Below are 57,103 nucleotides of genomic sequence, written 5' to 3'. Positions count from 1 at the left end.
GACTCGCTACGCCGGCTGATCGAGCAGGTGCTCGCCCAGGACCCGCGCCCGGCCTACCGGGGCGGCCGCGACGCGCGTCGCTACGGCGTGGCGCTGAGAGATGTGGACGTGCGCTTCCGCGCCCACGATGATGGCGCGGGCGGCATCGTAATGGAGGTGATGGAGATCGTGCCGCTGGCCGGCGCCCGGTCGTGACCGTACGCCGGCGTAGGCGTCAATCGAACTCGATACCGATGCGCCGGCCGACTTCCTCGTAGGCCTCGATCACCCCGCCGAGCCCCTGACGAAAACGGTCCTTGTCCATCTTCTCGCGGGTCTTGGCGTCCCACAGCCGGCAGCCGTCGGGCGAGAACTCGTCGCCGAGCACAATCTCGCCGTTGAACATCCCGAACTCGAGCTTGTAGTCGACCAGCAGCAGGCCGCCGTCGAGGAACAGCGGCTTGAGCACGTCGTTGACCTGAAAGGTCAGCGTCTTCATGCGCGCCAGCTGCTCGCGACTCGCCCAGCCGAAGGTCTCGGCCAGCGATTCGTTGATCATCGGGTCGTGCTGGGCGTCGTTCTTGAGGAACAGCTCGAAGGTCGGCGGGGTGAGTTCACGCCCCTCCTCGACCCCCAGGCGCTTCACCAGGCCGCCGCCGGCCAGGTTGCGCACCACGCACTCGACCGGGATCATCTCGAGCTTCTTGACCACGCATTCGGTCTCCGACACCAGGCCGTCGAAGTGGGTCGGAATGCCCGCGGCCTCGAGCTTGCCCATGATGAAGGCGTTGAACTTGTTGTTGACCATGCCCTTGCGGACCAGCGACTCCACGCGCTCGCCGTCGAAGGCACTGGTGTCGTCACGAAAATGCAGGATCAGGCGTTGGGGATCGTCGGTACGGTAGACGGATTTGGCCTTGCCGGCATACAGCACATCACGTTTTTCCATGAGGAATTTCTCTGAAAGCGTCATTGAAGGAGTCGTCGCCCGCCTGAGCATGATCCTGCGCCACGTTCATGCGATGACCTGCCAGTCGACACCGCGGTCCTGGGCGGACACCACCAGCCGCGATTCATCGCCGTCGAGCAGCGCCGCCAGGGCCTCGCGGGCAAGCTCCGGGCGGTTGTTGTGCTCCGAAAGATGCGAGCAGACGATGCGCTGCAGGCGATCCAGACCGATACGCGTGAGCAGCGTGCGCGCCTGAGCGTTGGCCAGATGCCCCCAGTTGCCGCCGACGCGCCGTTTGAGGCGTGGCGGATAGGGCCCGTCGACGAGCATTCGTGGGTCGTGATTGCACTCCAGCAGCAATGCGTCGCAGCGCTGGAAACCGGCGATCACGTGCTCGCTGGGGTGGCCCAGATCGGTGAGTACACCGAGTGTGCGCTGGCGCGCATGAAAGCGAAACTGCACCGGCTCGCGGGCGTCGTGCGGCACGGTTATCGGGTCGATCTCGAGTCCGGCGATGGCGAAGCGTACCTGGGGCACGATCAAGCGATGTTGCGCCACCTCGCCAAGACGCCGCGACAGCAATGTGCCGGCAGTCAGGTAGACCGGCAGGCCGTGGCGCCGCGCCAGCGCGCCGACGCCGCTGATGTGATCGCCGTGCTCATGGGTGACCAGCACCGCGGCCAGTTGACGCGGATGCAGGCCGTAACGCGCCAGACGCTTCTCGGTCTCGCGCAGGCCGAAGCCGCAATCGACCAGCACGTGGGTCTCACCATCGCTGACCAGCGTGGCGTTGCCCTTGCTGCCGCTGCCCAGCGAGGCGAAGCTCAGTGCCCGCTCGCCGGGCAGGCGGGCCGCTTGCGACTCCCGCTCGGCCATCAGCGCAGGGTCGAAGCCAGGGCGTCGAGCACTGCACGGGCCTCGCTGTCACTCAGTCTCTCGCCGTCGGCCGTGGCAACCGTCACCAGGCTCTCGCCGGCGCCCGCCGAGGCGACATGCAAGCGATAACGGCGCGGTTCGGCATCGCCGCCGAACCAGTCGAACCAGCCGCCGTCCTCCTCGCGCGGCGTGTAGTCGACAAGGAAATCGCCGGCGCTGCGATTCTGGTCGACCAGCTTGCGGCCCTCGCCGGTGAAATTGTTGGATAACTGGTATTGCAGCTCCGACCAGGCGCGGTCGATGCCCAGCGCCAATTGCAACTGCCAGCGGTCATCGCGCTTGAGCAGACGGATCCGCTGCTCCTGGGACAGGCTCTGGGCGGCCAGCGAGACGCCGCCGGCCTGCTCGCTGCGGCTGTCGAGATAGTCCTTCAGCGCCGTCAGGCATTGCCCGCCCGCAGCAGCTGGCGGGGTGCAGCGCACTTCGCTGGTCCCGCTACGCAGCCCCTGACGGACCTGGAAATCGGCCTCTTCGGTGGCGATCCGGCCTTGGGATGCATCCAGAGTGGACGCCGTCAGCCCGCGGCTTTCGACAAAACCCTGCAATTGCGGCCATACGCTGCCCGGCGAGGCATTGACCAGCAGCCAGCGGTCGTCGCCCGCCTCGCGCAGTTCGACATAGGGCAGATCCGCTTCGCGGGTGCCAGCCAGCGGCTGCGGGCGCGGCACTTCGAAATCGCCTTCGGCGCTGAAGTCGTTCCTGGCATCCGGCACCGGCATGGCGTTCTGATAGCGGCTGGAACGCCGCGCATCGGGCAGATCCAGCGGCTGGCTCATCTCGGCGGTCTGGTACTCGTCGCTGCGATCGTAATAGTAGCCGTCGCGGCTGCAACCGCTCAGAGCAACGGCGGCGGCCACGATCAGCGGCATCCATGTGAAGACGGGATTCATGCTTCTACCTTCTTGTGGGTGCGGGCCAGGAATGGCCTCAGTCGTCCAGCACACCGGCCAGTTGCAGGGCCTCGCCGACGGTGGAGTGGTATTTCTCGGACAGCCAGGTCAACGGCAGGCGTATCCCGGAATCGGCATAGCCCATGCGATTGAGGCCCCACTTCACCGGAATCGGATTGGCCTCGACGCCCAGCGCGGTATGCAGCGGCATCAACCGTGTATTGAGCTGGTGGGCCAGCTCGGTGTCGCCGGCCAGCGCGGCACGGCACAGCTCGTGCATGGCGTGCGGCGCGACGTTGGCGGTCACCGAGATGTCGCCGTGGCCGCCCATCAGCATAAACTCGCAGGCCGTGGGATCGTCGCCGGAATACAGCGCGAAACCGGTATCGCGCAGCCGCTCGACCAGTTCTTCGGCGCGCTCGAGATTGCCGGTGGCATCCTTGAGACCGACGATGTTGTCGACCTCGGCCAGCCGGAAGACCGTCTCGTTGTACAGATCCGAACAAGTGCGCCCCGGCACGTTGTAGAGGATCACCGGCAGGTCGCCGCCCTCGGCGACCGCCTTGAAGTGCTGGAACAGGCCTTCCTGGGTCGGCTTGTTGTAATAGGGGCACACCGACAGGCAATAATCGGCGCCGACGTCCTTGGCGTAGCGCGCCAGTTCGACGGCCTCGGAGGTCGCGTTGGCACCGGTGCCGGCAATCACCGGGATGCGCCCGCGCACTTCCTCGACCACGGTGCGGATGACGTCGAAGTGTTCGGCGAAGGACATGGTGGTCGGCTCGCCGGTGGTGCCGGCGGCGACGATGGCATCGGTGCCGTTGTCGAGATGGAAGCCCACCAGGCGGCGCAGCGCCTCCCAGTCGATCTCACCGGATGTTTTCATCGGGGTCGCCAGCGCGACGATGCTGCCTGTGATCATCCTGCGATGTTCTCCTGTGAAGCGGCCGAGTCGGTCAAGGACGACCCACCCGCCGATAAACCACGTAATCGGTGCTCGGTCCAGGCACCAAATGGTACTCAGGCGACGAAAGCCTGTACAGATGCTCGCGGCCCGATGATGGCGTTTAGACTTTACAGCGCTGCCGCGCTTGCGTGTAATCGCTGACGTCATTCATTCCAGGAGTCCAGCCATGAGCATCAGCCTCGGTCAGCCGGTCGCGGATTTCACCGCCCAGGCCACCGGCGATACCACCGTGACCCTCTCGCAACTGCGCGGCAGGCAGGTGGTGATCTATTTCTATCCCAAGGACAGCACGCCGGGCTGCACCACCGAAGGTGGCGATTTCCGCGACCGCAAGGCCGCTTTCGAGGCGGCCAACACGCTGATTCTGGGCGTCTCGCGGGACGGCCTGCGCGCCCACGAGAATTTCAAGGCCAAGCAGGACTTCAACTTCGAGTTGATTTCCGACAAGGACGAGGCACTGTGCCGGCAGTTCGACGTCATCAAGCTCAAGAAGCTCTATGGCAAGGAGCATCTGGGCATCGAGCGCAGCACTTTCCTGATCGATGCCGACGGCAACCTGGCCCGCGAATGGCGCAAGGTCAAGGTGCCGGGCCACGTCGCCGAGGTGCTCGATGCGGCCCGCGAGCTGCATGCCCAAGGTAGCGTTCAGTCCTGAAGATCGACCTGGTGCAACCGCTGGTCGCGCTGCGCGACGCTGCGCGGCCAGGCGCGCGCCAGCGCCTTGAGCAGGGTCGCCAGCGGAATCGCGAAGAACACCCCCCAGAAGCCCCAGATGCCGCCGAAGAACAGCACCGCAAGGATGATCGACACCGGATGCAGGTTGACCGCCTCGGAGAACAGCACTGGCACCAGCACGTTGCCATCGAGTGCCTGCAGCACGCCGTAGGCGATGATCACGTAGAAAAACTGATCGCTCAGCCCGAAGTGAAAACCGGACACCGCGGCCACCGGGAGCGTTGCCACCGCCGCGCCGATGTAGGGCACCAGCACCGACAACCCGACCATCAGCCCCAGCAGCGCCGCATAGGGCAGCCCGAAGAGCCAGAAGGTGATGTACGCCGCCCCACCGACAATGGCGATCTCGATCGCCTTGCCGCGGATGTAGTTGGCAATCTGATCGTCCATCTCGTACCAGATGCGCGTCATCAGGGTGCGCTTCTGTGGCAGCAATGAAAGCATGAAGCGGATCAGCGGCTCACGATCCTTGAGCAGGAAGAACACCAGGATCGGCACCAGCACCAGGTAGATGATCAATCCCAGCAGGTTGCCCAGCGAGGCCAGTGAAAAGGTCAGCGCACGCTGGCCGAGCTGGGTCGCCTCGCGGCCGGCGGTGGCGATCCAGTCGTCGATCTGCGCCGGAGTGATCACTGTCGGGTAGCGCGCCTGCATCTCATCGAGCCACCCCCGAACGCTGTCGAACATCCGCGGGCTTTCCTGGACCAGCTCGAGCAACTGATTCCACACCAGCGGCAGCACGATCAGCGCCAGCGCCAGCAGCGCACCGACGAACGCCAGGAACACCAGCAGCACCGACAGCAGTCGTGGCAGGCCGCGGCGTTCGAGCCAGCCGACCACCCCCTGCAACAGGAAAGCCAGTACCAGCGCGGTAAAGAACGGCGCCAGCATCTTGCCCAACCAGAACACCGCGGCGAAGCCCAGCACCAGCACCAGCAACAGCACGACCGCTTCCTCGTCGGAGAAGTAGCGTTCGAACCAGGTCTTGAAGACCGCCTTCATGGTCATGCTCGGGTACCGCCCTTGCGTAGCCAGTAGTGATATTCTGAATCGCGCGTGTCGCGCTCCAGCAGTTCGTGGTCGCTGTGCGCGACGAAGGTCTCGAAGTCACGCCATGACCCGGGATCGCTCGCCACCACATGCAGGATGTCGCCCACCGCCAGGTGCGCCAACGCCTGCTTGGCCTTGAGCAACGGCAGCGGACAGGCCAGGCCACGCGCATCGAGTCGATCAGTGGGTTGCAGGGCCATGCCACCTCCCGGAAGAATGAAAAACCGCCTCGATTTAAAGGCACTTTGCCGGGTGAATCAATGTCAGACATAAACGCTTGAAGACGACGAGGAAGACGAGGAAGACGATGCCGAGTGTCGTGAAGTCAGGGCTGCTGGCAGGACTGCTGGCCTTCACCCCGCTACCGATCGCTCAGGCCGGCGGCGGCGACCCGTTGCCCGCGCTGGGCAGCGGCGGGGGCAGCGTCTCGGGCGGCGAGGAATACCGGCTGGGGCGCGCCTGGCTGCGCCAGTTCCGCGCCCAGACCCAGACCTGGCAGGACCCGATCGCCGACACCTACGCCGAATCGCTGATTGCCCGGCTGCTGCCCTACAGCAATGTCGGCGACCTCGACTGGACGGTCACCCTGGTCGACAGCCGAATGCTCAACGCCTTCGCCGTGCCGGGCGGGGTGATCGGCGTCAACCAAGGCCTGTTCGCCTTCGCCAATACCGAGGACGCCTTTGCCTCGGTGCTCGCCCACGAACTCGGCCATCTGTCGCAGCGCCACTACGCGCGACGCATGGAGCGCGCCGAGGAGACCCAGCTACCGACCATGGCGGCGATGCTCGCCGCCATGGTGCTCGCCGCCGGTGGTGCCGGCAATGCCGGGGTGGCCGCAATGATGGGCTCGCAGGCCGCCTTCATTCAGGACCAGTTGGCTTACTCGCGGCGCTTCGAGCAGGAAGCCGACCGTGTCGGTCTCGAAGCGATGGCCGAGGCCGGCTTCGACCCCGAGGCGATGCCGGCGATGTTCCGTGCCATGCAGCGCCTGACCAGTCTGCAGGGCGGCAACCCGCCGGAATTTCTACTTACTCACCCGGTCACCGAATCGCGTATCAGCGATACCCAGGCGCGTGCCGATCAGTTCCAGGCCTCGCGAGCGGCGTCTCGTGACGCCGACGACCCATCCTACGCAATGATCCGCGCCCGTGCGCTGCTCGGCCTCAACGGCGACAATCCGGCCCAGGCGATGACCGAGCTACGCCAGGACGACCCGCCCCAGGCGGCGATCGACTATCTCGAGGCGCTGATCGCCGCGCAGGGCAACCGCGTCGATGCCGCCCTCGCCCAGCTCGACAGCCTGGCAGAAAAGTGGCCCGACCTGACCCTGATTCCCGCCAGCGCCGCGCAGATCGCCCTCGACGCCAGCCGCTACGACAGTGCCCTGACCCGCAGCGAGCGCATCCTGCGACTGACCCCCGACTATCTGCCGGCGCAGCTGGTGCGCGCCCGTGTGCTGCTGCAGCGTGCCCCTGACGAAGCCTTCGCCGCACTGCGCGAACTGAGCCGCCAGCAGCCGGAGAATCCGCGCGTCTACGACCTGCTCGCCGAGGCCGCCGGACGCAGCGGCCACAAGACCTGGGGGCTGCTGGCCCGCGCCGAGACGTTGCAACTGACCGGGCATGTCGAGCGCGCCATCAAGCAGCTCGATATCGCCGAGGACAACGCCAAGCGCGAGGATGATTTCGGCATGGCCAGCCGCCTGCAGGAACGCCGCAAGGAGTACCTCGGCTATCGCGATGCCCTGCAGCAGTTCTAGCTACGGGGCAGCCGCCTTCGGGGCTAGAGCCCCTCCCACAAAAGTATAGTGGACCCCGAAATCAGGACACTGGTTTAAAATAGGCCAAGGCCGATTTTGAAGGGACCAGAGACCGCTCGATAAAGCAGTGCGTGGGCCCGACCATTGTCATGGCAAGGTTGTTCAGGGCGTATCCAAAAAGCGCTGAGCTACTCTCCTGGGCTCGAACTCATCCAGCCAAGCCATGTCGATGGCAGGCTTGTCGCCGTGCATGGCCTTCAGGATGCCCTCGGCCAGGGCTTGTTCCTCACGGGGTACCAGCGAGGATTCGAGAGGCCCCTTGAGAATCTGGCGGACACCGCCTTGGCAGTCCACCGACAACACCGGCGTAGCGCATGCCAAGGCTTCGAACAGCACGATGCCCATCCCTTCAAAGCGTGAACTCAGCACGAACAGGCGCGCCTGCCTCAGCCAGGGGTAGGGGTTAAGCCGGTGGCCAGCGAGAATGACCCGATCTTCAAGGCCAAGCTCGGCAATCAGCTTTTCGATAGTCGGGCGTTCGGGCCCCTCGCCGATGATGACCAGCTGCTCGGCGATGCCCGCCCGGGCATAAGCCCGGATCAACAATGGATGATCCTTGGCCTTGGTCAGCCGCGCGACGTTGATGATATACGGGCTGTCGGGTATGTCGCCGTCGGGCTCATTCATCATGCGCTGAATGCTGGCGATCGGGCATGGGTTGACGATTGTCTGAAGCGAACGCGGTGAAAAACCCCAGATGCGCTCACCGACTTCCAGCGTCTTGCGTACGCCGTCGGAAACGGCAACAAGATGATTGTCCTGATAGAGGCAGCGCGCAAAAAGGCGTGATTTCAAGTTGCGCTGTTCGGGCCTCACGATGTTCTCGAGCACGAAGCGTAGACGCTCGTCGCGGAAGTTCCACACCATCTCGAAGGTGCCCCGGCCTCGAAAGATCAGGCGGTCGACACGCCCATGCCGCTTCTCGAAACGCCTGAGCCAGAAGCGGAACAAGGGGCCGCCGAGCCAGCCGGTCCAGACGAAGTGTGAGCGACGCAGGAGCGGGTTGAGAAATAGCCGGGATAGCCATTCGATGAGCAGACCAACCACCGTCAACCGGTTCCAGCTCACGATGGGCAGGTGATGAATCTGCACCGTGGCGTTTTCGGGCACCAGTGGAGCCCGATGGCGGCGGAGAGTCAGCAAGTGGCTTTCACAGCCCGCCTCGGCGAAGGCATCGGCAAGGTTGACCGCAACTCGTTCCATGCCTCCCATCTTGAGTGAACGAACGATCACTAGCGTTCTCAACGAGGTGACTCCCTGGCATTGGATAGCGCCCTACCGGGCGCGATTATAGGGGAAGGGAGTTCATTCCCGATGGACCTGGCTACATTAATCGCAAATAAATTCGTTCCCACGAAGACCAAGCCCTGGCAGATGAGAGAAGCTTGCTCTCGACTGCCTTGGCTGGCTGCGTGGCGCCTAGGAGCCCGTCGGACTTGACACTGACCTACTGCGAATCCCGGCCTTTCGGCCAATTTCATCGATCCATTTCGTTAAATAGCGCGCTATTCGCCTCAATCGATCGATAAATTTGACTCGAAACCCGTGCTTCTCGTGACGATCGGCCAAGCCCGACAGACGCCTAGTCCGCGCAAACATGTAGCAATGTTCCCTCAGAGCGCGTCGATACGGGCCAGCAGTTCGAGACGCCGGGCGTCGTCCATGTAGGCCACTTCGATGGCATTGCGCGCCAGTCCCTTGAATACCGCTTCGTCCCAGCCGAACGCCGCGTGGCAGGCCAGATAGTTGTCGAGCACGCCACCGCCGAAGTACGCCGGATCGTCGGAATTGACGGTCAGCTTGAGCCCGGCATCGAGCAATGCCGGCAGCGGATGATCGCTCATCGCCTCGACCACCTTGAGACGCACGTTGGACAGCGGACAGACAGTCAACGGGATCTGCGCCTCGCGCAATCGGGCAACCAGCGCTGGATCCTCGAGGCAGCGCACGCCATGATCGATGCGACCGATGTCAAGGCTGTCCAGCGCTTCACTAATGTAGCTCGCCGGGCCTTCCTCGCCGGCGTGGGCGACCCGCGCCAGGCCCAGATCCCGGGCGCGGGCGAAGACCTCGGCGAACTGGCCAGGCGGATTGCCGCGCTCGGCGCTGTCGAGCCCCACGGCGTCGATCAGCTCGAGGTGGGAATTGGCCTGCTCGAGCACCTGCATGGCCTCCGCCGCCGGCCTATCGCGCAGAAAGCTCATGATCAGCGCGGTGGACAGATCGAACTTGCGGGCAGCGCGGCGCATCGCCCGGCGCAGGCCCTCGATCTGGGTCGCCAGGCTCACTCCGCGCAGCAGATGCGGCTGGGGATCGAAGGACAGCTCGACGTGCACCACGCCCTCGGCATGGGCACGGCGGAGATAGGCCATCGCCAGGTCGTCGAAGTCATCGACCGTGCGCAATACCGCCATGCCCTGATAGTAAAGATCGAGAAACGCTTGAAGATCGTCGAAGGCGTAGGCGGCCCGGACCGCCTCGACCGAGTCGTAGGCCAGCGACACGCCATTGCGCGCGGCCAGCTCGAACATCAGCTCGGGCTCCAGCGAGCCCTCGATATGCAGGTGCAACTCGGCCTTGGGCAGGGATTTCAACCAATCGCGCATAGCGAACTCCCGAAAACGGTGTCCGCTTATCTTGCCCGAGTTGACCGTCTGCGCAAAGTCATTCGCTGGCTCGTCCGGCGACCAGTTCGATGGCCCGGGTGACGCCCGGCAGGCCGTCGGCGGCGTGGGCCAGAAACACCACGCTGCGGCCCGCGAGCCAGCGGTCCAGGCGCCCGGCGATGCGCGCTGCCGTCGCCGCGTCGAGGCCGCTGAAGGGTTCGTCGAGAACCACCAGCTCGGGGGCCTTGAGCAGTACCCGCGCCAGCGCGATGCGCCGTGCCTGACCACCCGAGACCTGGCGACCGGATTCGCCGACCCAGGTGTCCAGCCCCTCGGGCAAGTCCCGCGCCCAATCGGCCAGGTCGACGACGTCGAGCACGCGCCAAAGCGCCGCCTCGTTCGCGTCGGGATCGGCCAGGCGCAGGTTGTCCGCCAGGCTGGCCTGGAACAGCTCGCTGTGCTGGGTCAGGTAACCCACCCGGGCGCGCAGCGCGCTCAGCGGCATGTCGCGCAGGTCGATGCCGTTGTAGGTCACCGCCCCCGCCGTCGGGTCGAGCTGGCGAACCAGCAACTGACCGAGCGTCGACTTGCCGGCCCCCGACGCACCCAGCACCGCCAGCCGCTCGCCGGGCTCGAGGCGCAGCGTCAACGCATCCAGCGCCGAGACGAGTGCGCCGGGATAGCGCACGCTAACCGCGTCAAGCACGACGGTCGGCGTGCCGGCCGGCGCGTCGATCGGTGTTGCGGGTTCACGCAGCGTACCCTGCCGGCTCGCCAGCTCGTTGAGCCGACGTGCCGCGGCGCGGGTCGCACCCAGTTGGGTGAACGCCTGGGGCAGGCCGCCCACCGCCTCGTTGAGCGCCAATATGGCCAGCGGCATCATCACCATCACCGCGCCGCTGATGCGTCCGTCAGCCTGGCCATGCGCCGCCAGCCACAGCGCCAGCACCACGCACAGGCCGACCACCAGATTGGCCAGCGCGCTGCCCAGCGCCTGACGACCGGCAAGGCGACGCTGGTCGGCGTAAAGCGCCGCCTGCTCCTCGAGCAGCGCCTGGCGATGGCTGGCCAGCGTGCCGTAGCAGCGCAGCTCGGAAAGCCCCTGGAGCTGCTCGATCACCCGACCGCGCAGCCGGTCCTGGCTGGCCACCCGACGCCTCGCCGGGGCCATGCCGAGCCACGCCTGGCCGAACACCAGCCACAGCCACAGCGCCCCCAGCGGGGCGACCACCGCCAGCGCGATGCCCGGCACGAAAAGGCCCAGCAGCGTCCCGACCCCGCCGATCGCCAGCGCCGCCACCAGCGGCGGCGCCAGCAGACGCAGATAAAGCCCATCGAGGGTATCGATGTCGGCGGTCAGCCGGTTGAGCCATTCCGAGGCACGCAGTTGCGACAGCGTCCTTCCGTCGAGGCGGGTGAGCACCGAGAACATGCCGGCGCGCAGCTCGGCCAGCACCCGCAGTACGCTGTCGTGGTTGTAGAGCCGTTCGCAGTAGCGCGCCACCGTGCGGGTCACGGCGAACAGACGAATGCCCGCGCCCGGCACGTAGACGTCCAGCGTCGCCGCCGCGCCGGCGGCGAGCAACACCCCGGTGACCGCCGTGGCGGTGATGAACCAGCCCGACAGCGCCAGCAGGCCGATCCCCGCAGCGACGGTCAGCGCCATCAGCAGTGCCCCGGCACCCAATCGCCAGCGCCGCCGACCCAGGCGCCGCAACCAGGGGGCGAAATCGTCGCGCAGTGACGGCTCAGGCCGAGGCGTCATGGCCGATCTCCTGTCGCCGGGCCTGGTGGCTCAATTCGATGCGCCGACCGGCCATGCTCATCAACGCCTGCTGGTGGGTCGCGACGACGACCGTGGCGCCGCTCGCCATCAACTCGCGCAGGCCGTCGACGACCCCCCCCTGGGTCTCGCTGTCAAGGCTCGCCGTGGGCTCGTCGAGCAGTACCAGCGATGCCCGCGCGAGAAAGACCCGGGCCAGTGCCAGGCGCTGGGCCTGGCCGCCGGAAAAACCGTAGCCGCGCTCGCCGAGCGGCGTCGCCAGGCCCTCCGGCAACCCACCGACCAGCTCGCCCAGCCCGGCCCGCCGGAGGGCCGCCCACAGTTCGGCGTCGCTGGCCCGCGGCGCGGCGAGACGCAGATTGTCAGCCAGCGTGCCCTGAATGAGCCATGGGCGCTGGTCCATCCAGGCGATACGCCCGCTAGCGCCGATCGTCAGCGTGCCGCTGTCGGCCTCGATGAAGCCGGCCAGCAACTGCAGCAGGCTCGACTTGCCGCTGCCCGACGGCCCGATCAGCGCCACGCACTCGCCGGCGGCGATCTCGAGATCGAGCGGCCCCAGCACCCGGCCGCGCCCGGGATGGGCGATTGTCACCCCGCGCAAGGCGATAGACGCGCCATGGCCATCCGCGGCGTAGCCAATGCCAACGTGGTCATTCCCAACGTGGCCAGGTTCGGCGCGCGACGCGCCTGCCCGGTGGCCCTGGGGTAGCGGCTCCTTGAGCAGCGCGAGCAGGCCGTCGGCAGCCCCCAGCGCGGCGGCGCGGTCATGATAATGCTGCGACAGCGTACGCAGCGGCTGGAAGAATTCCGGCGCCAGCAGCAGCACGAACAGACCGCTGAACAGGGTCAGCGCATCGGCAGGACCGTAAGCAATGTAGCCGAGCAGGCCGAAGCCGATGTAGATCGCCACCATGGCGATCGCCACCGAGGCGAAGAATTCGAGCACCGCCGATGACAGGAACGCCAGGCGCAGCGTGCGCAGGCTGCGCCGGCGATAGTCGTCGGCGGCGGCATGCACTTCGTTGATGCTGTCGGCGGTACGGTTGAACAGTTGCAGCGTGGTCACCCCGCGCACCCGGTCGAGAAAGTGCCCCGCCAGCCGGGTCACGGCGACGAACTGCTCGCGATTGAGGCGTTCGGCGCCCATCCCCACCAGCGCCATGAACAGCGGAATCAATGGCGCCGCCAGCAGCAGCAGCGCCGCCGCCAGCCAGTCGAGCGAGGCCACCACCGCCAGGATCACCAGCGGCAGGACCGTCGTCAGGCGCATCTGCGGCAGAAAGCGCGCGAAGTAACCGTCCAGCGCCTCGACCTGCTCGACCAGCTGCTGGCCGAGCCCCGCCGAATGACGATCGCCGAGGCGCACCGGGCCCAACGCAGCGAGATGCTCGAGCAGTTCGCCGCGCACCCGGGCGCGGATCCTCAGGCTGGCCTCGGCGCTGGCGCGCTCCTGGACCCATTGCGCCACGGCGCGCAATACCAGCACGCCGATCAGCCCGAAGAACGCCCACCCCAACGCCGCGGGCGCGCTGGCATGAGTCACCAACTGGTCGACCAGCCAGGCCAGCAAGCCCATCTGCACGATCGTGCACAGGCCGGCCAGAATGCCGGCGGCGCCCGCCAGGCCCAGCCAGCCGCGGACGCTGCCCGACAGCTCGCGAAGCCAGCGGCGATTGGTGAGCTGCGGATCTAGCATGCCGTGTCGTTCAGCCGACCGCTCAATGGTAACCCTCGCCAGGACGCACCTTGCCGCGGAACACCCAATAGGACCAGGCGGTATAGCCGAGGATGATCGGGATCACGAACAACACCCCGACCAGCAGAAACAGCTGCGATTCGGGTGCCGAAGCGGCGTCCCAGAGGGTGTAGTCCGGCGGCACCACGTACGGCCAGCGGCTCACCAGCAGGCCCAGGTAAGTGAAGATGAACAGCCCCATGGTGGCGACGAACGGCAGGATATCGCGCTCGCGCTTGGCGCCCCACCAGATCAGCGCCGCACAGCCCAGCGCCAGCGCCGGCAGCAGCCAGATGACCTGTAGATGATCAAACCAGCGGGTCCAGACATCGGCATTGATGAAGGGCGTCCACAGACTGACCACCACGAACACCGCAAGCACCGCGAGCAGCAGCTTGACCACCAGACCGCGCGCCCAGCGCTGGATGTAACCCTCGGTCTTCATTGCCACCCAGGTCGCGCCGAGCAACGCGAAACCGGCCAGCATGCCCAGGCCGGTGAGTACCGAGAACGGCGTCAACCAGTCGAAGGCGCCACCGGTGTAGATCCGGTCCTGGGTCTCGAAGCCCTGAATGTAGGCGCCGACCACCGCCCCCTGGGCGAAGGTGGCGACCGCCGAGCCCCCGGCGAAGGCGACGTTCCACCATTTCTTGGAACTGCGCGCCTTGAAGCGGAATTCGAAGGCGATGCCACGGAAGATCAGCCCCGCCAGCATCAGGAACACCCCGAGATAGAGCGCCGGCAACAGGATCGTGTAAACCAGCGGAAAGGCGCCGATCAACCCGGCTCCGCCGAGCACCAGCCAGGTCTCGTTGCCATCCCAGATCGGCGCCACCGAGTTCATCATCACGTCGCGCGCCTCTTCATCCGGGGCGAACGGAAAGAGCAGGCCCACACCCAGGTCGAAGCCGTCCATCAGCACGTACATGATGACGCCAAAGGCGATGATCGCGGCCCAGATCAGCGAAAGATCGATAGTTCCCAGCATGGTTTCAGCTCCTGGAAGCGGCGTTGGGGGCTTGATACTGACCGTCGTCGAACGGCACGTGAGAGGCCGACATCGGGCGCATGGCGCGTGTCACGTCATCGACGTCGCCTTCGACCATGCCCTGGCGGATCACCCGGCCCAGGTAATAGAGCCCGGCGATGAAGACCACGGCATAGACCAGGATGTAGCCGATCAGCGTCGTCAAGGCCATCCAGCCGGTAAGCGACGGCGTCACCGCTTCGGCCTGGGTCATCACGCCATAGATGAGCCATGGCGCACGGCCCGTTTCGGTCACGAACCAGCCAGCACTCACGGCGATGAACGGCGAGATCGCCATCAGCCGCAGCCCCTGAAGGAAGAAGCGATTGTGATAAATCCGACCGCCGCGCCGCAGCAACAGGCCGGCGACCGCGAACGCAATCATCAATACGCCCAGCCCGACCATGATGCGAAACGAGTAGAAGGTGATCCACACCGGCGGCTGCTGGTCGCGGGGGATCTCGTTGAGCCCCGGGAGTTCGCCGTTCGGGTCGCGAGTGAGGATCAGGCTGGCCAGCTTGGGAATACCCACGGCAAAGTCATTGGTCTGGTTGGCCTGATCGGGCACGGCGAACAGCAATAGCGGCACCGATGATTCGGTTTCCCAGATCCCCTCGATGGCCGCGATCTTGCTCGGTTGATACTCCAGCGTGTTGGTGCCGTGCATGTCGCCGATGACTGCCTGGGCCGGGGCCGCGAACAGCAGTAGCCACAGCGACATCGACAGCGCCTTGCGATTGGCCTCGACGTCATGCCCGCGCAGCAGATACCAGGCGCTGACCCCGCAGACCACGAAGCCACCGGTCAGAAACGAGGCCATCACCATGTGCGCGAAGCGATACGGGAACGAGGGGTTGAAGATCGCCTCCATCCAGGACGTCACGTTGACCATGCCATCGCGCATTTCGAAGCCGGCGGGAGTCTGCATCCAGCTGTTGGCCGAGAGGATCCAGAACGACGAGATGAGCGTCCCCAGGGCCACCATGATCGCCGCGAACAGGTGCACCTTGGGCGATACCCGCTCGCGACCGAACAGCAGCACGCCGAGGAAGCCGGCCTCGAGAAAGAACGCCGTGACCACCTCGTAACTGAGCAGCGGGCCGATGAAATTCGAGGCTGCCTGGGAGAAGTTGCTCCAGTTGGTCCCGAACTGGAAGGCCATGACGATGCCCGACACCACCCCCATGCCGAACACGACCGCGAAGACCTTGGTCCAGAATTCTGCCAGGCGCTCCCAGGCCGGGTTGCCGGTCTTGACGAGCAGGCCATAGAGCAGCGCCAGGTAGGAGGCCAGGCCGATCGTGAAGACCGGAAAGATGGCATGAAAGGTTACGACAAACGCGAATTGCAATCGCGACAGGAAGACCGGATCAAGTTCCATGTCCACTCCTAATCCGTCCGAAGTCAGGACCGCCGTCGATGCAGCATCTTCGGGACCCCCGTTAACCCAAGCCTTGCAGCCGGTCGCCGCGCGCTGATGCGACTCACCACAGGTTAGCCAAGCAGACGGTCATTGCGAGCCTCAGACACTGGCAATCGCCGCCGGCACGAGGACATGATACGCCGCCCACGAAACCGACTTAAGTCTTAACGGGCGCGTCGAGTTGACGCAGATCAAGAACGGGGCGATAAGTCTGGACACGACTGCGCCGGGCATGGAACCCGGCGCAAGGTGGGGCTCGCTGACGAGGAGACGATCGAAGCGGACGATCAGACCATTTCGCTGCTGATCAGATAGGCGTTGTAGGCCAGATAGACGAGCAGCAGCGCACCGCCTTCGAAGCGATTGATCCGCCCCTGGCGCCCTCGCCAACCGATGCCGAATATCAGCACCGCCAGGGTCAGCACCGCCATCACCGGCCAGTCGCGCAGGATCACCGCGCGCTCGGCATCGATCGGCGTAATCACCCCGGCCAGCCCCACCACGGCCAGCGAATTGAACAGGTTGGAGCCCACCACGTTGCCCAGCACCAGGTCGTGCTCGTTCTTGCGCAACGCACTGATCGACGAGGCCAGCTCAGGCAGCGAGGTGCCCACCGCGACCACGGTCAGGCCGATGACCAGATCGCTGACGCCGAACGCCTGAGCGATCTGCACCGCCCCCCAGACCAGCAGCCGCGAACTGACGATCAATACCACCAGGCCGGCTAGCGTCCAGAGGATGCCGGCGCGCAGCGTCATCGGATGCTCGGCGAGCGAGGACTCGGTGCCCACCACCAGCGCATCGGTAGCGCCACTGCGGGCGCGCCAGATGCTGAACCCCATGACCAATAGCAACAGGGCCATCAGCAACAGCCCATCGAGGCGCGAGACCTGGGCATCGAGCAGCAGCCAACCGGAGATCAAGGTGGCGACCCCCAGCAGCGGCAATTCCTGACGGATGACCTGCGAGTGCACCGTCAGCGGACTGAGCAGCGCCACGAGGCCGAGAATCAGCCCGATATTGGTGATGTTCGAGCCATAGGCATTGCCCAGCGCCAGCCCCGGATTGCCCTGCCAGGCCGCGAGCGCCGATACCATCATCTCGGGGGCCGAGGTACCGAAACCGATCACCAGGATGCCGATCAACAGCGACGGCAGGCCCAGGTGCCCCGCCGTGGCGGCCGCGCCATCGACGAAACGATCGGCACTCCAAACCAGCAATATCAATCCCAGAACGACAGCTCCGATCGCCAGTAGCAAGCTCGCCTCCCTTTGTTAACGCATGACTTCGATGATCCGGCTCGTGGAACGTACGCCGGCATGATGCCCGAGTTGTCCGGGCAGGGCCAGCGCCCGGCCCGGGCTCGCAGGGCAATTGCAGTTGAGCTGACGAGGGGCGCCGAGTCGCGCCACTTGGCGACGGCAATCGATGAACGCTGTTCGACCACGGACACTAAGCGGTTACACTGATCCACATGAATGAGAACACTCATCGCCACAGGACGCTGACACGGTGACCGCCGATACGCAACCGCCCGATACGCTGACGGATAGCGGCGCTGGTTCGCCACGCCAGAGCCGGCGCCGGCTGCGTGCCTGCCACGAGTGCGACTGGCTGGTGGCGCTGCCGCCGCTGAGCCCGGGGCAGAAGGCGGACTGTCCGCGCTGTGGCCATAGTCTCGCCCAGCGTCACAACCGACCGGCACAGCGCAGCCTGGCGCTTTCGCTGGCAGCGCTGATCGCGCTGATCGTCGCGCTGTCCTTCCCCTTCATCAGTTTCGAGGTCAGCGGCATCAGCAACCGCATCGAGCTGGCCCAGACCGTACGCAGCCTGGTCGGCTACAGCCAGCCATGGGTGGCCATCAGCGTAGCGCTGAGCGTCGTCGTGCTGCCGGCCCTCTATCTTGCCTGCGTCGCCTGGCTGCAGCTCGGCCTGCTGAGTCGCGAACCGCTGCCCTTCAGCCGCGGCATCGCGCGCTCGCTGAGCCATCTGCACCCGTGGATGATGGCCGACGTGTTCATCATCGGTGCGCTGGTCAGCTTGATCAAGGTGGCCGGCCTCGCCGAAGTCAGCCTGGGCGTCTCGTTCTGGGCCTTCTGCCTGTTCGCCATCCTGCTGTTGCTGACCACGCAATCGCTCGACAGCGACTGGATGTGGTTCTCGCTGGCCGGCGAACCGCTCGCGCCCGAACACAGCCGCACCGGCGCTCCGGCCGCCGAGCAAGGTCTGGCCGGCTGCCAGACCTGCGGCCTGGTCAATGCGCTCGATGGCCACGGTCGTGGACGCTGTCGACGCTGCGGCGAAGCGTTGCACGCACGTCAGCCGCGAAGCCTGCAGCGGACCTGGGCCCTGCTCGTCACGGCGACGATCCTGTACCTGCCGGCCAACATCTACCCGATCATGACCACCACTTACCTCGGCGAAGCCAACCCGTCGACGATCATCGGCGGCGTGATCCAGCTCTGGCAGATGGGCTCCTATCCGGTCGCCACGGTGATCTTCGTCGCCAGCATTCTGGTGCCGGTCGGCAAATTGCTCGCCCTCGGCTGGCTGTGCATCGCCGTGCGCCGCAGCGGCGGCTATCACCGCATCGTGCGAACCCGGCTCTATCGGCTGACCGAGTTTATCGGCCGCTGGTCGATGGTCGACGTCTTCGTGGTGGCGATTCTGGTCGCCCTGATTCGCGCCGGCAGACTGATGTCAATCACCCCGGGGCCGGCCGCGCTGGCCTTCATGTCGGTCGTGGTCTTGACCATGCTCGCCGCCATCACTTTCGATCCGCGCCTGCTGTGGCAGCCGCCCGTTCCCGCCAAGGAATCCTCTCATGCCTGAAGCGCATCGCGCCCAACGTCATGTTCAGTCGCGCATTTCACCGATCTGGATCGTACCACTGGTGGCAGTGCTGATCGGCCTGTGGCTGGTCTACGACAACGCCAGCCGGCGGGGCCCCGAAATCACCCTCGAGATGCCCACCGCGGAAGGCATCGAAGCGGGCAAGACGCTGATCAAGACGCGTAATGTCGAGGTCGGGCGGGTCAAGAGCGTACGCCTTTCGGATGATCTCTCGCATACCGTGGTCACCGCCCGCATGAGCGAGGATGCCGAACGCATGCTCAATGCCGGCAGCCGCTTCTGGGTAGTCAAGCCGCGTATCGGCCGTGAGGGCATCAGCGGCCTGAATACCGTGCTGTCGGGGGCCTATATTCAGTTGCAGCCCGGTCAGAGCGATAAACCGCAATATCAGTTCACCGTCCTCGACCAGCCGCCGGTCGCACCGCCCGGCGCCAAGGGCATTCGTATCAATCTGGTCAGCCAGCTGGGCAGCTCGCTGCGGGTCGGCGACCCGGTCACTTACCAGGGCTTCACCGTGGGCCGTGTCGAGGATGCCTCGTTCGACCCGCAGGATCGGGAAATGCGCCATCGTCTGTTCATCGAATCGCCCTATGACGTATTGATCACCGAAACCACTCGCTTCTGGTCGGCCTCGGGCATCAACGTCAAGCTCAGTTCCGAAGGTGTCAGCGTCCAGCTGGAATCGCTGGAAACGCTGGTCGGCGGTGGTGTGACGTTCGGCATTCCCGAGGACATTTCGCCGGGGGCCAAGGCCAAGCCGGACAGCACCTATACGCTCTATGCCAATGAGGAGGACGCCCTCCAGGGCACCTACAACCGCAATCTGGAGTATGTGCTGCTGGTCGACGACACCGTGCGCGGCCTGTCGAAGGGCTCACCGGTCGAATACCGGGGGGTGCGCGTCGGCACGGTGGTCAGCGTTCCCTGGCGCTTCACGGCGCCGCAGCCGGAGACTCGCCAGCGCTTCGCGATTCCGGTATTGATCCGCATCGAGCCACAGCGGCTGACCCTCGATGATCAGCCCGTTGATCTGGATGAGTGGGAACAGCGCTTCAAGAAGCTGTTCGAGTACGGCCTGCGCGCCTCGCTCAAGGCCGGCAACCTGCTGACTGGCGCACTGTTCGTCGATCTCAACTTCAACAAGGAGCTGGCCGGCGAGTACACGCCGGAGACCTTCGAGCAGCGCACCGTCTTCCCCACCACGTCGGGGGGCTTTGCGCAGATCGAACAGAAGGTCTCGAACCTGCTCGACAAGCTCAACGCGTTGCAGGTCGAGCCGATTCTCGACAAGCTCGATCGCACCATGGCCACCTCGCAGGCAACCCTCGAGGAAGTCCGCACGAGCGCCGAATCGCTCAAGGCGATGCTGGAGGATCCGGCGACACGCGCAATACCCGGCAATGTCAACGAGTCATTGAAGCAGCTGCAGCGCACGCTCGAGGGTCTCTCCCCGGACTCGCCGGCCTACCGCGAACTCAACGCTACGCTGCAGAGCATCGAGAAACTGGTACGCCAGCTGCAGCCATTGGCCGAGACGCTCAGCGACAATCCCAATGCACTGATCTTCGATCGCAGTCCGGGGCCGGATCCGGTGCCCCGGGCGCCCGAGCGCTGAGCGCAAGGCCACGTCAAGGAGCAAAGACATGACACGCAGATTACGTGGGGCGCTGATGGTTGGCGCACTGTTCGCCCTGGCGGGGTGCGCCGGCTCGCCGACCACCGAACGCTATACCCTGCCTGCCCCGATGAATGACGCAGTGTCCGGGGTGGGCACGTCTGACGCCGCGACGCCAGACTACAGTCTGGTCATCGACCGGGTGAGCGTAGCAGGCTATCTCGACAACCCGGGTATCGTGCTGCAACCCGACGCGATTCGCCTACGCCAGGCCAGCCGTCACCAATGGGCCGAGTCGCTCGACCAGCAACTCGGCCGGGGGCTGCGTCAGCGGCTCGCCGCGGAACTTCCCGACACGCGAATTCTCGTGGAAGGCGATCCCCCCGAAGCCCTGCATCTGCAAGTCAATGTCGAGCAGTTCCAGGGCCATTACCAGGGCGTAGGCATGGCCAGCGGCTACTGGCAGTTGCGAGCAGCGAACGGCGATCTGCTGCTCGAGCGCAACTTCTCGGCCAGTACTCCGCTCGCAAAGGACGGTTATCCGGCGCTGGTGCGCGCGCTGGGAGCAAGCTGGGACAAGGTGGCAGCGAATTTCGCCGCGCAGATTCGTCGACTGCGCGCCTCGGGCACGGTCGACTAGTACCGCGTCACAGCAACGCTTGCGCCTCATCGGAAGCCAGCTGGCCGCGCAGCCGGGCTACCGCCTGGCTATGCAACTGGCAGACTCGCGACTCGCTGACGCCGAGTACCGCGCCAATCTCCTTGAGGTTGAGTTCTTCCTGATAGTACAGCCCCAGCAGCAGCTTTTCGCGCTCCGGCAGCTTGTCGATGGCTGCCACCAGACGCGCCCGCTGCTCGTTGCTTACCAGCGCATCGAAAGGCGATTTCGGTGACGATTCGCCCCCCTCCGGCTCGCCGCTCTCCTCGATCAAATCCTCGAAGCCGAGCAGGTGGCCCCCGTTGGTATCGGCCAGTCGCTGATGATAGTCAGCGAGACTCAGCGATAGATAATCGGCAATCTCGCGCTCCTCGGCGGGACGCCCGAGTTGCTGTTCGAGACGCCGGGTAGCCTCGTCGATCTCCCGCGCGTTACGCCGCACGCTACGCGGCACCCAGTCGCGGCTGCGCAGCTCATCGATCATCGATCCGCGTATGCGCTGGCTGGCATAGGTGGTGAAGCTTGCCCCCTGGTCGGCGTTGTAGCGTCCCAGCGCATCGAGCAAGCCAACCATTCCGGCCTGGACCAGATCATCGAGATCAACGCTGGCCGGCAGCCTTACCTGCAGTGCCAGCGCCTGGCGCCTGACAACCGGCAGATACTGGTCGAGCAAAGCATGCTGATCGATCTTACCTTGTGCCGTATACATTCCGCGTCTGGAACCTGTGTGACCGTGGCAGCACCCAAGCGGCTACCGATAGGGGGATTATTACTCCGCGCCGTCCCGCGCCAAGCGACGAATACCCCATTTCGTGAAAGGTTATTCAAGCTTTTAGCGCCGCGCTGTGCCTCAGCATCAGGCTTTTCCGTTCAGTGATAGTTGACGATCAACTGCAGGTCTTCGATCCGCAGCGGCGCCGATGGGCGTGCCGATTCGGGCAGGCGAAAGCGCATCACGAAGGGCCCGGTGGCGGCCAGCCCGGCCAAGGCCCTGCTCTGCCCGCGCGGGGTGGCGAGCCACAAGCAGCGCTGCGGATGACACAGCCGGGCTTCCAGCCGCGCGCTACCCGGCGGCGGAGTAAACCGCCAGCTAACGGACGTGATCTCGGCACTGGTTGGCGCCACAGGCGGTTGGAGCAGCTGGGAGACGACCTCGCGACCCGGCGTATACAGCCTGACGCTCGGCGCCTCGCCGACCCAGCTACCGGCCGCCCCGGCGCTGGCGGGCGCAGAAAAGACAGCCGGCAACCCCAGGCTGGTCAACCAGAGACTCGCCAGGGCGACGCCCGAAGAGCGCCGCAGGCCGCGCCACGCCGAGCGCCGAGCGCTCATCGCGATGCCTCGGAGGGGAGCCGCGGACGTCGCGGCAGCGGCACGATCCAGAGTTCGAGGCCCAGAAACTCGGCCGCGGCCTGCTGAAGATTGCTCAGCAAACCCGCTCGCGAGGCAAACGGCGGATGCACCAGCAGCAAGCGCTTGGGACCACCGCGTTGAGCAAGCCGCTTGAGCGTGCGATAGGCACGGCGAAAGCCGTCGCCATCGTCGCCTACCCACAGCGCCCAGTGCCCCTGCTGGCCCAGCAGCGTGGCAAGATGCGGGCTGTCGACAGCGATCGGCACCAATCGCCATTGCTCGGGCTCCCCCACCCAGCGCTGGCCCTGTTCGCACCAGCGCTGCAAAGCGTCATGCACCGGTTGCAGCGAGGCATTTTCATCGCCCGCCAGGCCAACGATCATCAGCACCCGCGACGCAGCGGCCCGTGATTCCGGCGTTGGCGTCGGTGCAGCGTCCTTGGGCTCGGCCTGGCTGCCAAGCCCGGCCTGCGCCCAGCGCCGCAAGCCGGCCGCTTGATCGATCTGGCTCACGGCTGAGTCCTGTCATCCAGCATCTGGCCGCTCGCCAGCAGCAAGGCGTCGCGGGCGGTGAACAGATACCACAGCGCCTCGAGCAGCGCTCGGGCGCTGCGCTTGCGACCGCTGCCGAGCATGCTCAGCAGCTGACCGCGGACGTCCACCGCCCAGTCGGCCTGTTCCTGGTCGAGCCGGATCGCCAGCGACGCCAGCGCGGTGGCGATCCACACACGCAGCTCGTCATCCACGCGCATCGCCTGCGAGGGTGCCAGCCACTGCCAGGCGCGACGCGCCAGCAGCGGCAGTTCTTCATGGGCCAGCTGGGCGGCAAAGGCCGCGAGACCGTTCGCGGCATCGCCCGACGGCATCAACCAGTAGCGATGCGCCAGCGAGCGCCCGCTATCCGGGTCGCTCAGGTTGACGAACCAGGCCGTGAGCGAATCCGGGGAATCCAGCGCCACGGCCAACCGAGCGCTCTTGAGTCGGACGCTGCGACCGCGGTAACGGCATGTTCGACTCGCCTCGGGTGTGGCGTGGGCTGCCAGTGCCGCCAGCTTGTGGCGCACGCCGTCGACGCTGACCCGGGTGTTGGCCTGCGTCGTGGCCACCCAACGCACGCCTGCTACGTCGAGTTCATGGCGCGTCGCTGCCACCGGGCAGCGCGGCAGCCATTGCATGTGCAGTCCCAGCCGCGCAGCAAAGTGCAGCTTCTGCGACTCGCCGGCGGGCTGATGATGCGTCGCCCAGGGCAGCGTCTGCGCCAGCCCCTCGCTGTTGAGCGGCACGGCCGGCAAGTACCAGTCGCTGCCCTTGACCGCGGCACTGCGCGGCCACAGCAGGCCATGTGAAGGCTCGCTGCCGAACGCTGCGCTTTCACCGCCATCGCCGCGCCAGGCCGCGTGCAGCCGCGGCAGCTGTTGCTGCTGGGCCTGCAGCGGATAACCCAGCCACGGCCAGGCCGATTCGAGCTGGGCAAAGCCGCCGACGTGCTCGCGCAGGCGGGCGAACAGCGTCGCCAGGTTGCGTCCCTGGCTGAACAGGCCGCGCGACAAGCTTTTCCAGCGTCGGGGCGATGAAGTGCGCTGCCACTCCAGCGGGTCGCCGCTGAAGGCCGAGTCGTCGCCCACCGCCAGGGCCTGGTCGACCAGCGCCTGGCGATCGGCAAGCTGCAGATCCTCGGGTACCTGCTGACCCTGCGAGACGTAATGCAGACGCAACCCGTGGCGTATGGCGATATCCAGTACCGCACCGAGCCGCGGGGCCTCGTCGACCTTGGTCAGGATCGCCCCGTAGAGCGGCGCCCCCGCGGCGAGCGAGGCGCGTTGATAGGTTTCCACCACCTCGTCGAGGGTTTCGCCATGACTGGCGGCATTGAGCAGCAGCAGGCGGCGGACCGGGCGCGGTGCGTTTTGGCTCGATTCGCCGAGCATCGCCACCTGGCCGACCAGGCGCTGATCGCGCTGGCTCATGCCGACGGTATCGATGATCACCAGGCGCTTGTCGTCGAGCTGCGCCAGCAATTCGCCGAGCGGCGCGTCGTCGGCCAGCGCGTGGACCTCGACGCCCAGCAACCGGGCATAGATACGCAGCTGTTCGTGGGCGCCGACACGATAGCTGTCGGTGGTGATCAGCGCGACCCCGCCGGCGCCGTGGCGCATGACGTAGCGCGCCGCCAGCTTGGCGGTGGTCGTGGTCTTGCCGATTCCGGTGGGCCCGAGCAGCGCGAACACACCACCCTGATCGAGCAGGCCGGCTTCGTCCTCGAGCACCTCGAGGCGCCCGCCGAGCTGACGATGCAACCAGGCGGCGGCCCCGGACGGGTCGCCATGAACCAGCTCGCCGGGCAGCGCGTCGAGCAGTTCACGCGCCAGCGCATTGCCGAAGCCGGCATTCTGCAACCGGCAATTGAGCCGGTGGCGGTTGTCCTCCTTGTCCGCCTCGCCCGCCGCGGGTTCCTGGCGGGCCTGCCGGTCGGCGATCAGCATGCGCAGATCCTGCATCTCGTCGAGCAGGCGTGCGCTGAAGGCGGCGAAATCGCCCGGCGGGCCCTGGTCCTGGTTCCCCGCGGGGGCCGGCTGAGCAGCGGCAGGCGTGACGGACGCCACCGGCGCGGGTCGCGACGGCACAGGCGGCGACTGGGAAGCCTGGCGCTCGGGCAGATAGGCCCGCGCGGCACTGCTGGCCGCGCCGGCCTGCGGTTCGCGGGGTGCGGCTTGGCGTTCGACGGGCAAGGCATCCGCCGGCCCCGGCTCTTCGGCCAGGGCGAGTATCTCGACCCCGGCATCGACGCGGCGATTGGCCAGGATCAAGGCGTCTTCGCCCAGTGCGGCGCGCACCTGGCGCATCGCATCGCGGCTGTTGGCAGCTATGAAACGTCTAACGCTCATCAACGCCTCCGATCAGCGTGGTTACTCGAATCGTGCGGTCATCCGGAATCTCGGCCTGCGACATCACCACCAGGTGACGCAGGCGGCGGCGCAAAAAGCGCGCCAGCAGCGGGCGCAGCGACGGCGTCACGACCAGCACGGGCGGCTCGCCCAGCGCCTCCTGGCGGGCCAGCCCGGCCTCGGTCTGCTGCATCAGGGTATCGGCCAGCCCGGGCTCGATCGCCCCGCCGCCGTTCATCGCCTGACCGAGCACCTGTTCCAGGTTGGCGTCCAGGCCAATCACATGCAGCTCGCTGTTGCCCGGGAACCATTGCTGGGTAATCGCCCGTCCCAACGCCATGCGCACCACCGAGGTCAGGTCGTGGACATCGCTCTGCGCGGTGGCGTGTTCGGCCAGGGTATCGAGGATGGTTCGCAGGTCGCGAATCGAGACCTCCTCCTCGAGCAGGTTCTGCAACAGCCGCTGCAAGACGGTCAGCGACACCAGCTTGGGCACCACATCCTCGACCAGCGCCTTGTTGTCCTCGCCCAGCTTGTCGAGCAGCTGCTGCGTCTCGTGACGGCCGAGCATGTCGCCGGCGTGCTCGTGCAGCAGGTGGTTGAGGTGCGTCGCCACCACCGTACCGGCATCGACCACGGTATAGCCATAGATCTGCGCCTGTTCACGCTGACTGCCGTCGATCCACACCGCCGGCAGGCCGAACGCCGGGTCCTGGGTGGGCGCGCCCTCGAGATGGCCCGAAACCTGGCCCGGGTCGATCGCCAGCCACTTGCCGGGATAGGCTTCGGCGCGTCCGACCTCGACGCCCTTGAGAGTGATCACGTACTGGTTGGGACCGAGCTCCAGATTGTCGCGAATATGCACCACCGGCGGCAGGAAGCCGACCTCCTGGGCGAACTTCTTGCGCACGCTCTTGATCCGTCCCAGCAGCTCGCCATCCTGGCGATGATCGACCAGCGGAATCAGCCGATGGCCGACCTCGAGCCCCAGGGTATCGACCAGCTGGACATCGTCCCAACTGGCTTCGGGCACGTCGGGTGTCGTTACCGGCTGCTTGTTGACGACCTCTTCGGCGAGCTTGTTCTCGCGCTGGCGAATCATCCACCAGGCCAGCGCGCCGAGCGCCACGCTGAACAGCAGGAATACGAAGTTGGGCATGCCCGGTACCAGGCCCAGCAGACCCATTACACAGGCCGACAGAATCAGCACGTGGGGATTGTTGAACAGCTGGCCCATCATCTGCTGGCCGACATCCTGCTCGGTGTTGACCCTCGAGACGGTGACGCCCGCCGCGGTCGAGATCACCAAGGCCGGAATCTGCGCGACCAGGCCGTCGCCGATGGTCAGCAAGGTGTAGGTACGTGCCGCAGCGCCGAAGGCCATGTCATACTGCATCATGCCGATCAGCAGTCCGCCGATCAGATTGACGACCATGATGATCAGGCCGGCCACGGCGTCGCCACGCACGAACTTGCTGGCACCGTCCATCGAGCCGTAGAAGTCGGACTCCTGGGCGATCTCGGCGCGCCGTTTCTTGGCGTCCTCCTCGCCGATCAGCCCGGCGTTCAAGTCGGCATCGATGGCCATCTGCTTGCCGGGCATGGAATCCAGGGTGAAGCGCGCACCGACCTCGGCGATACGACCGGCCCCCTTGGTGATGACCATGAAGTTGATGACCACCAGAATCAGGAATACCACCAGACCCACCGCGAAGTTGCCGCCGATCAGGAACTCGCCGAACGCCTCGATCACCTTGCCCGCCGCATCGCCCCCCTCATTGCCCTCCATCAGCACCACCCGGGTCGAAGCGACGTTGAGCGACAGTCGCAGCAAGGTGGTGAACAGCAGCACCGCCGGGAAGGCCGCGAAATCCAGCGGCTTGCTGGTGAACATGCTGACCAGCAGCACCATGATCGCCAGCGCGATGTTGAAGGTGAAGAACATGTCCAGGGCGAACGGCGGCAGCGGCAGGATCATCATCGACAGAATCATGATGATCAGCACCGGCCCGGCCAGCAGCTTCATGGGGACGTTGCCCAGCCAGTTCTGGCCCAGGGTATTCATCAAACTCATCGCGTTTCCTCGCGGGAAGAGGCATCGTGGGGGCTATCCGCCATTTCAACGGGCACCTGGATATCGCGCGGCGGCTCGGGCATCTCGCCGCCCTCCTGGCGCACCTGACGCAGACGAAACGCCCACGCCAGTACTTCGGCGACCGCGGTGTACAGATCGGCCGGGATCTCCCGGTCGAGATCGACATGCCGGTACAGCGCCCGCGCCAGTGGCGGGGCCTCCAGGCGCGGAATGCGGTGCTCGTCGCCGATCTCGCGGATGCGCGCGGCCACCGCATCGGCGCCCTTGGCGACGACCCGCGGCGCCCCCATATCGCTGTCGCGATAGCTCAGCGCGACCGCATAATGCGTGGGGTTGGTGACGATCACGTCGGCCTCGGGCACCTTGCTCATCATCCGCCCGCGCGCCATCGCCTGCTGCTGCTGGCGGATGCGACCCTTGACCTGCGGGTCGCCTTCGGATTCCTTGTGCTCCTTCTTGATCTCGTCCTTGGTCATGCGCAGTTGCTTGTTGTGACTCCACAACTGATAAGGCACATCGATCAGAATCACCACCACCAGCGACAGCACGATCAAGCCGCTGCATATCGCCGTCAGCTGCATGGCGTGATAGAAGGCCTGCTGGACCGGCTGGTTCATCAGTCCCAGGAACTCGTCGCGCTTGTACCACAGGAAGACGAACGCCACGCTGCCGGTGAGCAGCGACTTGGCGACGGCCTTGGCCAGTTCGGCCAGCGCCTGGGTCGAGACCATCTTCTTCAACCCCTTCGCGGGGTTGAGCTTGGAAAACTTGGGTTGCAGCGACTTGCCGGAAATCAGCCAGCCGCCGAGCAGCGCGGGGGCGACGATCGCAATGACCGCCAGCAGCAGAAACAACGGGATCAGCGCGAATAGCGTGTTGCTGCCGAGCACCCAGACACTGGACATCATCCGCGCCGTGTCGAAAGTGATGCCGCGATCGAAAATGAACGATTGTTCCATGACCAGCCCGAGCTGATCGTAAAGCATGCCGCCCATCGTCCACAGGCCGATGACGCCGCCAAGCAGCATCAGGAAGGTGGAAAGTTCGCGCGAGCGTGCAACCTGCCCCTCCTCCCGCGCCTTTTCCAGGCGTCGCGGCGTGGGGTCTTCGGTCTTTTCCTCGTCGCTGCTGTTGTCGGCCATGGTCCCCGCGCCGGGTTTTCGGCAAAATTCTAACGAGGCTTATTCTGCGCGGGGGCGGCAGTCAACAAACACGCAAAAAGCGCGACGAATCGGGCGTTAATCCACGATTGTCGCGCGGCAGGCTATTCAAGAGCGCAAGGGTCAGGCCACGACAGCGCAACGGTCGCTGGCCACCGCCTGACGGATCAGAAGCCCAGCGAGTCCAGCAAGTCGTCGACCTGGCCCTGGTCGCTGACCACGTCAGTGCCTTCGGACTTGATCTGCGGCCCGTTGAGCAGCGAGGTCTCGCGCTCGTTGACCAGCGTCTTGCGCAGTTCCTGGCGATCCTGACTGTCCGGCACGTTATCCAGCAACACCTGAACGAGCTGGTTCTCGATCTCCTTGATCATGTCCATCATGCGCTTGATCACCTGGCCGGTCAGGTCCTGAAAATCCTGGGCCATCATGATCTCGAGCAGTTCGGCATTGGTCGCGCGCGTCTGTGCAGGCACCGCGCTCAGATAGGCACGCGTATCGACCACCAGCTCCTTGGCCTCGTCGAGCTCCTTGGGCTCGGCGAACCACTGCGCCCAGCGCGTGTCGAGTTCCTCGGCACGACTTTCCAATGCATCCTGGATCGGCTGGGCACGGTCGATGGCGTTGAGCGCCCGCTCGGCGGCCTGCTCGGTCATCGTCGCCACGTAGCTCAGCCGATCGCGCGCGTCGGGGATCGCCTCGGCGGCCTTCTCGATCTCCTTGTCCAGTCCCAGTTCCCGCATGCTGTCTCGCAACATGCGCGTCACCTGCCCGATCCGCTGGACCAGGTCCTCACCCTGCTGAGTGCCGGCATGCTGCGCTTGAACGCTCATTGCTTGCCCTCCTCCACGAAATTGGTCTTATTTGCCCAGCTTTTCGAAAATCTTGTTGAGCTTTTCTTCCAGCGTGGCCGCGGTGAAGGGCTTGACGACATAACCGTTGGCGCCTGCCTGGGCGGCGGCAATGATGTTTTCCTTCTTCGCCTCGGCCGTCACCATCAGCACCGGCAGCGACTTGAGCGCATCGTCGGCGCGGATCTGCTTGAGCATCTCGAGGCCATCCAGATTGGGCATGTTCCAATCGGAAACCACGAACTCGAAGCCACCGGCACGCAACTTGCCCAGCGCGTCCTGGCCGTCCTCGGCCTCCTCGACGTTGGTGTAGCCCAGCTCCTTGAGCAGGCTACGCACGATACGGCGCATGGTGGGAAAATCGTCCACCACCAGGATGCTCATGTTCTTGTCGGCCATCTTGCTTCCTCATCTCAATCGGGTTTGGGCAACGCGTTGTCAGAATTCCTGCCAGTCGTCTTCGCTCTCGAGCAACGGCTCGGGCTTGGCGGAACGACGGGCGGCTGGTGTCTGGCCGGGTGTGACGCCAGCCTGCGGCAGCGCCGGTGTGGCGCCAGCGGCACGCTGTTCCGCCCGGCCGTCGTCGGCCAGGCGGAACAGCGCTACAGCCTGCTCCAGCCGATCGGCCTGTTCTTCCAGCGAGGCGGCGGCGGCGGCGGCCTGCTGAACCAGTGCCGCATTCTGCTGAGTGACCTCGTCCATCTGCGAGACGGCGGTCCCGACCTGGGTGATACCATCGCTCTGTTCCTGCGAGGCCGCCGAGATCTCGTCCATGATGTCGGTCACCCGGCGCACCGCGGATACGACATCGCGCATGGTGGTGCCGGCTTCTTCGACCAGCGTCGAGCCCTGCTTGACCTGGGTGACCGAGCCGTCGATCAATTCGCGGATCTCCTTGGCCGCCGACGCACTGCGGCTCGCCAGGTTGCGCACTTCGCCGGCGACCACCGCGAAGCCCCGTCCCTGCTCGCCGGCCCGGGCCGCCTCGACCGAGGCATTGAGCGCAAGAATATTGGTCTGGAAGGCGATCGAATCGATCACCCCGGTGATATCGGCGATCTGCTTGGAACTCGCGGAAATCCCCTGCATGGTGGTGATCACCTGATCGACCACCTCGCCGCCGCGCCCGGCCGTCGACGACGCCTCGTTGGCCAGCGTGCTGGCCTGGCGGGCATTGTCGGCGTTCTGCTTGACGGTCGCGGTCAGCTCTTCCATGCTCGCCGCGGTCTCGGCGATCGAAGCCGCCTGCTGGTCGGTGCGTGAAGACAGGTCGGTGTTGCCGCCGGCGATCTCGCGGGTGCCCAGATAAATCGAGCCACTGCTGTCGCGCACCGTGCGCACGGTCTTGGAAAGACCCTGCTGCATGTCGCGCATGGCGGCGAACAGCTGGCCGATCTCGTTGCGCGTCGTCGCGGCGATCTCGTGGGACAGATCCGCCTTGGCGATGCGCTGGAAATGCTCGACCGCCTCGCGCAGCGGCCCAACCACCAGGCGCGCCAGCCCCAGGCGCAGCGCGGCGAGCAACAGCAACGCGAAGACCACCACGCCCAGGCCGATCAGCTCGCTTTGCCGGATCTCGAAGTAATAGTCGCTGACGACCTGATCACCACGCTTGCCGGCATAGCCCACGAAATCGGTCATCGCCTGGTCGAAAGCTGCGCTAAGGGAACTTTCTTGCGCCTTGAGCGCATCGAAGGTCTCCATGTCGAGTTGTTCGAGCGCGGTCATCTGCCCCACGAGGTTGTCGAACAGCGCCGTCATGTTGGTTTCGAGCGGCACGGTATACGGCTTTCCGGCGTCGGTCTTGGGCACCGCCGCGAAATTGGCGAAGCGCGCCCGGGCGCGCTCGAGATACCCCCTGGCCTCGCCGAGATAGCCCTTGGCTTCGGCGAAGCGCCCCATCATGCGCTCGGAGACGACATCGTTGGTGCGCATGCGACTGTAGAGCATCAGCGATTCGGCGCGGCCGATCTCGTTGAGCTGCTCGACGTTGATCCGGTTCAGCGTAGCGATCGAGGCTTCGCTGATGCGATCGGTCCGATAACCCAATGTAGCGATGATCAGGATCAGCACGCCGAAGGTCACCACGGCGACACTCAGCAACGAACTAATGGACAGGTTGGCGAACAGGCGTTTCATAGGGCTCTCTTCAGTTTCGGCATTATTGACGTTGCAGCTTGATTAACGTTGAGGCTTGGCGGCGCACGGCGTCAGACGCGTTGGGCACGTCCCGAGGACGCCACCTGCTGCATGATCTTGCTCGCCATCTGCTCCAGATCGACGGTTTCGACGGCGCCACCCACCGCGACCGCTTCGCGGGGCATGCCGTAAACCACGCAGGTCGCTTCGCTCTGGGCCAGCGTATGGGCGCCGGCCTTGCGCATGTCCAGCAGCCCCGCGGCGCCATCCTTGCCCATGCCGGTGAGAATCACGCCGATCGCATTGCGCCCGGCGTTCTTGGCCGCCGAGTTGAACAGCACGTCCACCGAGGGGCGGTGGCGATTGACCGGTTCGCCGTCGTCGAGCGCCACCACATAGTTGGCGCCGCTACGCGAAAGCTTGAGATGGCGATCGCCAGGGGCGATGTAGGCGTGGCCGGGCAACACCCGCTCGCCGTCCTCGGCCTCCTTGACGCTGATCCGGCACAGCCGGTCGAGGCGTTCGGCGAACGAGCGGGTGAAACCGCCCGGCATGTGCTGGGTGATCAAAATCGCCGGGGTATTGGCCGGCAGCGGCTCGAGCACATGGCGGATCGCCTCGGTGCCGCCGGTCGAGGCGCCGATGATGATCAGCTTCTCGCTGGAGATGAACGGCGCCCTGATCGGCTCGGCCGGTGCGTCCTGCTGGCGGCGCCCAGCGCGCGGACGCGAGCGGGCGGCGGCGCGAATCTTGTCGGCGATCATCTCGCTGTAGTCGAGCATGCCGCTGCGGATGCCCAGTTGCGGCTTGGAAACGAAGTCCACGGCCCCCAGCTCCAGCGCGCGCAGGGTGATCTCGGAGCCCGCCTGGGTGAGCGACGAGACCATCAATACCGGCATCGGACGCAGCCGCATCAGGCGCTCGAGAAAATCGAGCCCATCCATGCGCGGCATTTCCACGTCCAGCGTCAGCACGTCGGGATTGGTGCGTTTGATCAGGTCACGTGCCACCAGCGGGTCGGGCGCTGTCGCCACGACTTCCATGTCCGATTGCGAGTTGATGATCTCGCTCATCAGGTCACGGATCAGCGCCGAGTCATCGACACACAGTACCTTGATCCTGGGGGCGCTCAAGGGCTCTCTCCTTTCCTTCCCCCGAGCGGACACGCCGCTCGGGGGATTACCATAGTCTTGGTGTTATCGGCTTGCCGATGGACGACTTGAGGGTTGCGAAGCCAACTCGTAGACGGTCTGGCCGCGCAGCCGGAACGCCTGGCTGATGTAGGAAAAATTCTCGGAATGGCCGGCAAACAGCAGTCCGTTGGGCTTGAGCAATGGCACGAAACGCTCGAGGATTTTCGCCTGGGTCTGCTTGTCGAAATAGATCATGATGTTGCGGCAGAAAATCGCATCGAAGCCGCCATCCAGCCCCCAGTTCGGCGCCAACAGGTTGAGCTGGCGCAGTTCGACCAGGGCAGTCAGCTCGGGACGTATTCGCGCCAGGCCGGCGCGAGCGCCACCGCCGCGCAGGAAGAACTGCTTGCGCCGCGCCTCGCTCAACTTGAGCACCTGCTCGAGGGGATAGACTGCCTCACGGGCCTTGGCCAACGCCTCGGTATCGATGTCGGTGGACACGATTCGCGCCTCGCGGGCACGCGTCCCCAACGCCTCGTGCAGCGTCATGGCGATGGAATACGGCTCCTCGCCGGTCGAGGCCGCCGCGCACCAGATACGCACCGGCGCCGTACTGGCCGCCACATGGTTGGCGAGCAGCGGAAAGTGATGCGCTTCGCGGAAAAATGCCGTCAGGTTGGTGGTCAGCGCATTGGTGAAGGCCTCCCACTCCTTGGAGTCGGGCTGACGCTCGAGGCGCGCCAGATACTCCGAGAACAGCGTCAGCTTGTGGTGGCGCAAGCGCCGCGCGAGGCGGCTGTAGACCATCTCGCGCTTGTGCTCCGCCAAGACGATGCCGGCGCGCTGATAGATCAGCTTGCGCACGCGATCGAAGTCCGTATCGGTCATGGTCAGATCGCGCTCCAGGGAAGCGCTCGTGGCGCTCCCTGCCATGACGGCACCCAGCTTGTCGGAATAGTCCACTCGGCTGTTCAAAAGGCCTCCCATTCGGATTCACTGCCGGCGAGGCGCGCTGGAGTCCTGGCCGGCTTCGCTGACGAGGCAGCGCTTTCCGAAGTCGCATGGCTGAGTTCGCGACGGCGCTCGGCCGCCTTGAAGCGACTCGCCCGATCGACGCTCTCCTTGCCGCTGCCCGCCAGGCGCAACACCGCCACCGCGTCGGCCAGCCTGCTCACTTGCTCATCGAGGCTTTGCGCCGCACGCGCCGAACTCTGCACGCGTTCGGCGTTCTGCTGGGTCACCTCGTCCATCTGGGCGATCGCCTGGTTGATCTGGTCGATGCCGCCGGTCTGCTCGTCGGAGGCCGAGGCGATCTCGCCCATGATGTCGTTGACCTTGAGCACCGCGCCGACCACGCTCTCGATCGAGCGCTCGGCGCGCTTGACCAGCGCCGCACCGCTGTCGATCTCCTGGGCGGAACCGTCGATCAGCGCGCGGATCTCGCGAGCGGCGTCGGCGCTGCGCCCGGCCAGGTTGCGCACTTCGCTGGCGACCACCGCGAAGCCGCGGCCCTGCTCGCCGGCCCGCGCCGCCTCGACCGAGGCGTTGAGCGCCAGGATGTTGGTCTGGAAGGCGATCGAGTCGATCACCCCGATGATCTCGGAAACCTTGCGCGAGCTGTCGGTGATCCGGCCCATGGTGTCGACCACCTCGTTCATCACCTCGCCGCTCTCGCGCACCGAGCTCGCGGCGTTGCTCGACAAGCCGCTGGCCTCGCGGGCATTGGAGGCGTTCTGCTTCACCGTGGCGGTCATCTGCTCCATGCTCGAGGCGGTTTCCTGCAGCGACGCGGCCTGCTGCTCGGTGCGCGACGACAGATCCTCGTTGCCATCGGCGATGTCCCGCGACGCCGGGCGCACGATGCCCACACTGCGATCGACATCCTTGACGATGCTCGCCAGGCTCAGACGCATGATGTTCAGCGAGGCCATCAGTTCGCCGATCTCGTCGTTGCGATTGCCAGGCATGGTCGCCGCCAGATTGCCGGCGGAAATCTGCAAGGTGAAACGCTTGGATTCATTGAGCGGCCGGCGTATCGCGCGCATGCTCATGGCCCCCATGACGATCAACAGCAACAACCCCACCAGACCCAGGATCAGCTGGGCGGCAATGATCCGCTCCTTGATCTTTCGAGCCTGCTCGACCAATGCCTGGGCCGCCTCCTGCTTGGCCGAGACCAGGCCGCTGACAATGGCACTCAACCGCTCGCCTTCCGGTTTCAGCACATCGTTATAGGCCAGGTAGGCCTGATAGGACTCGCCGTCGGTCAGGCTCTGAGTGGTCGCCAGCAATCCCGCCTCGAGGTAATTTTCAAGCCCTTCGGCGAACGTCGCCGCCTCTTGGGTTTGGTTGACTTCACGAGCCATGTAGTTGTCCCACACCGCGTCGATCTCCACGGCCATCTCCTCGACCTTGGCGACCGTGTCCTCGAAGCCACCGGCCATGGGGTTGCTCACCGGACCAGCCAGCATCGACCGACCACGGTTCATCAATTGATCGATCCGCTGCAACCGGGCGACGTCCTTGAGGCCGTTGTCGTTGACCGACTGCAGGCGCTCAGCCGAGGTTTGCAGACCGTAGAGGCCCAACGCGCCACTGGCCACCAGCAACAGCACCGCCAGCGCGATCATCGTCGCCATGCGCCCCTGCAGCGAGCGCAGGCGTACCCGGCTCAGCCAACCGATCATCCCGCGGCGCACGATCTGCCCGCGCACCAGCTTGACTCCCCCGCTCTTGCCGGCACGCAACTGCGCGTAGATCCGTTCGGCGTAGGCGCAGGCCTCGGGCTCGGCCTTGACGCGCACCGAGGCATAGCCCTGCAGCTCGCCCGCCTCGAAGATCGGCGTGACGCTGGCGTTGACCCAGTAATGGTCGCCATCCTTGCGCCGGTTCTTGACCAGGCCATGCCAGGATTCGCCGGCTTCCAGGGTTTCCCAGAGATTGGCAAACGCCGCTTCGGGCATGTCCGGGTGGCGCACCAGGCTGTGCGGAGCACCGATCAGCTCCTCCCGGGCAAAGCCGCTGACCTCGACGAAGGCCGGGTTGGCATAGGTGATGCGCCCCTTGAGATCGGTCCGCGAGATCAGGTAGTGCTCGTCGTCGAGCACGTATTCGTGTTGAGTAACGGGTTCGTTATTGCGCATGGCCTGGATATTCCCTGCTAAGTTGTTGCCGTGGGGGCGAGCCGATTATTGTTATCGTCTTGCCTAGAAGGCTGCCCATTCCTGCTCGTCGTTGACGACGGGTGATGACGCTTGTCGCTTGGATGCGGTCGGCGCGGACAGCGTTGGCTGATCGACCTGGCGACGCGCCTGAGCCGCCTTGAAGCGACTCGCCCGATCGACGCTCTCCTTGCCGCTGCCCGCCAGGCGCAACACCGCCACCGCGTCGGCCAGCCTGCTCACTTGCTCATCGAGGCTTTGCGCCGCACGCGCCGAACTCTGCACGCGTTCGGCGTTCTGCTGGGTCACCTCGTCCATCTGGGCGATCGCCTGGTTGATCTGGTCGATGCCGCCGGTCTGCTCGTCGGAGGCCGAGGCGATCTCGCCCATGATGTCGTTGACCTTGAGCACCGCGCCGACCACGCTCTCGATCGAGCGCTCGGCGCGCTTGACCAGCGCCGCACCGCTGTCGATCTCCTGGGCGGAACCGTCGATCAACGCGCGGATCTCGCGGGCGGCGTCGGCGCTGCGCCCGGCCAGGTTGCGCACTTCGCTGGCGACCACCGCGAAGCCGCGGCCCTGCTCGCCGGCCCGCGCCGCCTCGACCGAGGCGTTGAGCGCCAGGATGTTGGTCTGAAAGGCGATCGAGTCGATCACCCCGATGATCTCGGAAACCTTGCGCGAGCTGTCGGTGATCCGGCCCATGGTGTCGACCACCTCGTTCATCACCTCGCCGCTCTCGCGCACCGAGCTCGCGGCGTTGCTCGACAGGCCACTGGCCTCGCGGGCATTGGAGGCGTTCTGCTTCACCGTGGCGGTCATCTGCTCCATGCTCGAGGCGGTTTCCTGCAGCGACGCGGCCTGCTGCTCGGTGCGCGACGACAGATCCTCGTTGCCATCGGCGATGTCCCGCGACGCCGGGCGCACGATGCCCACACTGCGATCGACATCCTTGACGATGCTCGCCAGGCTCTTGCGCATGATGTCCAGTGCGCTCATCAGACGACCCATCTCGCCGCTTCGTTTCTCCGGCAGGGTGGCGCCAAGGTTGCCGGCGGAAATCTGCTGAGTGAATTGCATCGACTCCTTGAGCGGACGACGAATCGCGCGCACGCTCAGCGCTCCCATGACCAGCAGTAACAACATGCCTAGCGCAAGCAACGCGCCCTGGAAGATCATCATTTTGCGTCGTTCGCCCTGAGCCTGCTGGGCCATCTCGAGGGCTGCAGTCTGCTTCGACTGGATCAGCGCGTTGACCTTTGCCGATAGTTCGGCCCCCTGAGCCTGCAGGCTTTCGAGGTTATCGCGCAGCGCCACGAAGGCGTCGAATGCCTCCGCCCCACTGAACGCCGATACCATGTTCATCAGGCCCTGCTGCAGATAGTTGTCGAGCAGCTCGCCGAAAGCGGTGACCTGTTCGGTCGCATTGACGTCGCGGGCGGTGAACTCGGCCCAGATGGTCCCGACGCGGGTGGAAAGCTGCTCGAGCTTCTTGGCATACTCCAGGCGCGCATCCATCAGCGCCATGCGGTCGGTGTTGGAGAGCACTTGATAGCCCTGGGTGGTGAGCTGATCGATCTGCTGCAATCGCGCCACATCCTCGAGCCCATCGCGTTGCAGCAACCGGGTGCGCTCACCGGCCTTGTCGACGCCATACAGGCCCAGCCCGCCACTCACTGCCAACAACAGCAGTGCCAGTGCGACGATGCTGGCCATGCGCCCTTGCAACGAACGTAACTGAACGCGCTTCAGCCGCCCCCATAAGCCACGCTTTACAAGCTGGCCGCGCACCAGCTTGACTCCCCCGCTCTTGCCGGCACGCAACTGCGCGTAGATCCGTTCGGCGTAGGCGCAGGCCTCGGGCTCGGCCTTGACGCGCACCGAGGCATAGCCCTGCAGCTCGCCCGCCTCGAAGATCGGCGTGACGCTGGCGTTGACCCAGTAATGGTCGCCATCCTTGCGCCGGTTCTTGACCAGGCCATGCCAGGATTCGCCGGCTTCCAGGGTTTCCCAGAGATTGGCAAACGCCGCTTCGGGCATGTCCGGGTGGCGCACCAGGCTGTGCGGAGCACCGATCAGCTCCTCCCGAGCAAAGCCGCTGACCTCGACGAAGGCCGGGTTGGCATAGGTGATGCGCCCCTTGAGATCGGTCCGCGAGATCAGGTAGTGCTCGTCGTCGAGCACGTATTCGCGTTGGCTGATGGGCTGGTTGTTGCGCATGCGTGCTTCCCTTGATTGTTTGTATTGCGGCGTGACAAATGCCGCTTATGGTGGTTGCCCGAGGGTCAGAACGACTCCCAATCGAGTTCCTCGCTCCTGGCTGGGGGGGTGGGCGAACCCTGACGACGCGCCGGCAAGGCGGCCTGGCTCGCGGCTGCCCTGGCTGACGGCCGGGTGGCGGCCTCGGCGCTGGCCTGCTGCTCCCGGGCGAGCTGAAACTGGGCCACGGATTCGCGCAGCCGCTCGGCCTCCTGAGCCAACGTGGCGGCGGCGTGCGCCGACTCCTGCACCAGCGAGGCATTCTGCTGGGTGACCTGATCCATCTGGCTGATCGCCTGGTTGGTCTGGCCGATGCCGTTGCTCTGCTCCTGCGAGGCGGCGGCAATCTCTTCCATGATGTCGTTGACGCGCTGCACGGCGGTGACGATATCGGTCATGGTGCTGCCGGCTTGATCGACCAGTTGCGAGCCGGTATCGACCCGCGATACCGAGGCCTCGATCAGCCCGCGAATTTCCTTGGCGGCGCTGGCGCTGCGGCTGGCCAGGTTGCGCACTTCGTCGGCGACCACCGCGAAGCCGCGGCCCTGCTCGCCGGCCCGCGCCGCCTCGACCGAGGCGTTGAGCGCCAGAATATTGGTCTGGAAGGCGATCGAGTCGATCACATCGATGATATCGACGACCTTGTGCGAGCTATCGCTGATATCGCGCATGGTATCGACGACCTGACCGACCACGCTGCCGCCGCGCTCGGCCGTCTGGGCGGCGCTCTCGGCAAGCTGGCTGGCCTGGCGGGCATTGTCGGCGTTCTGGTCGACCGTCGAGGTCAATTGCTCCATGCTCGAGGCAGTCTCGGCCAGCGAGGCAGCCTGCTGCTCGGTACGCGCCGACAGGTCATTGTTGCCATTGGCGATGCTCTGCGAATCGCGATAGATCGACTGGCTGCTGCGCCGCACATTGCCGACGGTGCGCGACAGCCCGTCCTGCATGCGTTCCAGCGCCGAGAACAGCTTGCCGATCTCGTTGCTGCCGCGGCGTTCGACGGGTGCCGACAAGTCGCCCTCGGCCATCCGCTCGAAATGAGCGACGACACGCTCCAGCGGGCGAATGACGTTTTTGGTGATACCCCACAGCACGCCCAGGATCATCGCAAGCGCCACCATCAGCGCCACGCCAATGGCGACCTTCAGCGCAACCGCCATGCTGTGGAATTCGCCATACAGCGCGCGGCCTTCGGCTTCGGCCGTCCCGAAAAAGGCCACGGCGCTGTCATAGAAGGCATCGCTGAGTTCCTGCAAGGGCCCTGCGAACTCGCTGTAGGCGGCAAGATCCATGTCGCTCAATGCCGCCACCTGCGGGGTCAGCGCCTCATCGACCAGGGATTGGAAGTTGGTCTTGATCCTTTCGACCAGCGCCTGGTGCCCGGGCTGTACCGGAATGGCCTTGAACTGTGCGAAGGTCTCGCGCACCTCGTCGAGCCGGGCCGGCAATGAATCGAGCTGGGATGCCTGCGATCCCCAGGTCGAACCGGTCATCCGTGCGTATTCGTTCTGAATGGTCAAGCGCAGATTGAGCAGTTGACTGTTGACCCGATTGAGAGTCGCTTGCTGTTCGACATTGACACGATTCAGCGTGCCCAACGCCTGCTGGCTGTACTGCACGGCGTACCAGCCCAGCGCACTGACGCCCACCAGCAATGCACTGAACACCATCAATACCAGCAGCCAGCTGACCTTGACGGTCATGTTATCGAGTAGCTTCATGGTTCCCCTGCTTTCTATCGTTTTAATCAACAAGCGCCCGAGTTGAATGGCCACGTTACGACTCGGCCGTGGCCAACTCGCGGCCTGGCGCGAGCGTCTTTAGTAATGGCGAACAGGCTGATCGACGCCATGCCTGTCGTCAGGCCCTGGTATAGAAAGCTATCGGCAGACACGACGGATCCTTGATAGTGCGGGCGGGTTATCGCGGGTCAGGCAAGGAGTCGCCTAAGCGCTGAATGCAAGCCGTGAACGGCATGCAGCGCTCGAACAAAAGCCCCCGTTGCTCTGCGCGAACGGGGGCTTGACGTGTGAACCGACATACAGCGTTTCGAAAGCCCGAGTCGATCGGGCTCTCGAGGTCGTTCTTCTACTGTCAGAAGCGTTCCAGGACGATCACTTCTTGACGCTATCGACCAGGGCCATTTCCTCGCTGGTGAGCAGCTTGTCGATGTCGACGAGTACCAGCATGCGGTCTTCGAGGCTACCCAGGCCACTCAGATAATCCGAGGACAGCGTCACGCCGAACTCGGGCGCCGGCTTGATCTGCTCGGGAGTCAGAGTCATCACGTCGGAGACGCCGTCGACCACGATGCCGACGATGCGCTCACCGACATTGACCACGATGACCACGGTCTGGCCGCCATACTCGACGTTGTCGAGGTGGAACTTGATGCGCAGATCGACGATCGGCACGATCACGCCGCGCAGGTTGGTCACGCCTTTGATGAAATCGGGGGCATTGGCGATGCGCGTGACGTTCTCGTAACCGCGGATCTCCTGAACCTTGAGAATGTCCACGGCATATTCTTCGCTGCCCAGCGAGAACACCAGGAATTCGCGGCTATGGGCGTCAGCGTTCTGCGCCTTGTCGGTCGGCGAGACAGTTTGGGTAACGGTGGTCATGACGGAATCACCTCTTGAATAGGCGTGTTGGTGACGGCAGAGCGCGGTGTGCTCTTGCGCCGGCTGAGACGATGGAGATCGGCGATGTCCAGGATCAATGCGACGCTGCCATCACCGAGAATGGTCGCCGCGGAAATCCCCGGCACCTTGCGGTAATTGGTTTCGAGATTCTTGACTACGACCTGCTGCTGGCCGACCAGATCGTCGACGACCAGGGCGTAACGACGCCCCTCGCCCTGCACGATCACCACGATGCTTTCGGTGATGTCGGTACGCGCACCGGCCACGTCAAGCACGTGATGCAGGGCGATCACCGGCAGGTACTCGTCGCGCACCTTGAGCAGCAGATCGTCGCCGGCCATCGAATACAGCTCGTCGCGGGATGGCTGCAGCGACTCGAGTACCGCCCCCAGCGGCAGGATGAACATCTCCTCGCCGACCTTGATCGACATGCCGTCGAGAATCGCCAGGGTCAGCGGCAATACGATGCGCGTCGTGGTGCCACGGCCCTCGCGGGACATGATCTCGACATGACCGCCCATCGCCTGGATGTTGCGCTTGACCACGTCCATGCCCACGCCACGTCCGGAAACGTCGCTGACCTGTTCGGCGGTCGAGAATCCCGGCGCGAAGATCAACTGCCAGACGTCGTCGTCGCTCATGCCGTCGGAGACGGCGATGCCGTTGCTTGCCGCCTTGGCGAGAATCTTCTGGCGCGACAGACCCGCGCCATCGTCGATGACCTCGATCAGGATATTGCCGCCCTGGTGCTGTGCCGAAAGCGTCAGTCTGCCGCCGCGCGGCTTGCCCGCCGCTTCACGGGCGTCGGGCATCTCGATGCCATGATCGAGACTGTTGCGCACCAGGTGCGTGAGCGGATCGATGATGCGCTCGATCAAGCTCTTGTCGAGTTCGGTGGACTTGCCTTCGGTGATCAGCTCGATGTCCTTGCCGAGCTTGGCGGCAAGATCGCGAACCAGCCGTGGAAAGCGACTGAACACGTAATCCATGGGCATCATGCGGATCGACATGACCGCTTCCTGCAGGTCGCGGGCGTTGCGCTGCAGCAGGTTGAGCCCATTGTGCAGCGAGCTGTGCGTCACGCCGTCGATTTCGCTGGCGGTCTGGTCGAGCATCGCCTGGGTGATGATCAGCTCGCCGACCAGATTGATGATCTGGTCGACCTTGTCGACCGGAACGCGGATCGAGCTCGACTCGTTGGCCTTGCTCTTGGCCGCGGGCGCCTTGCTTTCGGTGGGCTTGGCGGGCCTGGGCGTCGCGTCGGTTTCAACCGCTGCCGACGTGTCTACGGGCTGCTCGGCCGGCTTGTCGCTGGCTTGGTCGGACGGCTCGGGCTGCGCTGAAACCAGCGCCTTGGACGCATCGTTGGGCGCCGTCTTGGCGACACGTTCGATGGCCAACTGCTCGGGCTCGACGATAAAGCACATGACTGCCTCGATATCCTCGGCGCTGATGCTCGCGCTCAGCTCGACGTCGTAGCGTTTGGCGTCGCCCTGCTGGGAGAGAATCGTGCCCAGTTGACCAAGCTCTTCGACCAGCAGTTGGCGATCCTTCTCGCCGACGCCGAGCAACGATACACGCAGCACCTCGTCGGCGTTCTGCGCATCGCCGTCATTCGTGTCGGCTTCGTCCGTCGCTGCGCCAGGCTCCGCTTCGTCGCCGGCAGTGCTGACGGTCGCTGCAACCACGGGCCCGCTCGCAACCTGAGCCGGGGCGATGGACTCGCCCATCGACTTGCCCAGCTCAGCGAGCGCCAGTTGCTTCAGCGTATTGCAGATACGCGCGAAGGCCACCGGGTCGGGCTCCACGCCGTTGCGATAGGCGTCCATCTGTTCGTGCAACATATCCTTCGCTTCCAGAAAGGTATCGACAATGTCCCGACGCAGGGTCAGCTCGCCCCGCCGGGTATGGTCAAGCAGGTTCTCGAGGATATGGGTGGTTTCCTGCAGCACGACGAAGCCGAAGGTTCCCGCCCCACCCTTGATGGAATGCGCGGCGCGAAAGATCGCGTTGAGCAGTTCGGGGTCGGGGTCGTCGACATCCAAATCCAGCAGGTGGCGCTCCATGTCGCTCAGGAGCTCCTCGGCCTCTTCGAAAAAGGTGTCATAGAAATCAGTGATATCCATGCGCTAATCCACTCGGGTCAAAGGGTCATTGGGCGCTTGCTCAGCGACAGGCAATCCCGGGTTCAAAGCGGGCACAGTATTCAGCTCTTCGGGCAGAATGGATGCCCGGGTTTTCGGCACAACCGGGCTAGCATGGCCGCTCTGGAATTCGATGGCATCGGCGGTCTCGCGGTCCAGCACCACGATGCTGATGCGGCGATTGATCGGGTCCGTGGTGTCCTGCGCATTCAATGGCACCCGCGAGCCCATGCCGGCCACGCGCAGCAATTTGTCGGCATCCAGGCCGCCGGCCACCAGTTCCCGCCGCGAGGCATTGGCACGATCGGTGGACAGCTCCCAGTTGCTGTAGCCCTGCTCGCCGCCGACATACGGCAGACTGTCGGTGTGCCCACTCAGACTTATCCGGTTGGGCAATTCATTGAGCACCGGGGCAATCGCCCGAAGGATGTCGCGCATGTAATCCTCGACCTGGTCGCTACCCAACTTGAACATCGGCCGCCTATCGGTATCGACGATCTGGATGCGCAATCCCTCGGGAGTCATTTCCATGCGTAGCTGCGAGCGTAGATCGCGCAATTGAGGCTTACTCTGGATTACCGATTCGATACGCCGCTCCAGGCCCAGCAGGCGACGCTGCTCGTCGCTGGGCCGGGTCTGCAGACGCGTATCGATGCGCTGGCGCTCACCCTCGCTGTATTTAGGATCGGGACCGCCGCCGGGAATCGCGCTGGTACTCGCCGTCGACTTGTCGCCGCCCGCCATCGCTACCGGCAAGGGCGTGCGGAAATATTCGGCAATGCTCGCCAGCTCCGATTCGCTCGCCGTGGAGAGAATCCATAGCACCAGGAACAAGGCCATCAGCGCGGTCATGAAGTCGGCGTAGGCGATCTTCCAGGAACCGCCATGATGCCCCTTGGCCTTTACCTTCTTGCGCTTGACGATAATTGGCCGATGGTCACTCATGAGCCACCCGTAGAATTCTTGGTCGAGCGCACATGATCTTCCAGTTCATCGAACGTCGGCCGTTCGGCGGTGAACAGCGCCTTGCGCCCGAACTCCACCGCCAGCTGCGGCGCGTAGCCATTGAGGCTCGCCATCAGCGTGACTCGAATGCACTGCAGCATCTTCACCGCTTCGGTGACCTGATGCAGGATCCGCCCGGCCAACGGGTTGATGAAGCCATAGGCCAGCAGAATGCCCAGAAAGGTACCGACCAGCGCATTGGCGATCAGGATACCCATCTCGCCCGCGCCCTGATCGGCGGAGCCCAGCGCGTACACCACGCCCATGACCGCGGCGACGATACCGAATGCCGGCAGGCCATCGCCGACCGCATGCAACGCGTGGGAGGGAATTTCGGCTTCGTGCTGGAAGGTCTCGATTTCGTGTTCCATGAGCGCATCGATCTCGAAGGGATCCATGTTGCCGCTGACCATCAAGCGCAGGTAATCGGTCAAGAAGGCCATGAGCATTGGATCGCCGAGCAGCCTGGGGTATTCGCCGAACAGCGCACTGTTTTGCGGATCGTCGATATCGCGTTCGATTGCCAGCATGCCGTCGCGGCGCGCCCTGGAAAGCAGCTTGTACTGCAAGGCCAGCAACTCCATGTACATGGCCTTGTTGTACTTGTTGGTACGCTTGAGCTTGGAGAAAGAGCGTAAGGTTGCCCTGATCGCCTTGCCGTTGTTGGACGCCACGAAGGCCCCCATGGCTGCTCCGACGATCATGAGGATTTCGGGCGGCTGATAGAGGGCGCCCAAGTACCCGCCAATCATCCAGTAGCCCCCGAATACGGAGCCAAGAACAATAAGATAACCAAGGGTAATTAACACATTAACTTCCTTCGCCTGAAAAGAACCGGGGCCTCTAACCTGTTATCGGCAGAGGCCCCGGTAGCTTGAGCCGGTAGCCCAAGAGAATGGCGAGAAAATCCGCTATCAGGCGCTTCGCCTATCGGCCGCCTCCTCGAGTTCGACCAGCGCCGTTATGGTCAGCTGGTCGGCCTGCCTGGCCGGGGCATGGGCAGTAGCTTCACGGCGCTTGCGCGTCTTGCCGGCGCGCGATGGCGGCTGACAGATACCGCAGACGAACGATTGGGCGGGGGTATGCGCATGCACGACGAAGCTTGCCTGGCAGCTGGTACATTCGCACAGTTCGAGCAGATCGCTTTCGAAGAAGCGCACCAGCGTCCAGGCCCGGGTCAGGCCGAGCACCGGTTCGGCGCTTTCCAGGGAGAGCTGTTCGAGGTAGAGGCGAAAGGCGCGAACGAAGGCCCCCATGCGTTCGCAGTCGTGATCTTCAATCAAGCGCTGATAGATATTGTAGAAAAGCGAAGAATGAATGTTGGGCAGCCAGGTAATGAACCAGTCGGTGGAAAATGGCAGCATGCCCTTGGGCGGCGACATGCCACGAACTTCCTTGTATAGCTTGATCAAACGGGCACGGCTGAGATCGGTCTCGGTTTCCAATACTTGCAGGCGAGCGCCGAGTTCAATCAACTCGATGGCCATCTGTACCTGATGCATCTCTGTAACCAGGCTCTTGTCAGCCATGACTCACCTCCGACTCATGCGAACGGGGAAGGCGCTTGGCTGTCGCGTTGGCGATGGCGATGCCATCGACAACGCGGCATGGATCTGACCCAGCCCCTGGTCGCGCGGATCCTCGATAAGGCGGGTGAGCTGCTCGGGCTCGTCGAAGCACAGCCGGCACAGCAGCTGGTTGGAGCGCGCAAGCTGGCTAAGCTGCTTGACCGACAGCGAGGCCAGCAAGTCGGCCATCGGCTCGTCGAGCTTGAGCCTGAACATGGCGGTGGCCCGGTCCTCGTTGAGCAATCGCTGGACCAGCAGCAAATAGGAGAGGTTGGTATCCTGAATGTCGCTCAGGAGGCTATCGATCGGCATCGTCATGAAACATTCCCTGCGTTGCGTTACGTAGTGTCGATGGGTCTAGGCCACCGACTTTTTATCGATCCGGACCAACATAGCGTCCGATTCGTCATTTATCGTAACTATATTGTGAGGCGTTTTTATGACGAACTTCAACATTGATGAGTAGAAACTTAATTCTGTCAGCAGCGTATAGAACTACTTAAGTAACCGAATGTTAAGTGATTGCTCCAAAAAGCGATTTGCCGGTTAAATGCGATTTATTTGGGATACGGAAGATACAAAAAGCGTCTCGACGTAGCACTTCGTTGAAATCGTGTAACACCTTCAACGAAGTTGTCGTTTATTTGCGACGCCCTGATCGAGTTCATGGACCCAGACCAGCAACTCGGCGATGACTTGATAAAGCATGGGAGGGATACGCTCATCGAGGTCGATCTGCATGAGCAGACCGACCAGTTCCGGCGCGTCGTGCACGAAGATACCTTGGCGACTGGCCTCGGCGACGATTCGCTCGGCCAGTTCGCCATAACCCTTGGCGATGACATGCGGCGCCTGATCGCCATCCCGGTAAGCCAGCGCCACGGCCTGACGACGGCCATCGGAGTCTCGCCCATGACTCATGAGATGGATCTCTCGCCGTTCACCTGGCCATCGGAGGCGTCATCCGCGGCAGTGCCCGGCAGGACACTGACGCGGACACTCTCGAAACCGCACCGATACAAGCGCTCCTCGAACGTCGTCTGAGAACGCTTCAAGGCGTCCAGGGAATCCTGCTGATCGGCATGAATGGCCAACGACAAGGAACGGTTGCGTAATTGCAGCTGCACATCGAGCTCACCCAGGTTGGCAAGCTGCAGGCTGATCCGGCTATGCCAGGGCAATTCACCGTCGCCCTCCTGCTCGCCCCGGGCATCGCGCTCCTGAAGTCCCGCCGGAAATTGCAGTGTCAGCGCCATGAATAGCCCCGACCAGATATCGCCTTCCCAACGCAGGATCGGCGTCACCAATAGCTCGAGTTGATGACGGACCACACGCTGTAACGTCTCATCGGCGGATTCAAGAGGGCGGGCAGGGTCCACGTCCCGAGCCGATCCGGCCTCGGCTGCCGTACGCATCGCTTCGACGCCAGGCGTTGCCGCCGCCGCTGGGCCACTGGCGGCTCCATTTGCCACCGATGTGGCAGGCCCCGGCGGCGTCAAGGGCGACGGCCCTTCACCCCGCTGGGCCGTCATCGGCATCAGGCGCGATTGTGCCAAAGCTGGCATAGCGCCCCGCGACGTTCGCCCGCCTCCATCCGGCAGCACACCGCCCTGTAACTGCATCTGCGGCTCGCGCATCAGAACGGCACGCGGAAGCTCACCACGAAACCAGCGGGCAAGACGCGACTCGTAGAATAGACCACTGCTTTCAATACTGTCTTGCAGGCTAGCCGCCAGCAACGGCACGTTGGCGGTATCCGGCTTGGCCAGCAGGGACGTTGCCGGTGAAATGACCGAAGGGGGGGCGGGAAACTTGACCAGGATATCGGCAATGGTGCGGGCTGCCGGACTGAAATGCGTTGCTGTCGATGATGGAACCACGGGCATCTGCCGCGGTGTCGAGGGCTCCCCTTCCTTGAATCCGGGCTGCAATGCAGCGCCAGCGCGCCCCGGCTCCAACCGTGAGTCACTCTTCAAAGCCTGCGCAGCGCTGCCCGGCGCCATCGGTTTTACCGGCTCGATGACATCCAGGTTGCTGGGCACGCTGCTGCGCTTACCCAGCACCTGATGAAGCAGGGTATCAATAATCGGCGTGATGACGCCGCTCACTTACGCCCTTGTCCGATCGGCACCGCCATAGCGCTGCCCGCACGATAGGCGCGATTGGCATTGAGCTGGCGGCGATTGCCGCCGATCAGTTCACTGAGTTCCTCGCGGCGCGCTTCGAGCCGACGACGTGTTTCCACATCCTGCTCGAGGATACGCTCGAGCACTTCCGCCTTGCGGGTCATGCCCCTTGCATCCAGTGAACCATTGGCGTCGCTGTGCTTGAGGGTTTCCACGGCCACGACATACGCCGACTCCTCCTCGACCAGACGCGCCCAGTCACCTTCGCGCGCCAGCCCAAGCATCTGCGTCGAGCGCAACAATAATTGCTCGTATTCCGCGATCACGTCTCTTGCCGCCGTCATGCGTCGTTAGCTCCTTGCCGCAGGCGCTATGTCGCGCCAGGCAGTACCGATATCGTCGAGCAGCCGTGCGGCTTCATCGATCCGCTGTAAATCATTATGCAAGTTGGCCTGCATCAACAAGCGCACCACATAGTCATAGAGCGACACCAGCCGACCGGCAATTTCGCCGCCCTTGTCGTGATCCAGCGACGCCGACAACCCATTGTTGACGATGTCGATCGCCTTGGAAAGCGCCTTGCCCTTCTCGGCCATGTTGCCCTGCTGCAAGTGCAGCCGTGCCGCCCGCAGCGACGCCTGGGCACCGTCGAACAGCATGACGATCAACTGGTGCGGGCTGGCCGACATCACGCCGGTTTCCACGCCCATGCGCGCATAAGCATTTGCGCCACGCATTGTACTCATCGTTTCTGATCCCTTGTTCGGTTACTGCGATGTCTGTGCTTTCATGGCGTCGAACTGCTGGCTTAGATAGCTCATGGTGGAATTCATCTGCGATACCAGCGAATCCATCTGGGCAAACTGCTGACGGTAACGCTCGACGGTATTGTTGATACTCTCTTCGGTACGCGTATAGCGCTCTTTCAGCGCATCGATACGATCTTCGTAGCCCGTCGTGGCGGAATCGATGAGCCCCTTGTCATCCAGCATCGTCCCCAGCGCACCGTCCAGCTTACCGGCCAGCCCTTCACCCGCTCCGCCACTGCCCATGAAGAACTGCTGCAGCCCCGACAAGTTATCGCTGATGGCCCCGGAAAGTTTTTCGTCATCGACCTTCAGCGTGCCCTCCAGGGTCAACTCGACGCCGATGTCCGAGAGCATGCTGAACGCGCCCTCTTCGGCGCCACTCATGACGCGTCGCAGCTGGGATTCGACACTGCGCAGGGTGCCATCGCCCAGCAAGGTGCCGGCAGTGCCACTGTCACTATCGTATGACGATAGCGAACCGATGCTTTTCTGCAACGAGTTGTAGGCATCTACAAAGGATTGCACGCCTTTCTTGATACCCGCTTCATCGCGAGCCACCTTGACCGTCGCCGGCGACGACTCGTCTACGAGCGAAGAAATATTCAGCGTCACGCCTTGGATGGCTTCCTCGACCTCATTGGACGCACTGGTAATGGCAACACCATTCACCTTGAGCGCCGCATCCTGAGCCGTTACCGTCTGGGACATATTGTCTATATCGCCAGCCGCAGCGTTCGGATCAAATGTAAACTTGGCGTTGGTCGCCGCATCGGCGCCGGACATGGCCACCGTCATCTCGGAGGCAGCACCGGTATCCTTGGCGTTGAGGACGAGACGATAGCCCGAGCCATCGTTGATAATCGATGCGCCAACATCACCGTCCTGTGCATTGATCTTGTCGCGCAGATCCTCGAGGGATTCGTCGCCCGTCAAGGCCAGATCGATCGAGGTGGTCGTCCCCTTGCCGGAAGTCTGAGTGATGGTAAACCCGGTTGCCCCCAGCGCACTGGTAGTATCGCTCATTTGGCCGCTGGCAACGGAATGAGCCTGCGCCAATTGCGACACACTGACCTGATAACTACCTGGGACGGCACTCGTCTGCGCGCCAGCGGTTACTCCCTCGCCGGTGACCGAGGACGACACGGCTTGAAAACCGTCTGTCTTGGTCAGCTTGCCGACGGCCTGCTGGAGCTTGTCCAGCGCCGACTCGAGCTGGCCGAAGGCGGAAATCTTGGTCTTGTAGCTGGACTGCTGGGTAGTGATCGGCGACAGCTTCTGCCGCTCGCCGGCCTCGAGTTGATCAAGCAGACCATTGAGGTCCAGCCCCGAACCGATACCCAGTGATGAAATGCTCGCCATGGTAGTCCCCTGAAGTCTGCGCCATTTAACCAGCCGCTTGCGCTTCGCTACTCAGCGAAAAGGCGCGGTTTAGGCAATCTAATCAATGTATCGGCCGAACTACGCCGGTACTTTAGGGTCTCTACGGTTATCAGCGAGAATGATCGCGGGCTGGCCATGGCAAGTACGCTGGGCCATCATATTTGGCCAATTGCTTCATCCTGCACCAACCGGGCGGGTGCCAAGCTTGGCCCCGCGTGGTCGAATTTTTCAGCCAAGGACACCCGATGGACGACGCGACCTCCGTTATCGCCGACTACCGCCGCTGGCAGCGCTTTCAGCGTCAGGATCAACTGCAGCGTGAACATGCGGCGGCACTGCGCAAGCTCGCCGATTCGGGTGCGATGGCGTCCCGGGTGACTCAGGGGTATCGCAGCATGGCCGACAAGGGCGTCCAGGAAGGCGCCTGTTATCGCACGCTGTTTCGTCGTCAGCGGGAAGACGCCACGGCACTGGCATGTGAAGGCTGGCTGTTCGTACGCCGAGTCCTCGCCGAGGGCGGGACGACCCGCGTTCGCGCCACGCTCATGGAAGGCTTTACTCTCGAGGCCGGCTTCGTCGATCCCGCGCAACACTCCCCGAACAAGATCACCCTGGAAATATTCGACGAGATCCTGATCCAGCGCGACATGCAGCTGGGTTGTCGCATCGATCGTCACGACGACCAGCGCGACACGCATTTCGTGACCTTTCTGGACAGCGTGCGGGGCGATCTGGCCAAGTACATGAAATGACCCTGTATCAATCGGCATCACGAGACAGAACTTGAACTTGTCATCGCCTCGGATGCCTTTCCTTCGTCGCACATCAAGGAGCAAGACCATGACTACAGCATCACCGCACCTTGCCGGCCCGACATTGAACCTGGAGCCCCTCGACAAGAACGTCAGCATACGCCGCCCGATGGCGGTCACCAGCCTCGATATCGATAGCCCTGCCCGCGCCCTGCTGACCGACTTCTCGCAGACCGGCGCCTTCACGATCGGTGCTTCGAGTTCGATATCCCATGCCCTGGATCTGATGAAACAGGGCGGCGTGCGACTGCTGTTCGTGATCGACGCCAGCAACCAGCTGAGCGGCGTGATCACCGCCCGCGAACTGATCGGCGGCCGGCGGGTGACCCTGGCGATGCATCAGTACCAGGTCGAACGTCCCGAGGTGACGGTTGAAATGGTCCAGACCCCGCGCCAGGAACTCCACGGCCTGCCTCTCGCCCGGTTGGAGCGCATCACCGTCGGCGAACTGGTCGAAGCGCTGAAGGCCTTTGGCGACCAACACCTGTTGATCACCGAGACTGATGGACAGGGCAGCCAGTGCGTGCGCGGCTTGGTCTCGGCGGCCGATATCGGACGCGCCCTGGGCATCACGCTCGATCGTCCGCCGGAGGCGCGCAACTTCTCCACCATCTGCCAAGTCATTCTGGGACATGAACTGTAAGGCCCGAACATGCCAGCGGTGGCAGAGCCGCCAAAGCCGAGTAGAATGGCGCCCGCCAACAAGACGCATAAGCGATTGAAATCACTGATAAACACCGGACCGAGAGAGCCACTCGGTCCGTGACGTTATTTACGCGCGATGCGAGCCGGCATGTGCAACCGACAAGGGAACTGCCCGTGGGTTTTGGCAACTGGCTGAAACGCCGACGCAAGACATGGCAAACGATCTGGGTCGTCAAGCAGCTCGACGAAGGATTGCTGCATGTATGTGGCGAAGCCGCCGTCGAGGCCCGAGGCAGCACCTCACAGCTGATGAAACGGCTACGCGACGGCAGCTTTCAAGGTGCCGTACGCATGAAGGAACATGGCGCCCTGCTCAATGCCGGGCAGTTCGCGGCGCTGATCCCGCAGGACGACTTCCAGCTCTACAGTGATCGTGACGCCAACTGGCGCGGTCGCCACTGGCAGATCGCCTGGACGCCACAGCGCTGCTGGCTGTACGACGGCCGTTTGGTCGCCCTGCCCAGCCAGGTCGACGGCCACCCGTGCCTGGTCAGCAGCGAAGACGTCAGCGAGATACGCGCCAAGACGATGACGGCGCAATCGACCGCGCCGTTTTTCTCGCTCGAATCGCGCGAGCCTGCACGACTAGACGATAAAACGGCGTCCAACCGGCGTGGCCACCGCTCACGCTAAGGGCCAGCCAGGACCCATGACGCTGCCTGGCGAGGGCTACTGCCCTTTCTCGGGCTGATGATCCTGGTCGCGCTCACTCTACGCCCGGCCTTGTCGTCGCTGGCACCGCTGCTGGTCGGCAGTCTGATCGAGTTCAGCGACAGCATGAATCGGCTGACGCTGGTGTTGATGGGCTTCATCGGCGCGGCGGCGCTGTGTTCGCTGCTCGCCGGGCGTCAGCGCCAGCTGGCCATCGACGACCAGGGGCGATTGATCACCCGTCGCGGCTGAACGGCGCGTCGCTTGCAAAGCCGGCCATGAAGCGGCGGTGCTCCCTCTGCGCCCGGTACAGGGATTGCGCGACGAAGCGGACCGACTGCCCCGGCGCGCACTGCGCCAGTCGCGAGCAGGCCAGCGGCGTCAACGCCCCCAGCCGCGGGTAACCGCCGATGGTCTGGCGGTCATTGAGCAGCACGATCGGCTGGCCGTCGGGCGGCACCTGCACCGCGCCCAGCGCGATCCCCTCCGAAATCATGCTGTCCACCGCACAGGCCAATGGCGTGCCGGTGAGCCGTATACCCATGCGATCGGCGCGCTCATCGACCCGCCAGTCCTGGTTGAAGGCGCGATACAGGCTCACCCCGCCGAAATCGCCGATCTGCGCGCCGGGGATCAACGCCAGCAGCGGCGCGGAAGTGTAATCGACACGTCGATCCTGGGGCACCTCCCTCAAGGCGCGTGCGGCGGGGCGGAACTCCAGCCTGTCGCCCGCCCTGAGCGTGCGCCCGTAGCCGTCGAATCCGCCAAGCTCCTCGCGCACCACGCTCGCCACGCTGCCCAGCACCGGCTCGGCCTGAAAGCCGCCCGGCGCGGCCAGGTAGGCGCGCACCCCCGTCTTCGGCGCGGCAAACGTCAAACGTTGGCCGGCTCGAATCGAGAAGCTCTGCCACGGCAATAGCGGCTCGCCATCGAGCGTTGCCGAAAGATCGCCGCCGGCCAGCGCCAGCGTGCTGTCGCTCTCGGCGATCAGGGTCAGCCCACCGCCCAGCGCGATCTCCAGCGCCGGTGCGCCCCAGGAATTGCCCAGCAGGGCGTTGGCCCAGGCCCAGCCGTGCAAATCGAGCGGCCCGCCCTGAGTCACGCCCAGCCGCCGCACGCCGAAGCGCCCGGCATCCTGGAGCAGCGCCAAAGGGCCGGCGCGCTCGACACGCAGTGCCGTCATTTCGCTCATCAGCGCTTCGCATTCCTTGTCTCGAGCGGCGAGACGTCGCCGCCCAGGCGTTCGAATTCGTCGCGGTCGACGGCGACGAAGCGTACCCGATCGCCGACCCGCAACAGGCTGAAGCCTTCGCGCTGACGGTCGAACAAACGCGCCGCGGTGCGCCCGATCAGATTCCAGCCGCCCGGCGAGAGCCGCGGATAGGCCGAGGTCTGGCGATTGGCGACGCCCACGCTGCCGGCGGGCACCTGTTGGCGCGGGGTTTCCAGCCGCGGCAGCACCAGCTCGTCGGCAAGCCGGCCCATGAACGCGAAGCCGGGCGCGAAACCCAGCGCAAAGACCCGGTACTCGGGCTCGCCATGCGCGGCGATAACCGCCTCGCGACTCAACCCGCTCGATTCCTGCAGCCGGACAAGTTCGGGGCCCACCGACTCGTCGTACCACACCGGCAGCTCCTTGACCTCACCGCCTGCATCGTTCGCGTCGGGCGCCAGCTCGGCGAGGATGCGGATCAAGCGCTCGCGCGCCTCGCCCGCCTCCAGGCGCATCACATCGTAGTGCACCAGCACGCTGGTATAGGACGGCACCAGGTCGATCAGCGCCGCGCCGAAAGACTTTTCGCAGGCAGCCATCAACGCCGTGATCCAGGACATGTTGGCTTCGTCGATGGACTCGAACAGGCGCACCAGCCAGCCATCCAGCCCGGCCGACTCCAGCCGCGGCAGCTTTGTCATTATCGCCTCGCTCATTCCAACGGCTCGCGTTCGCCGAGCGCCTCGCGAATCGCCCGCACGGCGGCAATCGACTCGGGGTTGTCGCCGTGGACGCACAGCGTCTGCGCCTCGAGCACCAGCTCGCTACCGTCACTGGCGACGAGTGGCTGGCCGTGTGCGATGCGCAGCGCCTGGTCGACGATCGCTTCGGGATCGTGATGGACCGCGCCCGGCTCGCGGCGCGACACCAGCCGCCCCTGGCCGTCGTAGGCACGATCGGCGAATGCCTCGAACCACAGCGTAACGCCCAACGGCTCGGCCAGCGCCTTGGCCGGGCCGGGATCGCGAGTCGCCATCACCATCACCGGCAGGTCCGGATCGAAGGCCGCCACCCCGCGCAGCACCGCTGTCAATCGCGCCTCGTCGCGCATCATGTCGTTATACAGCGCGCCGTGGGGTTTGACGTAACGCAAACGCGTGCCCTCGGCGCGGCACATCGCCGCCAGCGCGCCCAGCTGGTAAAGCATCAGGTTCTCGATCTCCGCCGACGAGCAGGCCAGCGAACGGCGGCCGAAACCCTGCAGATCCGGATAGGCCGGATGCGCACCCACGGCGACCCGATTGGCCACCGCCAGCCTGACCGTGCGTCGCATCACGTCGGGGTCCGAGGCGTGAAAGCCGCAGGCGACGTTGGCCAGATCGACATGCGGCATGACCCGATCGTCGGCACCCAGCGTCCAGGCACCGTAGCTTTCGCCCATATCGGCATTGACTAACAGCGCGGGCATGGCAAACCTCCCTGGCGCATGGCATCTTCATAGTATCGACAACCGACCGGCAAAACACGACTGCCGATCGGCAGTGCGTTGCCTGGCCGCAGAATTAGCCAACAGGCGGGTCGCCGGCTACCTGATGCTCTGGGCGTGGCGCTTTCCCGAGCGCGTCCCGGCGGCCGAAGCGTCTACCACGCTGGGCGAAAAATTCCGTCGCTCGCGGAGTCTGATTCCCATGCTGGTGCTGATCGTCGGCGTCATCGGCTCGATCTACGCCGGCCTTGCCTCACCCACCGAGGCCGCGGCGGTAGGCGTCATGCTCTCGCTGGCATTGGCCCGAGTACAGGGCCAGATGCCCTGGGCGACCTTCGTGGCGGCCACTCTGGGCGCGGTACGCACCGCCACGATGATCGCCTTCATTCTTGCCGGGGCGTCGTTTCTCACCGCGGCGATGGGCTTTACCGGTCTGCCCGGCGATCTGGCCTCCTGGATCGCCGCGCAGAATCTCTCGCCCTACATGCTGCTGTTGGCACTCACGCTGTTCTTCATCGTGCTCGGCTGCTTTCTCGATGGTATCTCGGTGGTGGTGCTGACCACCTCGATTCTGCTGCCGAAGGTCGAGGCCGCCGGCATCGAACTGAGCTGGTTCGGCATCTACCTGGTGATCGTCGTCGAGATGTCGCAGATCACCCCGCCGGTGGGCTTCAACCTGTTCGTTCTGCAGGGCATGACCGGCAAGAACATCCTCAGCATCGCCCGCGCCGCGCTGCCGTTCTTCTTCCTGATGGCGCTCGGCGTCGCGCTGATCACGCTCTTTCCGGCCATCGTCACCTAATCTGCCGCAGGCGATGAGCGGGCGCTGATGGCGCTATCAGTGCTTTAGCACCGCCTTTTGCGCCACAATGGACCCCATTGAAAAGGAGAGATGGCTATGTTCACACCTAAGCAGGTCGATTATTGGACTCGCATTGACCGGATCGCCGAGGAACCCCCCCAACTCTCCTTTACCTTCATCAACGAAACACTACTGGCCGAGCTGGAAGCTAAGGATAACGAACTAACCGAATACATATTCGGGCAGCCCGATTAATGCAGCTTCTGCGTGCTGACGCTCGGCAGTCACGAGAACTTTTACCGCGACCTGAAACGCTGACATGCATTCTTCTTCCATCCTCGTCATCTATACCGGCGGCACCCTGGGCATGCAGGAAGGCCCGCGCGGCCTCGTCCCGGGCCATGACATCGAAAGCCGCCTGCGCACGGCCCTTGAAGCGTTGCCGCCGGCCCGCCAGGCATCGCTGCCCGCCTTCGAGGTGGTGCAGTACGCCGCGCCGATCGACTCGAGCGCCGCCACGCCTGCCGACTGGCAGCGCCTGGCGCAGGATATCGCCGGCGCCTATTCGGCTACGGATGCGGGTTCGCCACGCTACAGCGGTTTCGTCGTGCTGCATGGCACCGACACATTGGCCTGGACGGCCTCGAGCCTGGCCTATCAGTTGCAGGGCATCGACCGTGCGGTGGTGGTCACCGGTGCCCAGCGCCCCCTGGAAGCCGAGGACAGCGATGCGCCGGGCAACATCGAAGCCGCGCTGCGCTTCGCCGCCTGCCGGAACCTTCAGGAAGTCGCCGTGTGCTTCGCCGGCAAATTGCTGCGCGGCGCGCACACCCGCAAATGGCACACTCATGCCTTCGATGGCTTTGCCAGCCCCAATTATCCACTCCTCGGCGAACTCGTCGACAATCAGCCGGTGCTCTACCCCTCCCGAGGCCTGGATGCCCAGCAGCGTGGCCTGCCGCGCTTCGAACTCGCCGATTATTCATCCTTTGAAGAGTCGCCCGTGGTACGTATCGCGCTCTGGCCTGGGCTATCGGCGCGCCTGCTTAAAAGCTGGCTGCTCGACGATCATGTTCGGGGCGCGTTGCTGGAAGTCTGGGGCAGCGGCAACATTCCCGCCGATCCGGCGCTGACCGGGCTGCTCGCTCAGGCCAGCGGCGCAGGCAAGCTGATCGCCGCGATCAGCCAGTGCCCGCACGGGCCGGTTTCGATGAACACCTACGCTGCCGGACAGGGCCTGATCGACGCCGGCGTGCTGCCCGCCGATGCCATGACGCCCGAAGCGGCAATCACCAAGCTCGTTCACCTGCTCGCCCAGCCGCTGAACGACGCCGAACGCCGCCAGCGCTTTCTCACCTCACTGATCGGCGAGCGCTGATTTCTTGAGGACAGCACTTTTAAGAAAATGGGTAACTATTCAGCTCATGCCGCCTGATCCTGGTCGTCCTGTCGCATGAAGGTGGGCACCTCGCCGGCAAACAGTTGCTCCAGCGCCGTATGCGCCGCCATGCCTTGCTTGACCGCGGTCGAGAGGAAGCTGCGCATCCGACAGAAGATCTCGGCGCCCTCCCAGGCACGAAAACAGCCCGAGATCTTCTGCTGCACCTTGGTCATCCGCAGGTCGCGCTCCCCCTGGTTGTTGGTGAAAGGCGCGGCGGGATCCTCGAGAAAACGCAGCACGTCGTCCTCGTACGCCT

54 protein-coding genes and 1 pseudogene (1 of these 55 cut by a window edge) are annotated in these 57,103 nt (G+C 64.5%); 13 read left to right on the top strand and 42 right to left on the bottom strand.

Going from position 1 to position 57,103, the window contains the following annotated elements; translation table 11 throughout:
* On the top strand, window positions 1-195 hold the 3' end of the coding sequence (gene tsaA / locus K7I12_RS08450) for a tRNA (N6-threonylcarbamoyladenosine(37)-N6)-methyltransferase TrmO (protein WP_031383239.1). Its footprint begins 552 nt before the window's first position; only the last 195 of its 747 coding nucleotides appear in the window; its start codon lies beyond the left edge, outside the window; its stop codon occupies window positions 193-195.
* Between the two features lie 19 nt (window positions 196-214).
* Here the strand turns inward: tsaA and purC are convergent, their stop codons facing one another.
* The 4 genes from purC to dapA all read right to left on the bottom strand — a co-directional run bounded on the left by purC (window position 215) and on the right by dapA (window position 3,676).
* Window positions 215-928 (bottom strand): phosphoribosylaminoimidazolesuccinocarboxamide synthase, encoded by a 714-nt coding sequence (gene purC, locus K7I12_RS08445; RefSeq protein ID WP_231663877.1) that lies wholly within the window; start codon window positions 926-928, stop codon window positions 215-217.
* A gap of 66 nt (window positions 929-994) precedes the next feature.
* Window positions 995-1,804 (bottom strand): MBL fold metallo-hydrolase, encoded by an 810-nt coding sequence (locus K7I12_RS08440; protein WP_231663876.1) that lies wholly within the window; start codon window positions 1,802-1,804, stop codon window positions 995-997.
* Window positions 1,804-2,754 carry an outer membrane protein assembly factor BamC gene (locus tag K7I12_RS08435; RefSeq protein ID WP_231663875.1) on the bottom strand — a complete coding sequence of 317 codons (951 nt, stop codon included), beginning with the start codon at window positions 2,752-2,754 and terminating at the stop codon, window positions 1,804-1,806. The genes K7I12_RS08440 and K7I12_RS08435 overlap by 1 nt, the downstream gene beginning before the upstream one ends.
* Before the next feature lie 37 nt (window positions 2,755-2,791).
* Entirely contained in the window at window positions 2,792-3,676 is an 885-nt protein-coding gene (gene dapA, locus K7I12_RS08430) for a 4-hydroxy-tetrahydrodipicolinate synthase (protein WP_031383235.1), read from the bottom strand.
* 211 nt (window positions 3,677-3,887) lie between these two features.
* On the opposite strand from dapA, the gene K7I12_RS08425 reads away from it, so the two are divergent.
* Window positions 3,888-4,376 carry a peroxiredoxin gene (locus tag K7I12_RS08425; RefSeq protein WP_031383234.1) on the top strand — a complete coding sequence of 163 codons (489 nt, stop codon included), beginning with the start codon at window positions 3,888-3,890 and terminating at the stop codon, window positions 4,374-4,376.
* Here the strand turns inward: K7I12_RS08425 and K7I12_RS08420 are convergent.
* Both K7I12_RS08420 and K7I12_RS08415 read right to left on the bottom strand, forming a co-directional pair.
* Window positions 4,367-5,464 carry an AI-2E family transporter gene (locus K7I12_RS08420; protein ID WP_231663874.1) on the bottom strand — a complete coding sequence of 366 codons (1,098 nt, stop codon included), beginning with the start codon at window positions 5,462-5,464 and terminating at the stop codon, window positions 4,367-4,369. The two genes, K7I12_RS08425 and K7I12_RS08420, sit on opposite strands and share 10 nt — an antisense overlap.
* A complete protein-coding gene (locus tag K7I12_RS08415; RefSeq protein WP_231663873.1) occupies window positions 5,461-5,706 on the bottom strand; it encodes a sulfurtransferase TusA family protein in 246 nt (81 codons plus the stop codon). Before K7I12_RS08415 ends, K7I12_RS08420 begins: the two co-directional genes overlap by 4 nt.
* Window positions 5,707-5,813: 107 nt before the next feature.
* On the opposite strand from K7I12_RS08415, the gene K7I12_RS08410 reads away from it, so the two are divergent.
* Window positions 5,814-7,268, top strand: coding sequence for a M48 family metalloprotease (locus tag K7I12_RS08410; protein WP_231663872.1), 1,455 nt, complete (start codon window positions 5,814-5,816; stop codon window positions 7,266-7,268).
* Window positions 7,269-7,430: 162 nt separating this feature from the next.
* Here K7I12_RS08410 and K7I12_RS08405 read toward each other — a convergent pair whose 3' ends face one another.
* From K7I12_RS08405 to K7I12_RS08375, 7 genes are all read right to left on the bottom strand, one after another.
* Window positions 7,431-8,531: a glycosyltransferase gene (locus K7I12_RS08405; protein WP_231663871.1), complete on the bottom strand. Its 1,101-nt coding sequence runs from the start codon at window positions 8,529-8,531 to the stop codon at window positions 7,431-7,433.
* Window positions 8,532-8,941: 410 nt separating this feature from the next.
* Entirely contained in the window at window positions 8,942-9,934 is a 993-nt protein-coding gene (locus K7I12_RS08400) for an adenosine deaminase (protein ID WP_231663869.1), read from the bottom strand.
* 58 nt (window positions 9,935-9,992) lie between these two features.
* Window positions 9,993-11,699, bottom strand: a complete 1,707-nt coding sequence (cydC, locus tag K7I12_RS08395) for a thiol reductant ABC exporter subunit CydC (protein WP_231663868.1) — start codon at window positions 11,697-11,699, stop codon at window positions 9,993-9,995.
* Window positions 11,683-13,413 (bottom strand): thiol reductant ABC exporter subunit CydD, encoded by a 1,731-nt coding sequence (cydD, locus tag K7I12_RS08390; protein ID WP_031383227.1) that lies wholly within the window; start codon window positions 13,411-13,413, stop codon window positions 11,683-11,685. The genes cydC and cydD overlap by 17 nt, the downstream gene beginning before the upstream one ends.
* A gap of 22 nt (window positions 13,414-13,435) precedes the next feature.
* Complete coding sequence (gene cydB, locus K7I12_RS08385; protein WP_031383226.1) at window positions 13,436-14,440, bottom strand: cytochrome d ubiquinol oxidase subunit II; 1,005 nt, start codon at window positions 14,438-14,440, stop codon at window positions 13,436-13,438.
* A gap of 4 nt (window positions 14,441-14,444) precedes the next feature.
* Window positions 14,445-15,860, bottom strand: coding sequence for a cytochrome ubiquinol oxidase subunit I (locus tag K7I12_RS08380; protein ID WP_231663867.1), 1,416 nt, complete (start codon window positions 15,858-15,860; stop codon window positions 14,445-14,447).
* A gap of 329 nt (window positions 15,861-16,189) precedes the next feature.
* Complete coding sequence (locus K7I12_RS08375) at window positions 16,190-17,161, bottom strand: calcium/sodium antiporter (RefSeq protein ID WP_231663866.1); 972 nt, start codon at window positions 17,159-17,161, stop codon at window positions 16,190-16,192.
* Between the two features lie 253 nt (window positions 17,162-17,414).
* On the opposite strand from K7I12_RS08375, the gene K7I12_RS08370 reads away from it, so the two are divergent.
* From K7I12_RS08370 to K7I12_RS08360, 3 genes are read left to right on the top strand one after another with little or no spacing between them, the layout of a single operon-like run.
* Window positions 17,415-18,734 (top strand): PqiA/YebS family transporter subunit, encoded by a 1,320-nt coding sequence (locus K7I12_RS08370; RefSeq protein WP_442908034.1) that lies wholly within the window; start codon window positions 17,415-17,417, stop codon window positions 18,732-18,734.
* Entirely contained in the window at window positions 18,727-20,370 is a 1,644-nt protein-coding gene (gene pqiB, locus K7I12_RS08365) for an intermembrane transport protein PqiB (protein WP_231663865.1), read from the top strand. The genes K7I12_RS08370 and pqiB overlap by 8 nt, the downstream gene beginning before the upstream one ends.
* 28 nt (window positions 20,371-20,398) lie before the next feature.
* A complete protein-coding gene (locus K7I12_RS08360; RefSeq protein ID WP_231663864.1) occupies window positions 20,399-21,010 on the top strand; it encodes a PqiC family protein in 612 nt (203 codons plus the stop codon).
* A 7-nt stretch (window positions 21,011-21,017) separates the two neighbouring features.
* Here the strand turns inward: K7I12_RS08360 and K7I12_RS08355 are convergent, their stop codons facing one another.
* The 25 genes from K7I12_RS08355 to fliD form a co-directional block, all read right to left on the bottom strand.
* Entirely contained in the window at window positions 21,018-21,737 is a 720-nt protein-coding gene (locus tag K7I12_RS08355; RefSeq protein WP_231663863.1) for an RNA polymerase sigma factor FliA, read from the bottom strand.
* Between the two features lie 161 nt (window positions 21,738-21,898).
* Window positions 21,899-22,360, bottom strand: a complete 462-nt coding sequence (locus K7I12_RS08350) for a flagellar protein FlhE (protein ID WP_231663862.1) — start codon at window positions 22,358-22,360, stop codon at window positions 21,899-21,901.
* Window positions 22,357-22,893: a hypothetical protein gene (locus tag K7I12_RS08345; protein WP_231663860.1), complete on the bottom strand. Its 537-nt coding sequence runs from the start codon at window positions 22,891-22,893 to the stop codon at window positions 22,357-22,359. Before K7I12_RS08345 ends, K7I12_RS08350 begins: the two co-directional genes overlap by 4 nt.
* Entirely contained in the window at window positions 22,890-25,265 is a 2,376-nt protein-coding gene (flhF, locus tag K7I12_RS08340; protein WP_231663859.1) for a flagellar biosynthesis protein FlhF, read from the bottom strand. Before flhF ends, K7I12_RS08345 begins: the two co-directional genes overlap by 4 nt.
* Entirely contained in the window at window positions 25,255-27,339 is a 2,085-nt protein-coding gene (flhA, locus tag K7I12_RS08335) for a flagellar biosynthesis protein FlhA (RefSeq protein ID WP_231663858.1), read from the bottom strand. The genes flhF and flhA overlap by 11 nt, the downstream gene beginning before the upstream one ends.
* Window positions 27,336-28,502, bottom strand: a complete 1,167-nt coding sequence (flhB, locus tag K7I12_RS08330; protein ID WP_031383215.1) for a flagellar biosynthesis protein FlhB — start codon at window positions 28,500-28,502, stop codon at window positions 27,336-27,338. The genes flhA and flhB overlap by 4 nt, the downstream gene beginning before the upstream one ends.
* A gap of 185 nt (window positions 28,503-28,687) precedes the next feature.
* Complete coding sequence (cheZ, locus tag K7I12_RS08325; RefSeq protein WP_031383214.1) at window positions 28,688-29,350, bottom strand: protein phosphatase CheZ; 663 nt, start codon at window positions 29,348-29,350, stop codon at window positions 28,688-28,690.
* Between the two features lie 27 nt (window positions 29,351-29,377).
* Window positions 29,378-29,767, bottom strand: a complete 390-nt coding sequence (gene cheY / locus K7I12_RS08320; protein ID WP_031383213.1) for a chemotaxis response regulator CheY — start codon at window positions 29,765-29,767, stop codon at window positions 29,378-29,380.
* 39 nt (window positions 29,768-29,806) lie between these two features.
* Window positions 29,807-31,507: a methyl-accepting chemotaxis protein gene (locus K7I12_RS17485; RefSeq protein WP_031383212.1), complete on the bottom strand. Its 1,701-nt coding sequence runs from the start codon at window positions 31,505-31,507 to the stop codon at window positions 29,807-29,809.
* Between the two features lie 71 nt (window positions 31,508-31,578).
* Window positions 31,579-32,640: a protein-glutamate methylesterase/protein-glutamine glutaminase gene (locus tag K7I12_RS08305; protein WP_031383211.1), complete on the bottom strand. Its 1,062-nt coding sequence runs from the start codon at window positions 32,638-32,640 to the stop codon at window positions 31,579-31,581.
* 63 nt (window positions 32,641-32,703) lie between these two features.
* On the bottom strand, window positions 32,704-33,573 hold the full coding sequence (locus K7I12_RS08300; RefSeq protein WP_031383210.1) for a CheR family methyltransferase: 870 nt from the start codon (window positions 33,571-33,573) through the stop codon (window positions 32,704-32,706).
* A 38-nt stretch (window positions 33,574-33,611) separates the two neighbouring features.
* Window positions 33,612-35,783 (bottom strand): methyl-accepting chemotaxis protein, encoded by a 2,172-nt coding sequence (locus K7I12_RS08295; RefSeq protein WP_231663857.1) that lies wholly within the window; start codon window positions 35,781-35,783, stop codon window positions 33,612-33,614.
* A 63-nt stretch (window positions 35,784-35,846) separates the two neighbouring features.
* The gene (locus K7I12_RS08290) at window positions 35,847-38,021 is read right to left on the bottom strand and encodes a methyl-accepting chemotaxis protein (RefSeq protein WP_231663856.1); all 2,175 of its coding nucleotides are present in this window, start codon (window positions 38,019-38,021) and stop codon (window positions 35,847-35,849) included.
* A 65-nt stretch (window positions 38,022-38,086) separates the two neighbouring features.
* Complete coding sequence (locus K7I12_RS17480) at window positions 38,087-39,781, bottom strand: methyl-accepting chemotaxis protein (protein WP_031383208.1); 1,695 nt, start codon at window positions 39,779-39,781, stop codon at window positions 38,087-38,089.
* A gap of 393 nt (window positions 39,782-40,174) precedes the next feature.
* Window positions 40,175-40,684 carry a chemotaxis protein CheW gene (cheW, locus tag K7I12_RS08275; RefSeq protein WP_231663855.1) on the bottom strand — a complete coding sequence of 170 codons (510 nt, stop codon included), beginning with the start codon at window positions 40,682-40,684 and terminating at the stop codon, window positions 40,175-40,177.
* Entirely contained in the window at window positions 40,681-42,831 is a 2,151-nt protein-coding gene (cheA, locus tag K7I12_RS08270; protein ID WP_231663854.1) for a chemotaxis protein CheA, read from the bottom strand. Before cheA ends, cheW begins: the two co-directional genes overlap by 4 nt.
* Before the next feature lie 3 nt (window positions 42,832-42,834).
* Window positions 42,835-43,794, bottom strand: coding sequence for a flagellar motor protein MotB (motB, locus tag K7I12_RS08265; RefSeq protein ID WP_231663852.1), 960 nt, complete (start codon window positions 43,792-43,794; stop codon window positions 42,835-42,837).
* The gene (gene motA, locus K7I12_RS08260; RefSeq protein WP_031383204.1) at window positions 43,791-44,663 is read right to left on the bottom strand and encodes a flagellar motor stator protein MotA; all 873 of its coding nucleotides are present in this window, start codon (window positions 44,661-44,663) and stop codon (window positions 43,791-43,793) included. The genes motB and motA overlap by 4 nt, the downstream gene beginning before the upstream one ends.
* Window positions 44,664-44,768: 105 nt before the next feature.
* Window positions 44,769-45,383 carry a flagellar transcriptional regulator FlhC gene (gene flhC, locus K7I12_RS08255; RefSeq protein WP_231663851.1) on the bottom strand — a complete coding sequence of 205 codons (615 nt, stop codon included), beginning with the start codon at window positions 45,381-45,383 and terminating at the stop codon, window positions 44,769-44,771.
* A 3-nt stretch (window positions 45,384-45,386) separates the two neighbouring features.
* A complete protein-coding gene (gene flhD / locus K7I12_RS08250) occupies window positions 45,387-45,734 on the bottom strand; it encodes a flagellar transcriptional regulator FlhD (RefSeq protein WP_231663892.1) in 348 nt (115 codons plus the stop codon).
* A 312-nt stretch (window positions 45,735-46,046) separates the two neighbouring features.
* Window positions 46,047-46,343, bottom strand: a complete 297-nt coding sequence (locus K7I12_RS08245; protein WP_231663850.1) for an EscU/YscU/HrcU family type III secretion system export apparatus switch protein — start codon at window positions 46,341-46,343, stop codon at window positions 46,047-46,049.
* Entirely contained in the window at window positions 46,340-47,530 is a 1,191-nt protein-coding gene (gene fliK, locus K7I12_RS17600; protein WP_231663849.1) for a flagellar hook-length control protein FliK, read from the bottom strand. The genes K7I12_RS08245 and fliK overlap by 4 nt, the downstream gene beginning before the upstream one ends.
* The gene (gene fliT, locus K7I12_RS08235; RefSeq protein WP_031383199.1) at window positions 47,527-47,892 is read right to left on the bottom strand and encodes a flagellar protein FliT; all 366 of its coding nucleotides are present in this window, start codon (window positions 47,890-47,892) and stop codon (window positions 47,527-47,529) included. Before fliT ends, fliK begins: the two co-directional genes overlap by 4 nt.
* Window positions 47,893-47,898: 6 nt before the next feature.
* Window positions 47,899-48,294: a flagellar export chaperone FliS gene (gene fliS, locus K7I12_RS08230; RefSeq protein WP_231663848.1), complete on the bottom strand. Its 396-nt coding sequence runs from the start codon at window positions 48,292-48,294 to the stop codon at window positions 47,899-47,901.
* A 21-nt stretch (window positions 48,295-48,315) separates the two neighbouring features.
* Complete coding sequence (gene fliD / locus K7I12_RS08225) at window positions 48,316-49,716, bottom strand: flagellar filament capping protein FliD (RefSeq protein ID WP_031383197.1); 1,401 nt, start codon at window positions 49,714-49,716, stop codon at window positions 48,316-48,318.
* A gap of 266 nt (window positions 49,717-49,982) precedes the next feature.
* Between fliD and K7I12_RS08220 the strand changes: the two genes are divergently transcribed.
* From K7I12_RS08220 to K7I12_RS08205, 4 genes are all read left to right on the top strand, one after another.
* Window positions 49,983-50,489, top strand: coding sequence for a hypothetical protein (locus K7I12_RS08220; protein WP_031383196.1), 507 nt, complete (start codon window positions 49,983-49,985; stop codon window positions 50,487-50,489).
* Window positions 50,490-50,577: 88 nt separating this feature from the next.
* Entirely contained in the window at window positions 50,578-51,192 is a 615-nt protein-coding gene (locus K7I12_RS08215) for a CBS domain-containing protein (protein WP_035575171.1), read from the top strand.
* A gap of 176 nt (window positions 51,193-51,368) precedes the next feature.
* Window positions 51,369-51,887 carry a hypothetical protein gene (locus K7I12_RS08210; protein ID WP_031383194.1) on the top strand — a complete coding sequence of 173 codons (519 nt, stop codon included), beginning with the start codon at window positions 51,369-51,371 and terminating at the stop codon, window positions 51,885-51,887.
* Window positions 51,888-51,944: 57 nt separating this feature from the next.
* Entirely contained in the window at window positions 51,945-52,157 is a 213-nt protein-coding gene (locus K7I12_RS08205; RefSeq protein WP_031383193.1) for a hypothetical protein, read from the top strand.
* Here K7I12_RS08205 and K7I12_RS08200 read toward each other — a convergent pair.
* Genes K7I12_RS08200 through K7I12_RS08190 form a run of 3 tightly spaced genes read right to left on the bottom strand, consistent with a single transcriptional unit; the run spans window position 52,141 to window position 54,586 of the window.
* A complete protein-coding gene (locus K7I12_RS08200; protein ID WP_031383192.1) occupies window positions 52,141-53,088 on the bottom strand; it encodes a biotin-dependent carboxyltransferase family protein in 948 nt (315 codons plus the stop codon). The two genes, K7I12_RS08205 and K7I12_RS08200, sit on opposite strands and share 17 nt — an antisense overlap.
* Before the next feature lie 8 nt (window positions 53,089-53,096).
* A complete protein-coding gene (gene pxpB, locus K7I12_RS08195) occupies window positions 53,097-53,819 on the bottom strand; it encodes a 5-oxoprolinase subunit PxpB (protein ID WP_231663846.1) in 723 nt (240 codons plus the stop codon).
* Window positions 53,820-53,830: 11 nt separating this feature from the next.
* Window positions 53,831-54,586 carry a 5-oxoprolinase subunit PxpA gene (locus K7I12_RS08190; protein ID WP_031383190.1) on the bottom strand — a complete coding sequence of 252 codons (756 nt, stop codon included), beginning with the start codon at window positions 54,584-54,586 and terminating at the stop codon, window positions 53,831-53,833.
* A 115-nt stretch (window positions 54,587-54,701) separates the two neighbouring features.
* Between K7I12_RS08190 and K7I12_RS08185 the strand changes: the two are divergent.
* From K7I12_RS08185 to K7I12_RS08175, 3 genes and pseudogenes are all read left to right on the top strand, one after another.
* Window positions 54,702-55,434, top strand: a pseudogene (locus tag K7I12_RS08185) (TRAP transporter large permease subunit); the annotation flags it as partial.
* A 68-nt stretch (window positions 55,435-55,502) separates the two neighbouring features.
* The gene (locus K7I12_RS08180; RefSeq protein ID WP_160171087.1) at window positions 55,503-55,661 is read left to right on the top strand and encodes a TA system antitoxin ParD family protein; all 159 of its coding nucleotides are present in this window, start codon (window positions 55,503-55,505) and stop codon (window positions 55,659-55,661) included.
* A gap of 64 nt (window positions 55,662-55,725) precedes the next feature.
* Window positions 55,726-56,784, top strand: coding sequence for an asparaginase (locus tag K7I12_RS08175; protein ID WP_031383188.1), 1,059 nt, complete (start codon window positions 55,726-55,728; stop codon window positions 56,782-56,784).
* A gap of 44 nt (window positions 56,785-56,828) precedes the next feature.
* On the opposite strand, the gene K7I12_RS08170 is transcribed toward K7I12_RS08175, so the two are convergent.
* Window positions 56,829-57,103, bottom strand: a 275-nt coding sequence (locus K7I12_RS08170) for an IS66 family transposase (RefSeq protein ID WP_231663845.1), incomplete at its 5' end; no start/stop codon positions are given.

Origin of the sequence: Halomonas sp. IOP_31 (assembly GCF_021151495.1) — a bacterium.
GTDB lineage: Bacteria > Pseudomonadota > Gammaproteobacteria > Pseudomonadales > Halomonadaceae > Modicisalibacter > Modicisalibacter zincidurans.
Note: the sequence above shows the minus strand (reverse complement) of the source record. Positions and strands in the feature narration are given on the sequence as shown.

Coding starts and splice junctions, on each gene's coding strand:
- fliD (WP_031383197.1), bottom strand. CDS start 49,716: ATGGCGAGCATTTCATCACTGGGTATCGGTTCGGGGCTGGACCTCAAT.
- cheW (WP_231663855.1), bottom strand. CDS start 40,684: ATGACCACCGTTACCCAAACTGTCTCGCCGACCGACAAGGCGCAGAAC.
- cydB (WP_031383226.1), bottom strand. CDS start 14,440: ATGCTGGGAACTATCGATCTTTCGCTGATCTGGGCCGCGATCATCGCC.
- cheY (WP_031383213.1), bottom strand. CDS start 29,767: ATGGCCGACAAGAACATGAGCATCCTGGTGGTGGACGATTTTCCCACC.
- K7I12_RS08380 (WP_231663867.1), bottom strand. CDS start 15,860: ATGGAACTTGATCCGGTCTTCCTGTCGCGATTGCAATTCGCGTTTGTC.
- K7I12_RS08405 (WP_231663871.1), bottom strand. CDS start 8,531: ATGGAACGAGTTGCGGTCAACCTTGCCGATGCCTTCGCCGAGGCGGGC.
- K7I12_RS08355 (WP_231663863.1), bottom strand. CDS start 21,737: ATGTATACGGCACAAGGTAAGATCGATCAGCATGCTTTGCTCGACCAG.
- pxpB (WP_231663846.1), bottom strand. CDS start 53,819: ATGACAAAGCTGCCGCGGCTGGAGTCGGCCGGGCTGGATGGCTGGCTG.
- flhD (WP_231663892.1), bottom strand. CDS start 45,734: ATGCCGATCGATAGCCTCCTGAGCGACATTCAGGATACCAACCTCTCC.
- flhA (WP_231663858.1), bottom strand. CDS start 27,339: ATGAGTTTGATGAATACCCTGGGCCAGAACTGGCTGGGCAACGTCCCC.
- K7I12_RS08410 (WP_231663872.1), top strand. CDS start 5,814: ATGCCGAGTGTCGTGAAGTCAGGGCTGCTGGCAGGACTGCTGGCCTTC.
- K7I12_RS08215 (WP_035575171.1), top strand. CDS start 50,578: ATGACTACAGCATCACCGCACCTTGCCGGCCCGACATTGAACCTGGAG.
- K7I12_RS08200 (WP_031383192.1), bottom strand. CDS start 53,088: ATGACGGCACTGCGTGTCGAGCGCGCCGGCCCTTTGGCGCTGCTCCAG.
- K7I12_RS08350 (WP_231663862.1), bottom strand. CDS start 22,360: ATGAGCGCTCGGCGCTCGGCGTGGCGCGGCCTGCGGCGCTCTTCGGGC.
- K7I12_RS08400 (WP_231663869.1), bottom strand. CDS start 9,934: ATGCGCGATTGGTTGAAATCCCTGCCCAAGGCCGAGTTGCACCTGCAT.
- K7I12_RS08360 (WP_231663864.1), top strand. CDS start 20,399: ATGACACGCAGATTACGTGGGGCGCTGATGGTTGGCGCACTGTTCGCC.
- K7I12_RS08205 (WP_031383193.1), top strand. CDS start 51,945: ATGATCCTGGTCGCGCTCACTCTACGCCCGGCCTTGTCGTCGCTGGCA.
- K7I12_RS08440 (WP_231663876.1), bottom strand. CDS start 1,804: ATGGCCGAGCGGGAGTCGCAAGCGGCCCGCCTGCCCGGCGAGCGGGCA.
- K7I12_RS08290 (WP_231663856.1), bottom strand. CDS start 38,021: ATGCGCAACAACCAGCCCATCAGCCAACGCGAATACGTGCTCGACGAC.
- flhC (WP_231663851.1), bottom strand. CDS start 45,383: ATGGCTGACAAGAGCCTGGTTACAGAGATGCATCAGGTACAGATGGCC.
- cheZ (WP_031383214.1), bottom strand. CDS start 29,350: ATGAGCGTTCAAGCGCAGCATGCCGGCACTCAGCAGGGTGAGGACCTG.
- cheA (WP_231663854.1), bottom strand. CDS start 42,831: ATGGATATCACTGATTTCTATGACACCTTTTTCGAAGAGGCCGAGGAG.
- K7I12_RS08220 (WP_031383196.1), top strand. CDS start 49,983: ATGGACGACGCGACCTCCGTTATCGCCGACTACCGCCGCTGGCAGCGC.
- cydD (WP_031383227.1), bottom strand. CDS start 13,413: ATGCTAGATCCGCAGCTCACCAATCGCCGCTGGCTTCGCGAGCTGTCG.
- purC (WP_231663877.1), bottom strand. CDS start 928: ATGGAAAAACGTGATGTGCTGTATGCCGGCAAGGCCAAATCCGTCTAC.
- K7I12_RS08420 (WP_231663874.1), bottom strand. CDS start 5,464: ATGACCATGAAGGCGGTCTTCAAGACCTGGTTCGAACGCTACTTCTCC.
- cydC (WP_231663868.1), bottom strand. CDS start 11,699: ATGACGCCTCGGCCTGAGCCGTCACTGCGCGACGATTTCGCCCCCTGG.
- K7I12_RS08415 (WP_231663873.1), bottom strand. CDS start 5,706: ATGGCCCTGCAACCCACTGATCGACTCGATGCGCGTGGCCTGGCCTGT.
- flhB (WP_031383215.1), bottom strand. CDS start 28,502: ATGGCCGACAACAGCAGCGACGAGGAAAAGACCGAAGACCCCACGCCG.
- motB (WP_231663852.1), bottom strand. CDS start 43,794: ATGAGTGACCATCGGCCAATTATCGTCAAGCGCAAGAAGGTAAAGGCC.
- K7I12_RS08190 (WP_031383190.1), bottom strand. CDS start 54,586: ATGCCCGCGCTGTTAGTCAATGCCGATATGGGCGAAAGCTACGGTGCC.
- K7I12_RS08175 (WP_031383188.1), top strand. CDS start 55,726: ATGCATTCTTCTTCCATCCTCGTCATCTATACCGGCGGCACCCTGGGC.
- fliS (WP_231663848.1), bottom strand. CDS start 48,294: ATGAGTACAATGCGTGGCGCAAATGCTTATGCGCGCATGGGCGTGGAA.
- K7I12_RS17485 (WP_031383212.1), bottom strand. CDS start 31,507: ATGAAACGCCTGTTCGCCAACCTGTCCATTAGTTCGTTGCTGAGTGTC.
- fliT (WP_031383199.1), bottom strand. CDS start 47,892: ATGACGGCGGCAAGAGACGTGATCGCGGAATACGAGCAATTATTGTTG.
- K7I12_RS17480 (WP_031383208.1), bottom strand. CDS start 39,781: ATGAAGCTACTCGATAACATGACCGTCAAGGTCAGCTGGCTGCTGGTA.
- dapA (WP_031383235.1), bottom strand. CDS start 3,676: ATGATCACAGGCAGCATCGTCGCGCTGGCGACCCCGATGAAAACATCC.
- K7I12_RS08180 (WP_160171087.1), top strand. CDS start 55,503: ATGTTCACACCTAAGCAGGTCGATTATTGGACTCGCATTGACCGGATC.
- K7I12_RS08245 (WP_231663850.1), bottom strand. CDS start 46,343: ATGAGTCATGGGCGAGACTCCGATGGCCGTCGTCAGGCCGTGGCGCTG.
- pqiB (WP_231663865.1), top strand. CDS start 18,727: ATGCCTGAAGCGCATCGCGCCCAACGTCATGTTCAGTCGCGCATTTCA.
- flhF (WP_231663859.1), bottom strand. CDS start 25,265: ATGAGCGTTAGACGTTTCATAGCTGCCAACAGCCGCGATGCGATGCGC.
- K7I12_RS08295 (WP_231663857.1), bottom strand. CDS start 35,783: ATGCGCAATAACGAACCCGTTACTCAACACGAATACGTGCTCGACGAC.
- K7I12_RS08425 (WP_031383234.1), top strand. CDS start 3,888: ATGAGCATCAGCCTCGGTCAGCCGGTCGCGGATTTCACCGCCCAGGCC.
- K7I12_RS08435 (WP_231663875.1), bottom strand. CDS start 2,754: ATGAATCCCGTCTTCACATGGATGCCGCTGATCGTGGCCGCCGCCGTT.
- K7I12_RS08300 (WP_031383210.1), bottom strand. CDS start 33,573: ATGGCAGGGAGCGCCACGAGCGCTTCCCTGGAGCGCGATCTGACCATG.